This window comes from Saccharopolyspora sp. NPDC045941, assembly GCF_056431445.1.
The window spans coordinates 278,319-334,600 of sequence record NZ_JBWKKU010000001.1; the positions used below are offsets into that span (position 1 = coordinate 278,319).

A 56,282-nucleotide genomic window follows, 5' to 3' on the forward strand; every position below is an offset into this window, starting at 1 on the left:
TGTGGGTGGTTCAGGACCTTGTGGCTTTTGTTTTTTTTTTTCTGCATCTTCCCTTCCTGGGGACTCCCCAAACCTTTGTTGCTTTTTTCTTTTCCCCCCCCTCCCCCCTCCCCCCCCAACGACGCGCGTCAACTTCTCCGGGGGAACAATGACGGAACCGTCCGACTCGACCGGTGTTCCGCAGCAGCCGGCGGAGCAGCCGGCGGTTCAGCAGCCGGCCGAGCAGCCGATCGCGCAGCAGCCTGCTGACCAGCCGGTCCAGCAGCCGATCGCGCAGCAGCCCGTCGACCAGCCGGTCCAGCAGCCGATGGCTCACCAGCCGACGGTTCAGCAGCCGGTCCACCACCCGGTGCCGATGGCGCCGAACCCCTACGCCGCGCAGTTCGGCGTCGCCCCCGTGCCGGTGAACAACAACCTGGGCTGGGCCATCGCCGGAATCCTGGTGTGCTGGCCCTTCGGGATCCCGGCGCTGATCAAGGCGCTGCAGGTCAACTCGCTCTGGTACCAGGGCCTGCCCGACCAGGCGCAGATGTCCGCCAACGAGGCCAAGAAGTGGGGCAAGGTCGCCGTCATCGTCGGCGCCAGCCTGCTGGGCCTCTACATCTTGGCGATCGTGGCCTACTTCGTGATCATGATCGCGCTGTTCGGCTTCGCCGCCACGCAAGTGGACTGATGGTCGCCGCACGCCTTCGAACGATGGCTTTCCCGGCCGCGACCGCGCTGCTCGGCTGCGCGGCGGCCGGGATCGTGCTCGCCGCCGATCCCACCTCCGACGCCGGATTCCCGCTGCCGCCCTGCCCGGTCAAGTGGCTGACCGGGCTCGACTGCCCCGGCTGCGGCGCGACGCGGATGTTCTACAGCCTGCTGCACGGCGACGTGCTGGCGGCGCTGCACTTCAACGCGGCGGCGGTCGCGTTCATCCCGTTCTTCCTGTGGACCTGGGGCGCCTGGGTGCTGGGCCGCTGGCGCGGTCGGCGGATCCCGACCTGGGAGCAGTGGCGCTGGTCCCCGCTGGTGGCGCTGGTCCTGATCGCCGTCTGGTCGGTGATCAGGAACCTGCCGTTCCCGCCCTTCGACGCGCTCTACGTCTAGTTGTCGAACGAGCTCTGGATGCCGGTGCCGAGGACTCCCGTGGCGGCCAGGATCATGAACGTGATGAACAGCGCCCAGAGACCGGGCACGACCCATCCGACGATGATGCCCGTCAGCGCCATGCTGCGGTTGGTGTAGGCCTTCGGGTTCCGGTTGATCTCGCGCAGCGAGACGTGGCCCAGGATCGCGCCGACCGGTCCGATGAGGATGGCGCCGTAGCAGGTGAAGATCGCGGCCAGCGAGACGCACATCGAGGCGATCGCCATGCCGTTGTTCCGCGGCATCATCGGATAACCCGGCCCGTACGGCATCGGCGCCTGCTGGTAGGGGTTCTGGTCGTACGGGTAGGTCATGACGTCCTTTCGACGCGGAATGCCCGGTGATTCTTCCGCGCGGCTTCGATGCCGTCGCCCACGGGTGTGATGATGGGTGGGTGAGCCTCTACCGCGATACCGCAGTCGTCCTGCGGGTGCAGAAGCTGGGTGAGGCAGACCGGATCATAACCTTGCTGACCCGGCGCTACGGCAAAGTTCGGGCAGTTGCCAAGGGAGTGCGCCGCACGACGTCGCGGTTCGGCGCCAGGGTCGAGCCGTTCTGCCACGTCGACGTGCAGCTCTACACCGGACGCACGCTCGACGTGATCACCCAGGTGCAGACCGTGGACGCCTTCGGCGCGCACATCGTCGACGACTACCAGCGCTACACCGCGGCCTGCGCGGTGCTGGAGACCGTCGACCGGCTGGCCGCGGAGGAGGGCGAGCCGGTGCTGCGCCTCTACTTGCTGGCCATCGGCGCCCTGCGCGCGCTGTCGGGGCGGGAGCGCGACTCCTCGCAGGTGCTGGACGCCTTCCTGCTGCGGGCGATGTCCTTCGCGGGCTGGGCGCCGGCGCTCACCGAGTGCGCGCGCTGCGGCGGGGCAGGCCCGCATGCCGCCTTCAACGTGCAGGCGGGCGGCGCGGTGTGCGTCCAGTGCAGGCCCGCCGGTTCGGTGCGGCCATCGGTGCACACGTTGCCGTTGATGGAGTCGCTGCTGCACGGCGACTGGTCCTCCGCCGAGGCGGCCGTGAATCCGGTCCGCCGGGAGGCCAGCGGCCTCATCGCGGCGCACCTGCAGTGGTACATGGAACGGCAGTTGCGATCGTTGCCGCTGGTGGAGCGGACCGTGCCGGAGCTCATCCGGGAGCGGGCCGCCGATGCCGCGCTGGTCGCCGCCGCCGAAGACGGGCGCTGAGCCCCTGTGTGACCCGGGCGAGGACAATGAAACCCTCACGCCCAGCAGTCCTAAGGAGAATCCAGTTATGTTGCGACGCCGTGGGCGGGGCAAGGACGACCCGACCGTGCGGACGCCGGAACCGCACGCCTCCGGCGAGAAGCCGCCGGCGTTGCCGCCGGAGTTCGTGCCCAAGCACGTCGCCATCGTGATGGACGGCAACGGCCGCTGGGCCAACGAGCGCGGGCTGCCGCGCATCGAGGGGCACAAGCGCGGCGAGGCGGTCGTGCTGGAGCTGGCCCGCGGCGCGATCGAACTCGGCGTCAAGTGGCTGTCGCTGTACGCCTTCTCCACCGAGAACTGGAAGCGCAGCCCCGATGAGGTCCGGTTTCTGATGGGCTTCAACCGCGACGTGATCCGGCGCCGCGTCGACGAGCTCGACGGGTTGGGCGTGCGGGTGCGCTGGGCGGGCCGGAAGCCGCGCCTGTGGCGCAGCGTGGTGAACGAGCTGCAGTCCGCGGAGGTCCGCACGCAGAACAACGAGGTCATGAACCTGACCATGTGCGTCAACTACGGCGGCCGGGCCGAGATCGGCGACGCCGCGCGCGAGATCGCGCGGCTGGTGGCGGCCGGGAAGATCAACCCGGAACGGGTGGACGAGCGCACCATCGCCCGCTACCTGTACCAGCCGGACATGCCGGACGTGGACCTGTTCATCCGGCCTTCCGGCGAGCAGCGGACCTCGAACTTCATGCTCTGGCAGTCGGCCTACGCCGAGCTCGTCTTCCAGGACACCCTGTTCCCCGACGTGGATCGCCGGCACCTGTGGCGCGCGTGCGAGCAGTACGCGCGCCGGGACCGGCGGTTCGGCGGGGCCATCGATCGGGCGGCGGCCGAAACCGCCCAGGAGGGCAATTGATGACCCAGGAGGCCGCAGCCACCGCGCGGTTGCTGACCGCGGCGAAGGAAGCGCTGGAGAACTACCACGACGTGCACGTCGACGACGACGGCGCGCTCACGTTCCGGCACGGCGATGTCCCGTGCGCGGTGCAGGCGATGCAGCTCGCGGACGGGCTGACGGTGCTGAGCCTGACCTGCGTGGTCGCCTGGGACCTGCCGCCCACCGACGAGCTCGCGCAGTCGGTCGCCGAGCGCGCGGGGCAGGGCCTGTTCGGCACGCTCGGGGTGGTCCGCACCGAGCGCGGCATGGACGTGACCTTGCGCTACGCGTTCCCGGCGGAGGGGATGGCGGCGGCGCCGCTGGGCACCCTGCTGATGCTGGTGGTGGCGACGGGGTCCCAGCTGCGCACCGAACTCCTCGCCGAGCCCGAGGGCACCACCAACTAGCGGCGCCGGACCGGGGGCTGGACCGCAATTTCAATGGAAATCGAAGGTCCGATTTCCATTGAAATTGCGGTCCGTCACGGGACCGGGGGACGCGTCGGTGTGTCGGTCCGGGCTTGCGGCCCGGTGGCCGGTGCCCTGCTTGAGCAGGGGTGATGGGTTCGGGGCGAGTGGGCGCAGACGTGGGTTCACCCCCTAGTGCGAACGATTATCAGTTCGAACTGGCACGATGACCCGGTGACCGAGATCGCCGACCCGCCGCGCACGCGGCGCCCCGTCATCACCTCGTTGGAGGTGCTCTGCGGCCTGCTGGTCGTGGCAGCGGTGTTCCAGGGGCAGCTGAGCGCCTTGCTGGACGTCCCCGCACTGCGCACCGGCTCGACGGTGTTCGTCGCCGTCTGCGTCCAGGCCATGCCGTTCCTGGTGCTCGGCGTGCTGGTCAGCGGTCTGATCGCGGCGTTCGTCCCACCGGGAGCGCTGCGCCGCTGGTTGCCCGCCAACCCCGCCGCCGCGGTGCCGGTGGCCGGTGTCGCCGGGGTGGCGCTGCCCGGCTGCGAGTGCGCCTCGGTGCCGGTGGCGCGGCGGCTGATGCAGCAGGGCGTCGCGCCGGCCGCGGCGCTCGCGTTCCTGTTGGCCGCGCCGGCGGTGAACCCGATCGTCCTGGTCTCCACCGTGGTCGCGTTCCCGGACGAGCCGCTGATGGTGCTGGCCAGGTTCCTCGGTTCGCTGCTGACGGCGTGCGTGATGGGCTGGCTCTGGGCCCGGCTGGGCAAGGCGGAATGGTTCGCCGAGCGTGCGCTGCACCGGGTCGAGGCGCACCACGGTTCCGGCAGCCGGTGGGTGGTCTTCGCCGAGTCGGCCCGGCACGACCTGGTCGAGGCGGGCGGATTCCTGGTGCTCGGCGGCCTGACGTCGGCGGTGTTCAACGTCGTCGTGCCCGCGTCCTGGCTGGAGTCGCTCGGCGGCCAGCTGGTGCTGGGCGTGCTGGTGATGGCGGTGCTCGCGGTGGTCCTCGCGCTGTGCAGCGAGGCCGACGCCTTCGTGGTCGCGTCGATGCCGGGCCTGCCGCTGATCCCGAAGCTGGTCTTCCTCGTCGTCGGCCCGGCCGTCGACCTCAAGCTGATCGCGCTGCAGTCCGGCGCCTTCGGCCGCCGCTTCGCCGCCCGGTTCGCGCCCGCCACGTTCGTGGTGGCGATCGGCTGCGCGGTCGGTGTCGGCGCCCTGCTGCTGGGAGGTTCGTGATGCGCCGGGAAACCCAGAACCTGCTGTTGCTGCTGCTGGGCGGCGCGCTGCTCAAGATCGCGCTGGGCGGCAGCTACCTCCGCTACGTCAAGCCCTCGCTGTTCCCGTGGCTGGTGGTCGCCGGGGCAGTCATGATCGGGCTGTCGATCTTCGCGATCGTCCGCGACATCCGGGCCGGTGGGGCCGGGCAGCACGAGCACGGCACGCGCAGCCCGTGGATGCTCCTGCTGCCGGTGTTCGCGATCTTCCTGATCGCGCCGCCGGCCCTCGGTTCGGACTCGGTGACCCGCGACCGGATGGCGGCGCCGGCGGCCCCGAGGGAATCCCTGTTCCCGGACCTGCCGCCCGAGCAGGCGCCGCTGCTGGGCGTATCGGAGTTCGTCACCCGCGCCATCTGGGACGGAAGCGGCGCCCTCAACGGCCGGGCGGTGCGCCTGCAGGGCTTCGTCGTGCACCTGACGCCGGGGACGACGCAGCTCGCCAGGATGCGGATCAGCTGCTGCGCGGCGGACGCGGCGCCGGTGAAGGTCGAGCTCGCGGCCCCGCCGCAGGCGGCGGAGCTCCCGGCGGACACGTGGATCGAGGTGACCGGCAGGCTGCGGCCGGGCTCGGCCACCGAAGCCAACGACTACGTCCCGACGCTGGACACGATCCTGATCCGCCCGATCCCGGCTCCGCAGGACACCTACGAGTACTGACCGGGTCGCACGATCTGGTCAACGCCGCAGGCTCGGCGCCTCCGAGGTTCCGCTACCCGCACCGCTGCGCGAACGAGTCTGGAATTCCAGGAGCGTCAGAGGCCGCGGGCGGTGCAGTCGGGGCAGGTGCCGATGATCTCGACCGTGTGGCTGACGTCGGAGAAGCCGTGCTCCTGGCCGATCCGCTCGGCCCAGTTCTCCACCGGCGGGTCGGCCACCTCCACGGTCCGCCCGCAGTGCCGGCACACCAGGTGATGGTGGTGGTGGCTGGAGCAACGCCGGTAGACCGCCTCGCCGGTCGGCGTGCGCAGCACGTCGACCTCGCCCGCGTCGGCCAGGGTTTGCAGCGTGCGGTAGACCGTGGTCAGGCCGATGCCCTCGCCCTGCCGCCGCAGCTCCTCGTGCAGTTCCTGGGCGGAGCGGAAGTCGTCGACCTGGTCCAGCAGGTTCGAAACCGCCGCTCGCTGCTTGGTGGCCCGCAGTCCCGGTACGCCGACCGTGGGACCCTCGCCGGTGGTCACGCTGTCTCCGTCTCCTGTCGGGAGTTGGGTGCGATGGAACGTGGCGCCGAACCGCGCGACCGCACGCCGGAGATCTCCTCCGCGTGCGCGGCGGCGTCCACCACGATGTGCGCCAGGTGTTCGTCCACGAGGCGGTAGACGACCTCGCGGCCGTGCCGCTCGCCGTGCACGACCCCGGCGGACTTCAGCACCCGGAGGTGCTGGCTGATCAGCGGCTGGGCGACGCCGAGCGCGTCGACCAGCTCGTGCACGCAGCGTTCCGACTCCCGCAGCTGCAGGACGATCGCGATGCGCACCGGGGCGGCCAGCGCCCGCAGCAGCTCGCCGGCCTCGACCAGGATCCGCTGGTCCCGCATCGGGACCGGGTGCGCGTCCCGATCCGGGGAGTGCACGTGGTCGTCGAGGCCGTCCAAGCCCGCGGTCGACCGGGTCGGCTCGGATTGCGGGCTGACGGCGGGCATCGCTTCCTTTCCGGCGAGGCCTCCACGCGGCGTCGCCTGCCTGCGGTGGCGTCGGTCGGGCAGGCCACCCGAACGGTGACCTGCGCACGGGACGCTTCGCGCCCTCCATCCTACGGGTACGCCCGGCCTGACCTGTCACATCAATACCGCGCGCCCCGTCGGCGCCACCGCGTCGCCCGGGTGGCGAGCCCGGGCGAACGTCACCCGGTCCGGGATCGGTACGCTGGGAAACTCCAGCCCGACCAGCTGGTTCGATGCAGTCCAGCGATGATTCCGGAGTGAACGTGCCCGCCGACCAGATCGACACGATCGTCAATCTCTGCAAGCGCCGTGGTTTCGTCTACCCGTCCGGCGAGATCTACGGCGGTACGCGGTCGGCCTGGGACTACGGTCCGCTCGGCGTCGAGCTCAAGGACAACATCAAGCGCCAGTGGTGGAAGTCGATGGTGCAGGGCCGCGACGACGTCGTCGGCCTGGACTCGTCGGTGATCCTGCCCCGCCCGGTCTGGGAGGCGTCCGGCCACGTCACCGCCTTCCACGACCCGCTGGTGGAGTGCACCTCCTGCCACCACCGCTTCCGCGCCGACCAGCTCGCCGAGGAGTACTCCGAGCGCACCGGCAAGGAGATCGCCGAGGACGACCTCTCCGACGTCCCGTGCCCCAACTGCGGTACCCGCGGCCAGTACACCGAGCCGCGCGAGTTCAACATGATGCTCAAGACGTTCCTCGGCCCGGTGGAGAGCGAGGAGGGGATGCACTACCTGCGGCCGGAGACCGCGCAGGGCATCTTCGTCAACTTCGCCAACGTGATGACCACCGCGCGGAAGAAGCCGCCGTTCGGCATCGGCCAGATCGGCAAGTCGTTCCGCAACGAGATCACGCCCGGCAACTTCATCTTCCGGACCCGCGAGTTCGAGCAGATGGAGATGGAGTTCTTCGTCGAGCCCGGCGAGGACGAGCAGTGGCACCAGTACTGGATCGACCAGCGCATGAACTGGTACGCCGACCTGGGCATCAGCCGGGACAACCTGCGGGAGTTCGAGCACCCGAAGGAGAAGCTCTCGCACTACGCGAAGCGCACCGTCGACATCGAGTACCGGTTCCGGTTCGGCGGTCAGGAGTGGGGCGAGCTGGAGGGCATCGCCAACCGCACCGACTTCGACCTCACCACGCACTCGAACCACTCCGGCATCGACCTGTCGTACTTCGACCAGGCCAGCAACTCGCGGTACCGGCCGTACGTGATCGAGCCCGCCGCGGGCGTCGGCCGGCCGATGATGGCGTTCCTGATCGACGCCTACCACGAGGATGAGGCGCCGAACGCCAAGGGTGGCGTGGACAAGCGCGTGGTCCTGAAGCTGGACCGCCGACTGGCGCCGGTGAAGGTGGCCGTGCTGCCGCTGTCGCGCAACGCCGAGCTGTCGCCGAAGGCCCGCGACATCGCCGCGCAGTTGCGCCGCAACTGGAACGTCGACTTCGACGACGCCGGCGCGATCGGCCGCCGCTACCGCCGGCAGGACGAGGTCGGCACGCCGTTCTGCGTGACCATCGACTTCGACTCGCTGTCCGACCACGCCGTCACCGTCCGCGAGCGCGACACGATGTCGCAGGAGCGGGTGGCGATGGACAAGCTGGAGGAGTACCTGGCGGTTCGCCTCCTCGGCTGCTGATCCGGGCTCGGGCCGGTGGTGTTCTCGGACGCCACCGGCCCGTTTTTTTCGAAAGTGGTTGGGCCGGTTGGATTTCCCGCGCCCGGCCTGCCCCGGCGGACCCGAAGATCTGCGAGGATGCCAACGTGAGCCCCCATCGAGCCGCCCACCGGCGCCGGCCCGCAGGCCGGGTGTTCGGACGCGTCCTGGTCGGTGCCTTGCTGGTGGTGCTGCTGGTGATCGGCGGAACCGCGTTCCGGGTGTGGCAGGTGGCTCGCTCCGACGACCGGCGGCCGGTGGACATCGTGGTCGTGCTCGGCGCCGCCCAGTACCACGGCAAGCCCTCGGACGTGCTCGCCGCGCGGCTCGAACAGGCCCTGGAGCTCTACCAGGACGGCCTGACCCAGTACATCGTCACGGTCGGCGGCCGGCTGCCCGGCGATGCCTTCACCGAGGCGCAGGCCAGCAAGAAGTGGCTGACCGGGAACGGGGTACCCGCGGACAAGATCGTCGACGTCGACGTCGGCAGCGACACGCTGGGCAGCCTGCAGGCGGTCGCCGACATCTCCCAGCAGCGGGGCTGGACGAGCGCCCTCATCGTGAGCGACCCCTGGCACTCGCTGCGGGCGCGGACGATGGCCAGCGACTTCGGGCTCGACGCGTGGGCGTCCCCGGCCCGGTCCGGACCCGTGGTGCAGACCCGCGAGGTCCAGTTCAAGTACATCGTCCGGGAAACCGGCGCGTTGCTGTACTACCGGCTCACGCACGCGCCGGCGGAGATCGCCGGCGACGGCCTGGGCTGATGACCCGGGTGGGTCGACGCCGCGGCACCGCCGCCGGAATGCGGTGGTCCGTCGGGTTCGCACCGTAATCTGAGCGGGATGAGCTCCGGAGACCCCACGGGTGCCATGCCCGGCTACGACGCGCACGACCTGCGGCGGCTGCTGCCCGAGCCGCCGAAGTCGGCCGTGCCCGCCGAGGCCCGGTCGGACGACCGAAACCCGTTCGCGCGGGACCGGGCGCGGGTCCTGCACTCGGCGGCGCTGCGCCGGCTGGCGGGGAAGACGCAGGTCGTGGGCCCGGAAGAGGGCGATGTGCCGCGCACCCGGCTGACGCACTCGCTGGAAGTGGCGCAGATCGGGCGCGGCATCGCCGCAGCGGTGGGCGCCGATCCGGACCTGGTGGACACCGCCGGGCTCGCGCACGACATCGGGCATCCGCCGTTCGGGCACAACGGCGAGTGGGCGCTGAACGACCTGGCCGATGGCTGCGGCGGCTTCGAGGGCAACGCGCAAACCCTCCGCATCCTCACCCGGCTGGAGCCGAAGCTGGCCGGCTCGGACGACGTCGGCCGCGGCCTGAACCTGACCCGCGCGTGCCTGGACGCGGCGACGAAGTACCCGTGGCCGAAGCGCCCGGGCGAGGCCAAGTTCGGTGCCTACCCGGACGACCTGGCGGTGTTCGAGTGGCTGCGCGACGGCGCGCCGGAGGGTCGCCGGTGCCTGGAGGCCCAGGTGATGGACTGGTCCGACGACGTGGCCTACTCGGTGCACGACGTCGAGGACGGGGTGCTGTCGGGGCGGATCTCGCTGCGCTCGCTGACCAGCGGCGAGGAGCGCGCGGAGATCGTCCGGATGGCCGCGAAGTACTTCTGGGGCGACGGCTCGGGCGACACCGCGGGGCTGCTCGACCACGCGGCGGCGGAGCTGGTGCGGTGGCCGGTGGTGGACGCGGTGCTGGACTACGACGGCACGTTCCGCGCGCAGATCGCGCTGAAGCGGCTCACCAGCGAGCTGGTCGGGCGGTTCGTGGCCGCGGCGGTGACCGGGACGGTGGAGCGCTTCGGGCCCGGGCCGTTGACCCGCTACCGCGCGGAGCTGGTCGTGCCGGAGCCGGTGGTGGCGGAGGTCGCGGTGCTCAAGGCCGTCGCGCTGCGGTACGTGATGAGCGACCCGCAGCGGTTGCGCATGCAGGAGCGGCAGCGGGCGCTGCTGACCGAGCTGGTGTGGGCGCTGGCCGAGCGGGCCCCGGAGTCGCTGGATCCGGCGATGGCCCCGGCCTGGCACCGGGCGGGTGACGATCGGGCCCGGCTGCGGGTGGTGCTGGACCAGGTCTCGTCGCTGACGGACGCGCAGGCGATCTCCTGGCATCGAAAGCATGTACGGAACGTGTCCAAATAGATGTGACGTTAATCCGAAAGGGGAGAGTTGATCTGGGTTTCGCCCCCAGAATTCTTACTCAGTGTGTTGCTCGGCGAGCCTCGAACGCCGACGGCACCACCCCCGATCCCCGTCCGGCTGATCCGAGACCGTTCGGTGCAGCCCGCGGCCCGGCCCCGAAACCCGGGTCGCAAGGAGACCCCGATGCGCAACCGGCACTACATCCAGAAGCTCGTCGTCGGCGGCGAGCCGTACGTGAACACCGACAACCTGGCCGACTGGGTCCGGGACCTGCGGTGGCAGGACCCGGCGGCCCAGCGCGCGGCCCACTACATCGCCCAGGAACTCCGCCTGATGGGTCTGTCCGACATCGAGGAATCCGTCCGTTAGGGCGTAGCGGGCGAGAACCCGCCAATCGCTCGCGCCCACCGTCGGCCGTTCGGCTGGCAGACTCGGGATCAGCCCCGAGTCAGCCGACGCGGAAACGGAGCCCAGCGGCCGTGAGCGAACACCTCGACTTCAGCCTGTCCCTGCACCGGCGGCTCGCTCCGCCGGCGAACACCCCGTTCTGCTGGTCGCCGTACTCGGTGGCCAGCGCGCTCGGCCTGGCCGCGACCGCGACCGGCGGCCGGACCAGGGACGAACTGGTCACCGCGCTGCGCGACGACCCGGCGGGGCTGCTGAAACTGCTCGGCGGCGCCGCCGAGCTCTCCGGTGGCCCGTCCGCCGAGCCGCCCGTGCTGGCGGTGGCCAACACCCTGTGGGCGCACGCGGATCTCCCGATCCACCAGTCCTACCTGACCGCGCTGGAGGACTGGCCGGGTAGCGCGGTGCGCCACGCGCCCTTCCGGACCGCCCCGGAGGATGCCCGGAAGCTGATCAACGCCGACGTCGCGGAGACGACGCGAGATCTGATCCCCGAGCTGCTGAGCCCGGGTTCGGTGGTCGCGGACACGGTCGCTGCCCTGGTCAACGCCCTCTACCTGAAGGTTTCGTGGCGGGAGGCGTTCGACGAGAAGGCCACCGACCGGCGGCCGTTCCACGCCCCTGCGGGTGACCGCGACGCGCCGACCATGCGCGCCACCCGTCGCCTCGGCTACGCCGCCGCCGAAGGCTGGCAGGTCGTCAGCCTGCCGGCGGCCGGTGGCGTCGAGGCCGTGGTGCTGCTGCCGGACGCCGACCTGGCGACGGCGGAGCCGGAACTCGACGCCACGCAGCTGCGCCGGCTCCTCGCGGCCGTCGAGCAGCAGCGGGTGGAGTTGTTCCTGCCGAAGTTCGACGTCACCGGCGACGCCGAGCTGACCAGGTCGCTCGGCGCGCTCGGCGTGCAGGAGCTCTTCACCCCCGACGCGGACTTCTCGCCGCTGACCGATCAGCCGCTGCGGGTTTCGACGGTCGTGCACCAGGCGGTGCTCGAAGTCGATGAGAGCGGCCTCGAAGGCGCCGCCGCGACGGCGGTGATGATGCGGCTGACCGCGATCGTCCGGGAACCGGACCCGATCCGGGTCGAGGTCGACCGGCCGTTCCTGTTCCTGGTGCGCCACCAGGCCACGGGCGCCCTCTACTTCCTCGCCCGCGTCACCGACCCGAGCTGATCCGGGGGTCGTTTCTCCTGGTCACCCAGGCCGTGCGTGTTTCGGGGCGCTATAACGCCCCAAAACACGCACGGCTTGCTGGTCACCAGGGGACGCGGGTGAGCTTGTCCGGGTTGACGATGTCGAAGATCGCCGCCGGGCGGCCGTCCCGCACCGCCATGGTGAACACCCGCGGGGCGGCCGTCTCGGCGTCGTTGCCCATGAACATCACGCCGAGGTCGCCGTTCACCATCACCGGCCGGATGTTCTCGACCAGGCCGTCGCCGTACTTCTCCATGAGCCCCACGATGAACCGGGCGACCTTGTCGATGCCCACCACCGGGCGCCGCGCGGTGCGGGCCTTGCCGCCGCTGTCGCCGTAGACCGCTACCGCCGGGTGCAGCACCCGGGTGATCGCTTCGAGGTCCTTCGACGCCACCGCGGTGAGGAATTCCTCCAGCACCTGCTGCTGCTCGGGCAGCGGAACCCGCTCCGGCGGGTCGGCGTCGGCCATCGCCCGCCGCGCCCGCGCCGCGTGCTGCCGCGCGGCCGCCACGCTGCACCCGGCCACCTCGGCGATCTCGGCGAACGGCACGTCGAAGCCGTCGTGCAGCACGAACGCCAGCCGCTGGTCCGGCGGCAGCTCGTGCAGCACCCGCATCGCCGCCATCCGCAGGTCGTCCTGGGTCGCCACGATGTCGCCCGGGTCCGCGTCGAGCGAGGTCACCAGCGGTTCCGGCAGCCACGGTCCGACGTACTGCTCGCGCCGGACGGCGGCCGAGCGCATCCGGTCCAGGCACAGCCTGCTGACCACGGTGGTCAGCCAGCCCGTCAGGTCGCGGATCGTCTCGCGATCGGTCGACGCCAGCCGCAGCCACGCGTCCTGGACCGCGTCCTCGGCGTCGGCGATCCGGCCCGTGAGCCGGTAGCCGATGCCGATCAGCCGGCTCCGGTGCTGGTCGAATTCCGTGGCCAGGTCGGTGTTCGTTGCGGGCACAGCCGAGATTCTGCCGCACGGGCAAGCCACCTCGAACGTGACGATCACGATGCCCCTAGACTGGGTGCGTGGCAGGCAGGATCCGGGAAAGCGACATCGCCGAAGTGCGCGATCGCAACCGGATCGACGATGTGGTCGGGGAATACGTCGCCCTGCGCAACGCCGGCGGCGGCGCGCAGAAGGGCCTGTGCCCGTTCCACGACGAGAAGACCCCGTCGTTCAACGTCCGGCCCAGCCACGGCACGTTCCACTGCTTCGGCTGCGGCGAGGGCGGCGACGTCATCGCCTTCCTGATGAAGATCGAGCACCTCGGCTTCGTCGAATCCGTCGAGCGGCTGGCCGACCGGGTGGGCCTGCAGCTGCAGTACGAAGGCGGCACGCCGGGCCCGAAGCGGGATCGCGGCACGCGCGCCCGGATGGTCGAGGCGCACCGCATCGCCGCCGAGTTCTACGCGGAACAGCTCCGCTCCCCGGAGGCGCTGAAGGCGCGGGAGTACCTGACGCAGCGCGGTTTCGACGAGGCGGCGGCCGCGCGCTTCGGTTGCGGCTTCGCGCCGGCCGGCTGGGACAAGCTCACCAAGATCCTGCTGATGAAGGGCTTCGAGCTCGATGAGCTGATCAAGGGCGGCCTGTCCAAGGAGGGGCGCCGCGGCCCGATCGACCGGTTCCACCGGCGCCTGCTGTGGCCGCTGAAGGACCTCAGCGGCGACGTGGTCGGCTTCGGCGCGCGGCGGATCTTCGACGACGATCCGATCGAGGCCAAGTACGTCAACACCTCGGCCACCCCGATCTTCAACAAGTCGCAGGTGCTCTTCGGCATCGACCTGGCCAAGCGGGAGATCGCCAAGCGCCGCCAGGCGGTGGTGGTCGAGGGCTACACCGACGTGATGGCGATGCACCTGGCCGGCGTGCCGACGGCGGTGGCGTCCTGCGGCACGGCGTTCGGCGACGACCACATCTCGGTGCTGCGCCGGCTGATGATGGACGACGACGCGTTCCGCGGCGAGGTCATCTTCACCTTCGACGGCGACGAGGCCGGGCAGAAGGCCGCGTTGAAAGCCTTCGACGGCGAGCAGCAGTTCGCCAGCCAGACCTACGTGGCGATCACCCCGGACGGCATGGACCCGTGCGAGCTGCGGGAGGCCAAGGGCGACGCGGCGGTGCGCGACCTGGTCGCCCGTCGGCGGCCGCTGTTCGAGTTCGCCATCCGCAGCCTGCTCACCGAATACGACCTGGACTCCGTCGACGGCCGGGTCGCGGCGCTGAAGCGCACGGTCCCGCTGGTCGCGCAGATCAAGGACCCGGCCCGCCGCGACGGTTATGCCGCGAAGCTGGCCTGGTGGGCCGGCTGGAACGACGAGAACCAGGTGGTGCGCCGGGTCCGGCAGAGCTCCGGCGCCCCGGTGCGCCAGACGCGGCGCCGTCCGAGGCAGGACGAGGCGCAGCAGTCACTGGGCATGGACGTCGACCTCCCGAAGCGCCCGCCCCGGCACGACCCGCGGTTCCTGCAGCGGGAGGCGCTGAAGGCGGCGCTTCAGGTGCCCTCGCTGGCGGGCCCGCTGTACGACGCTCTGCCGGAGGAAGCGTTCACCGAGCCCGCGTACGCCGAGCTGCACCGGGCGTTGCTGGCCGCAGGCGGCACGGTGTCCGGGCTCTCCGGCGCGGCGTACGTGGACGCGGTGTCGCAGCAGTGCGAGAACGAGGCCACGCGCAGCCTGCTCACGCTGCTCTCGGTGGAGAAGCTGGAGAACCAGTCGGAGGAGGACCCGCGCTACGTCGCGGCCTTGATCGCCCGGTTGCAGGAGCGGCTGGTCAGCAGGCAGATCGCGGACATCAAGTCGAAGGTGCAGCGGATGTCGCCGCTGGAGGACGCGGAGGAGTACAACGCGCTGTTCGGCGACATGGTCGCGCTGGAGGGCTACCGCAAGGCGCTGCTGGACCAGGCCATGGGGACGCTGTGATCGCCTGGCTGCGGCAGCTCGTCGCGCGGCTGAGCGGCACGGCCGACGTGCCGGCGGACTTCCCCGGCACGCTCGACGCCGAGGAGCAGGTCCTCGCGGTGGCGAAGACGACCGAGGGCGCGCTGGTCGCCACGCACCTGGGGCTGTGGCTGCCGGAGGGCCGCCGCCTCGGCTGGCACCTGCTCAGCAAAGCGACCTGGAACAACGGCGTGCTCACCGTGATCGAGGCGGAGGAAGCCGGGGCGGCGGGCGACGCGGTGCTGCTGCGCGACCTGCCTGGTCGCCGGCTCGAACTGACCGGATCGAGCCGGTTGCCCGACGTCGTGCACGAACGCGTCAACCAGTCCATCCGCTCCCGCCACCACCGGGACCTGCCCGGCGGGGGAGCGTGGTTCGTGCAGCGCAAGGTGCCCGGCCGGGACGGGATCCTGTTGCAGGTCCGGCCGGATCGGGGAGCGGACGAGGCGGCGGTGGCCGAGTTCGCCGCGACCGTCGCGGAACGCTTGCAGCAGGCGAAAGGCCCTGAGCGGGACTGACTTTCCCTCGACACCGGCCGCACTCCGGATATACAGTACGGACGTACTGTTTACGGAGGTGTGGACGTGTGGGATCCGCAGAAGTACCTGTCGTTCAGTGACCACCGCGACCGCCCGGCCCACGACCTGATGGCCAGGGTCGGCGCGTCCCAGGCGCGCCGGGTGGTGGATCTCGGCTGCGGTGCTGGAAACCTGACCTCGCTGCTGACCGACCGGTGGCCAGAAGCGGCGGTCGAGGCGACGGACGCATCGCCGGAGATGGTCGCGGCGGCCCAAGCCCGCGGCGTGGCCGCGAAGCAGGAGGACGTGCGGGACTGGAAGCCGTTGCCGGACACGGATGTCGTGCTCTGCAACGCCGTCCTGCAATGGGTGCCGGAGCACGTGGAGCTGCTGCAGCGCTGGCTGCCCCAGCTGCCGGCCGGAGCCTGGTTCGCCTTCCAGGTGCCGGGCAACTTCGAATCGCCGTCGCACGTGACGATCCGAGAGCTTGCCGCCGAGCCGCGCTGGCGCGGCCAGGTGAGCGGCGTGCTGCGCCCGGACGCGGTGCTGCCGCCGACCGGCTATGCGGACGTGCTCTCCGACCTCGGGGCGGAGGTCGACGCCTGGGAGACGACCTACGTCCACGCGCTGACCGGAGCGGACCCGGTGCTGGAGTGGGTCACGGGCACGGCCCTGCGGCCGGTCCGGACGGCGCTGGACGACGCGGAGTGGGCGGAATTCAGGGCGGAGCTGGCGCCACGCCTGGCGGCGGCGTACCCGAGGCGGGACGACGGCACGACCTGGTTCCCGTTCCGCCGCATCTTCGTCGTGGCGCACCGCCGCTGACCTGTGATTTCGCGAGAAGGATCAATAAGAGGGGGGTCCGGTGAAGGGCCCGGGAGGCATGGGCTAGAGTAGTCATGTCAGCGCGACAAGGGCTGACAACAACGAAACATTCCTCCGTAGCTCAATTGGCAGAGCATTCGGCTGTTAACCGAAGGGTTACTGGTTCGAGTCCAGTCGGAGGAGCGCAGACCCCAGGCCAGCGGCCTGGGGTTCTTCTTTTGGGCTGATTTGTTTTCGAAGGGTGCGGATCCGCGGCGCCTTGCCCCTGGGATGGAAGCTGGGCGCATCGACCATTGATCGTCGTGATTTTCCGGCCGGCGCAGCCCGCGCGCCGAGCGAAAGATCGCTTGGTCGTGCATGGGCGGTGCAATGTGTCACAAGGGTTTTGCTTCGAAGCCGCCTGGTTCGCCCCTCTGTATCGATAGCATCACTGTCCGCAATGGGGGTGGAAGAGGTATTGGGGGAGGATCGTGGCACAGCCATCGGACCGCATCTCGTGGATGATGCGGAGGCTCGAGGGACGGGCCGTGCAAGCGGGTCGGCGCGTGGAAAAGACAATTCCGGCGCCCTGCGGCGGGCGGTCCGCTCTGACGATTGCGGCGACTCGTACTTGCGGTGATGCGGCGTGACGATGAAGGTGGCGCCGGATGCGCTGTCGGCGCACAGCACGGGATCGGCAGGTGTAGCGCAGCACCTCGACCAGCTTTCCGCAGTGCTCGAGCAGGCTCGGGTCAGCGACGACTGCTTCGGGCCCATCGGGGAGTTCCTCGCTTCTGCTTACTTCGAATCGCTGGCGGAGTGCCGTGACCTGGGGAAGCAGGCCGGTGCATTCATGCAGCACATTTCGGAAGCAGTGGGCGAATGCGCGAAGGACTACGCGGAGACCGACCGAGGCGAGGCCGACAACTTAGGCAAGATCGATGTAGCCGGAATGGCGGCATCCGGCGCGGGACCCGCCACGTTGGCAGGTGTCAACAGCGCCGGTGGTCAGCGGAGCTTCATGGCTCAGACAGCCGGGTACGGCATGTCCACCGTCTCGGCCGGCCAGGATCTGGCCAAGGCGGACACCCCGCCTGACATCGCAATTGCGACGGTCAACGCCCGCATGGAGCAGCTGCAGCTGGTCACCAGCCCAGGCCAGTCGTTCATCGACAACGGTCTCGGATTCCTGATCTCGCTGGTGATCAGCCCGCTCGTCGAGTTCGTCCTGGAACCGGCTATCGGTGACCCCGAGCAGATGCGCAGTACGGGAAAAGGCTGGGAGCAGGTCGCCGAGTGGTTGGAGAAGCTGGGCGAGCAGGAGAAGCAGCGCGCCGACGCGACCCGGCCCGTTTGGGAAGGCCAGGCCGGGGACGCGTTCCGCAAGCAGCTTCACGAGTTCACCGATGGCACGAAAGCGTTCGCCACCGATGTGCGCGGGCTCAAGCAGATGCTGGATCTCGCTGCGGACCTGTTCGACGCGTTCGTCGAGATGGTCATCGACATCATTCAGGAACTGGTCATCGGCCTGATCATCGAGTGGATCGCCGCGCTGGCCGCATCGTGGATCACGGCGGGCGCTTCCGTCGGTGCGGCCTCCGGGCTGACCGCCTCCCAGGTCGCGATCACCGGAACTCGGTTGGGCACCAAGATCGCGAACCTGGTTCACAAGCTGAAGCCACTTGTCACCAAGCTGGAAGACCTGCTCCAGATGTTGCGAAAAGGCCCGCTCCGCAAGGTCGTGGAGAAGATGGACGGCCTGCGCAACGGTAACAAGCTCGAGCAATGGGCAGCGCGCAAGATCGACGCCAACCCGTTGGCGAAGACGCTAACCCGTGGAGATACGGGCGACCTCCGTGATGCTCAGAAGGCTCTGAAACAGGCGGAAGAGGCGGTCCAGCGCGGTGAACCCGGCGCTCAGACTGCGTTGAACAGGGCGCGGCAAGCAGTCGACGAAGCGCGGGAGAACGCGTCGATGGCCTCCACCACCGGGAACCGCTTTTCGCACCAGGCGGTCCGCAGCGATGACGGTACGGTGGTTGCGCAAACCGACCACCACGGCAACCTGAAGACCACCTTGAGCGGTGACTTGAAGCCGGAATTGGAGAGCGCCACGGGCGAGCGAGCGCTGGCGGCGAATGTCGTGCAGGCCGGGCTGGGGACGCTTGGCCTGGGTGGTGAAGCGCGGTGGCAGGACGCTGTCATCCATCAGGGCAGTCAGGCCGTGTTCCAGGAAGGTGTTGAGCAGGGCGTCAAGTACGGATACGACAAGGCAGTGGACCCGTCGAGCGATGAAGACCGCAAGGCGGCGGAAGAACGCGGCTTCCAGGTCTGAGGAGACGATGAATCGTGACGGTGTCGGGCAAGCTCGGAGCGGCGCTCGTAGCCCGGCAGTGGTGGTGCCAGGCAGGTGAGCCGATCCTGTGGGCCGTGTGGCAGGTCGGTGAGACCTATCGAGTGGCGGGGTGCGACGAGAACGGGTTCCCGAAGAAGACCACCGGTAGCAGGTTCGCCCGTGCGGCTGGGCGGGCGGTGGCTTCCGCCGGCGACGCTGCGGTCACAGGTCTTCTGACCGCAGCGTTCGGCGGCACCGACGACCGGGGACCGCGAAGCACCAAGCGTTCACCGGATCTCACCGTTGTCGGGTCGATGCCGGATTGTTCGGCGATGCGCCTCATCCGTTCTGAAGCACCGGAGCGAGGTGGAACGTACCGGCAGTTGTGGGTCCTGACACCTACGCGGCTGGGCGTGCTCGTACCCGTCGTGGAGCCGAAGAATGAAGGGGCTTCGGACGGCATCCGCCAGCTCGGCCGGGGCTGGGGAGACGTGGGCCGCGCGTTGGTGGGGAGATCCCCTGAGGAGTTCGGGAAGAACAAACCTGGCGAGCCGCTGCGGGGCGAGGAGGTGCTCGCCTGGTTCGAACTGGCCCGGAGCGACGTCGCCGGCTGCCGGCTGGCTGGGGACACCAGGTACCCGGACCAGGTCCGGCACTGCGCTCTCCTGCTGCCTGACGGGTCTGGCTTCGTGCTGAACGCGAACTCGGCGCTGGGCGCGCGTGCCATGGTCGATGCGACGAACGGCGGGAATCGTGGCTGATCTGACGCTTCAGGACCAGCAACTGCTGCGCGAGAAGTGGAAGCCGCTTCTGGAACAGCATTGGGTGGCCGAGCGCGAGTCCGTCCTGTGGATCGAGCTTCCGTCCCAGGGCTACGTGGGATCGGTAGTGGCTCAGCGGGTCAACGTCCCGCACGCCCCGATGTCCGCGGTCAGGAGTTCTTTGGTCGGAACGCCGAACTGGCCCCTCCCGAGCGAGCTAGTCACCAGCGGCGCGTTCCTGGCCGATGAGTGGGCGGATGACCCCTCGATCATGTGGTGGGTTCTCTCCGCCGCGCCGGAGCTCGACGCCGCGCTGTTCGGCGACCACATTGCGAACGTTCCTGGTGAGGCGTTCGTAGTCCTCACCACGCACCGGCTGGCCGTCGTGGTGGCGGGGAAGCACCTCGCAGCGGCAGAGCCGGAAGCGCACTCCGCCGGAGGATTCTTCGATCGGGCCAGGGCGGTTGTTCACCAGGTGCAGCGCGCGGCCGAAGGCATCTCGTCGCAGTCCGGAGACGCGCCGGTCTCCTACTTCGAGGTCCCTTTGGCGCGGATCGCTCGGATGCACGCCGTTCGCCTGGGCCGGAGCATCCCGAACTCGGGGTTCTTGCGGATGGACTTCGCGGACGGTTCCACCCTGTTCGTCCGCTCCGGTGATGCCGATGCTCACAAGGCCGCGTTCGAGCAGTTCTTGTCGAGCCGCTGATCGCTTCGCGGCCGCTGGCCGGTTTCCCGCACGCCTTCGACTGTCGGCCGATGGCGTCAGGGGCGGGTTGCGTAGACTATTCTGTTGTCTATTCCTTTTGGGGCTTCTTCGGGGGTTTGGGCTCTTGCTTTGAAGCCTCTGGCCGTCAGGGTTTTCAGGATTCTGTCTAGTGTGGACCTTGTTTCGTGGACCTCTATTGCTAGTTGCTTGATGCGGGGCCAGTCCTCTTCCGCTATTCCTCTCAGGGCTGCTTCTTCGCTTCCCTCTATGTCCATCTTGATCAGGTCTATCTCGGCATTCGGGGGTAGGAGGTCCGACAGTGGCGTGGTGGGGACCTGGAGCGCTTCGTTTCGGTAGAGCTGTTCCGCTATCGTCGGGTTCGCGTACTTCGCCACCGTTTGCTTGTCCTTGAGCTTTTCCGCTAGGTGGGACGTTGAGTTTCCCGGCATCGATGGGAAGAAGTAGAACTCCGCCCTTCCCGGCGCGTCCGACAGGGCCGTCGCGTGGACCGTGACATCGGAGACGTTGTGGTGGCGGATGTTCGCGCGCAGGGATTCGACGTTGTTCGGGATCGGTTCCACCGCTAGCACCGATGCGTCCGGGTAGTTCTGCTTGATGAACAGCGTGAACAGGCCGATGTTCGCTCCCGCGTCCACCACCAGGCCCTTCGGGTTGATCGGGGCCAGGCCGGTCAGGTACGTGTTTCGGCCGAAGATCTCTTCGTAGATCAGCTTCGCCTCGGTCAGCACCGGGTTCCCGGTCGCCGGGGTGTAGCACTCGAATCCCTCGGCCACCTCGACGAGGTCCAGGTCAGACATCCACTCCACCCTTCGCCACCGAGCCGGGGTCGCCGGCCAGGAACTCCGTCAACGCGTCGGCACCTCGCGCCGCCGCATCGGTGCTGCGCAGTTCTTCCCGCCACCTGGCCAAGTTGTCCCGCACGGCCCGATCCGCCGCGAGCTCTTCGACCGCCGCGCGCAGCTCCGCCGCGGTCACCGCTTCCGGGTCCACCGCGCGTCCCAGGCCCAGTTCGGCGGCGCGCCTGCCGTTGAAACCCTGCTCGGGCGTCTGGGGGAGCGACACCAGCGGGACGCCGTGCAGCAGGGATTCCATTGTGGACCCCATGCCGGTGTGCGACACGAACGCCGATGCGTGCCGCAGCACCGCTAGCTGCGGAACCTGTTGATGCACCTCGAAGTTCGCCGAAAGTGGATCTGGCGGGTTGGCGCGGCCGGTTGCCATGACGACGTGCCAGGGCGTGTCGGCGAACGCCTCGACGCACAGCCTCAGCAGGTCCGGTCGGTCGTTGAACACCGTCCCCAGGGAGATGAGCAGGATCGGCGCGTCCGTTGCCGGCGGTGACCAGTCGCCCGGGCGGGCTCGTCCGGGCAGGGCCGGGCCGAGGAAGCGGAACTCCGGGCCGAACGTCTCGCCCGCGATCTGGAACTTCCGCGGCAGGAAGACCAGGTTCAGCCCGGCGCGGGCCGCTGTCGGCAGCAGCGCCTGCAGCGGCAGGCCCCGCCGGTGCGCGAATCCGGCGAGCTTCTGGCCGCTCGTGAACAGCCTCGGATCGGTGTGGTCGAGGTCGGCCGGCCACATCTGCTGCTGCAGCGAGAAGTGCTCGTTGCCGACCATGTTCGGCGCCAGGCCCACGCCCGGCACCCCGAGTTCGGCGGCCAGGGCGCGGCCGGGCAGGCCCATGACGTCGAAGCACACGCAGTCCGGGCGGTCGGCCCGGAACGGGCTCGCCAGCTCGTCGTACGTCGTGATCAGCTCTTCGATACCCGCGTCCATCATCTTGATCAGGTTCTCCGCGGTGTAGCCGTGCCCCGCCAACCCGGCCAGCTCGACGTGCCACGGCATCTCCACCGGCGTCGCGCCCGCCCGCCGGACCGCCGCGGCCTGGTCGCCGCCGGTCGCGTAGCTGATCCGGTGGCCGCGGGCCACCAGTTCCTCCACCAGCGGCAGCGTCGGGTTCACATGACCGTGCGCGGCGAGCGAGACGAACGCGAAGTGCTTGCCCATGATCCTCCCCATCGCCCGCGCCCGTAGCGCGCGGCGAACTCCCCGCAGTGGCCGGAAAGTCAGCGGACCGCCCCGGATCCGAGGCGGTCGACGCCGCGGAGCCTACCCGAACTTCCGCGCGGTTGCGGCGAATCTTGGACAGCATCGGAAGATTCTTGGTTGAATGCGGGCCGAGCCGCGACTCAGGGGAGTGCGATGAACGAGAACCTGTCTGCGCCACCGGAATCCGGAATCTGGCACGGCATCCAGATCTACTACGCGGCGGAGAAGGACGGCCTCATCCTGGATTGCCTGCGGCCGCTGTTCGCCCGGATGCCGGCGGACGCCGAGCGGATGTTCTTCGTCCGCCACTGGCTCCGCGGCCCGCACCTGCGGCTGTGCTTCCGCGCGCCCGAGCCGGTGTTCCGGGAGGTGATCCGGCCCGAGGTGGAGAGCGCGGCGAAGCGCTATCTCGCCGAGCACCCCTCCACTGCGCGGGTCGACGAACGGGAATTGCTGGCCACCCATCGCGAAGTCGCCCGCCAGGAGCGGGAATCGAGCCCGCTGGCTCCGTTCCACCCGGACAACTCGATCCAGCACGCGCCGCATGACCGGCGCATCCACGTGCTGGGCAGCGAGGCGGCCGCCGCGCTGCTCGAAACCTTCTACCACGAGACGAACGAGCTGGTCTTCGAGATGCTCGACCAGGTGCGCGCCGGGCGCAGCCGGGTCGGCCTCGCCGCCGACCTCATGATCGCCACCGCGCACGCGATGTGGCCGGGCATCGACCGCGGCTTCATCTCCTACCGGTCGCACGCCGAGGGCTTCATCGTGCGCGCCCCCGACCCCGTCGCGCGGCGCGAGTTCTGCGTCCAGCAGTACCGGTCGCAGGCCGCTGTGCTGCGGGAACGGTTGGTCGGCGTGCTCGACTGCGTGGAGCGCGGCCGCACCGACGTGCCGTTCGTCGCCGAGTGGGTCCGGCTGCTGGGCCGGTTCCGCTCGACCGCCGAGCCGTTGATCGGCGCCGGCGAGCTGTCGTTCGCGGGCGCGGTCGCGCCGGACGCGGTGCAGAGCTGGGATCCGGGCATGCTGGAGCACAGCACTTTCCACCGGTTGTTGCAGGGCGATGGCGGCCGGATGGCCGATCTGCAGCGGGATCCGGGGTTCCTCGGGTTCCGGTTCGCGCTCAACTACCTCTACCTGCACCTCAACCGGATCGGCGTGCTGCCGGTGGAGCGGTTCCTGCTCTGCCACCTCATCGCCGACGCCGTGGAGGACCATTACGGCATCTCGGCCAACGACTTCGTCGCCTCCTGACTGGTCCAATGTGGACCCTGGGCGAGTGGCTAGGCTGGCGGCGTGGAGAACGCTAGCGTCGTGTCGGTTCAGGTTTCGCGTCCCGGCCTGGTCGGGGTGCTGTGCAGTCCGAAATCGCCGGGGCCGCATCCGGCCGTGCTCGTGGTCGGCGGCTCGTCCGGGGCGGTGCCCGAGCTCACTGCCCGCCTGCTCGCCGAGCAGGGCTTCGCGGCGCTCGCCGTGGCGTACTTCGGCGCGGCGGGGCTGCCGCGGGATCTCGTCGAGATCCCGGTGGAGTACTTCACCGGCGCGCTGCGCTGGCTCGCCGGACGCCCCGAGGCCGACGCCGAGCGGATCGCCGTGCTCGGTCGCTCGCGTGGCGGCGAGCTCGCGTTGTTGCTGGCAGCGGCCCATCCGGAGCTGGTGCGGGCGGTGGTCGCCCACGTGCCCAGCAGCGTGGCGTGGCAGGCCGTGCCGTCGGATCCCCGGGCCATGATGGCCGGTCCGCGGTCGTCGTGGAGCCGGGACGGCGAGCCCGTCCCGTTCGTGCCCATGCTGCCGCCGAGCGCCGCCGAAATGGCCGAGTTCCAGGGGTTCTTGAGCGGTCGTCCGGTGTCGTTCCGGTCGTCGTTCGAGCGCGCGATGGGGCAGCACGAGGCCGTCGCGGCCGCGAGCATCGAGGTGGAGCGGATCAACGGGCCGGTGCTGGTGCTCAGCGCCGGCCAGGACGCGTTGTGGCCATCTGAGCTGTTCGGCGAGCGGATCATCGCGCGGCTCGACGAGCGCGGGCACGCGTTCCCGCACCGGCACGTGTGCTATCCGGACGCCGGTCACCTGCTCGGTGCTCCCGGGACGGCGGCGCGGCCGCGGGGTGCCGGCTTCGACCGGCTGCTGATGGGCGGCGACCCGGTGGCGGATGAGGCGGCGAGCCGCGACAGCTGGCCGCACGTGCTCGAGTTCCTGTCCATCTCCTAAGTACGCCCGCGTCCCGAAAAACGTTGCCTGTTCTCAGAATTCTCTCAGGAATCCGCCGTGTCGGGTGTGGCGCGGAAGTTTAGCCGAGCGCCGGTTCATCTTCCCTGCTCTTTTCGGCGTAACCTTCCGTTAACTTCTGCTGGGCGAAGGTTCTAGCGATTCTCTAGTTATTCGATCCCTACCTGGGATTGTCGGTCCCGGCCGGACTCGCAGGCCCGTTGCGCTGGACTTTTTCGTGGCATGCCAACGGATCTCGTGCTAGAACTTGGCACGTCGGCGCCGGGATCCTGGGAATTGCGTTGACAAATCAACTATTCCGTCGACCCGAATGTGGGGTATGGCATGGAAGATCTGAAGTTGGAGCTGGAAAGCCTGCAGGTGGAAAGCCTCGCCTTCGGCGCTGACGCGGACCGCGACCTCCAGTCCCTGGGCATGGGCCACGGGATGACCGAGGTCGGCGCTTCCGCCGGTTGCTGCTGCTGCACCTGCAGCTGCTGCTGCTGCCCGTGTGGCTGATTGGCGCCACCTGCGGAGAGGCGGGAGCTAGCGCCCTGCGCTGATCCCGACTGGCGAGTTCGCTCGTCTTCCGCATAGGCGGGCGCGGGGTTTCGTCGAGCTGCATGCCCGGCGGGCCCCGTGCTCGTCGTGCCCTGTTTGCTGCTGCCCTGGATGGACAAGTGAAGCCGAAGCTCAAGAACGACACGCTGTACCTCCCCTCGGCGGAGGGGATCTACTTCGTGAGCAACCACGGAACGTTGACGCTGGACGGCAAGCACATCTACCAGTGGGTGGACAAGCTCGCCCCGTTCCTCACCGGCGCGCACACGCTCGACGAGATCACCGCGAGCCTGTCCGAGGACCGCAAGCGCATGGTTGTCGGGTTGATCGGCGGGCTGGTCCAGAAGGGCTTCATCAAGGACGTCGGCGACGACCGTCCACACGGGCTCGACGACAGCGTGCTCGCCGCGTACGAGTCCGAGATCGCGTTCGTCGACTACTACCGGGACTCGGCCGCGCACCGCTTCCAGCGGTTCCGGGACAGCAAGGTGCTGCTGGTCGGCGCCGGTCAGACCGCGGTCGCGCTCGCGCAGGCCTGCCTGCACGCCGGGCTGCTCGAAGTGCACGTCGCGATCACCGACGAGGCCGCTACCGACCGCTCGCGCCTCGACGCCTACCTGGAACACGCCCGCGAGCGCGACTCGGCGCAGTCGATCGTCGAGCACCGCGCCGCCATCGGCGGTTCGGTCGAGGAGTGCAAGGCCGCGCTGGGATCGTTCGACGCCGTCATCCACGTTTCCGACAAGCCGATGCTCGACCGCGCGCGGCGGCTGAACCGGGCCTGCGCCGAGCTCGGCACGCTGTTCATCCAGGCCATTGTGGACGGTGACGAGGCGTGGGTCGGGCCGCTGGTGGGGCCGGGCGACGGCGCGTGCTGGGAATGCGCGCGGCTGCGGGTGCTGGGCAGGCGCGAAGGCGCCGGCGCCGAGTTCGCCGACCGGCCCGACGCGACGCCCAGCGAGTTCCTGGCCGGGCCGACCGCCGCGATCGTGGCCAACCAGCTGTCGTTCGAGGTGTTCAAGCACCGCACCGACGCCGGGCCGGTGGAGACGGCGGGCGCGCTGGTGCGGCTGGACCTGGAGACCCTGCAGAGCTCGAACCACCCGGTCACCCGGCACCCGCTGTGCACCGCGCACGGGGACCCGGAGCCGCGTGGTGAAGCGGAATTCATGGCCGCAGTGCGCGATCTCGCGGCCGGGCCGGAGATCACCGGAGAGGAGTTTTCAGCCGCCGCGGCCGCCTGCTTCGAGCCGTCGACCGGCCTGCTGGCCAGCCTGGACGAGGGCGACTTCGGGCAGCTGCCGTTGAAGGTGTCGCGCGCCGAGTACGCGAACGTGCTGCTGCTGCCGGACTTCGAGCGGGAGAGCGCGGCGGCCGTCGAGGTGGCCACCGACTTCACCGAAGCCCGCGAGCGCGCTACCCGCCGCGCCTGCGAGCTCTACGCGGCCAGCGCGGTCGACCGGCGCCGGTTGAGCGGATCGGATGAGCCGCGCACCTGGGGCCTGGACCTGATCAGCGGCGCGGCCCGTTCGCTGCCCGCTGCCGACGTCTTCCCCGCGCTGCGCGGGGTGCTGCCGCACGCGGCGGACCTGCCCGGCCTCGCCTCCGGCTCCACCTGGGCCGAGGCCGTCGGCCGCGGCCTGCTGGCGCTGGCCGACCGGATCACCGTCGCGGAAGTCGCCGAGTCGGTGCGCCCGGCCGTCGACCCCGCCGCCGCGCCGCGCACCGAGCGCGCGGAACGCTACTGGAAGATGCTCGACATCGTCGGCGTCGAGGTCGCGATCCACGACATCACCGGCTCGCTCGGCGTGCCGACCTTCGTGGCTTGCGTCGGCGCGGAAACCGTCGGCTGCGCTTCGGGATTCGACATCGGGCAGGCGCTCGAAGAGGTGTTGGAGCAGGCGCTGCGGCACCACCAGGCGCAGGCCGGCGAGTGGCCAGGTTACGCGGCCGTCCCGACCGCGCACCTGCCCGAGCTGCCGCCGGAGCTGCGCGGCCCGCGGGCGGCCATCGCCGCCGCAGCGCAGCCGGACGGCTGGCCCGAGGTCCAGGAGCTCCTGCTGAGCCGCCTGGGCGTCGCCGGGCACCGGCCCGTCGCGGTGCCGCTGGACCACGACCCGGCGCTGAACCGGGTGCTGCCCTACATCGTCAACGTCGTGCTCGGGGAAGAGAACTAGTGGCCGAAGACGTGCACAAGGCAATGGGCGCGACCATCCGGGTCGGCATCGCGGGCGAGGGCGCGCTCCGCGCCGCGACGTGGCGCGAGGTGTCCCGGCGGTACGCGGTGGTGGACGCCGAGACGGAATCCGAAGTGGACATCGTGCTGCTGGTCGAGGACGGCTGGGACCGGCAGCGGCACCGGCGGTGGAGCGACCGGTCCCGTGCCAGCGGGATGCCGCTGCTGCCGGCGTACGTCACGCCTGGTGCGGCGCTCATCGGGCCGTTGCTGTCCACTCTGGACGAGGGCTGCCTGGAGTGCGTGGAGCAACGCCGCCTGCGCGCCCGCAACGACGGCACCGACTACGCCAAGGTGCTGGAAGCGCACCCCGAGCGGATGGCGTCGATCGGCGGGCAGTGGCTGACCGGATTCGCCGTGGACCTGCTCAGCGCGTTGATCGCGCGGGAGGTCGACCGGTTCGCCGCCGACCCGGCGACGCCGAGCACTCGCGGCAAACTCATCCGGCTTTCCCTGGACGACCTGCGCACCAGCACGCACCGCTGGCTGCCCGATCCGCTGTGCGACCGGTGCGGCCGGCTGCCGCTGGACACGAGGGAGGGCGCGGAGATCGAGCTGCAGCACCGGCTGAAGGCCTCCGTCGACGGCTACCGGGTCCGCTCCCTGGCGGGAGAGCAGGGTCGGCTGCGCGATGTCTACGTCGACTCCGAGGCCGGGCTGCTGCGCGCCGTCTACAAGGAAGGCCGGAGCGTCTTCCCGAGTTCGAGCGCGCCGATGGGGTTGCGGGCCACCACCCGCACCGAGGTCGGCTACGGGCACCAGCTCGACTTCTCCGCCAGCCAGCTGACCGCCATCGCCGAGGGCATCGAGCGCTACGGCGGTATCGAGCCAGGCGGCAAGCGGACGGCGGTCCGCGCGAGCTACCGCGAGCTGGGGCCGGACGCGCTGGACCCCACCACGCTGGGCCTGCACACCGACGAGCTCTACAGCCGGCCGGGCTTCCCGTACCCGCGCTACCACGACGACCTGACCTTCAACTGGGTGTGGGGCTACTCCTTCGCCCGGCAGCGGCCGATCCTGGTGCCGGAGAACTACGCCTACTACGGCACCGTCTACCGCAACACCCGGGACCACCCGTTCGTCTACGAGATCTCCAACGGCTGCGCCCTGGGCGGCTGCCTGGAGGAGGCGATCCTGCACGGCATCCTGGAGGTCGCCGAGCGGGACGCGTTCCTGATGACCTGGTACGCGCAGCTGTCGGTGCCGAGGATCGACCCGCGATCCGCGCCGAACCCCGAGGTGCCGCTGATCATCGAGCACATCGAGAGCTTCTCCGGCTACTCGATCGAGGTCTTCAACATCACCATGGAGCAGGGCGTGCCGTGCTTCTGGGTGCTGGCGGTGGACCGTCGGGGCATGCCCGACATGCCCAAGGTGCTGTGCGCCTCCGGCTCGAACCTGAACCCGGAGAAGGCGCTGATCAGCGCGTTGATGGAGCTGGGGCCGCTGGTGAGCAGGCCGGCGGAGTTCCACCGGCAGAACCGGCCGCGGGTGGAGGAGATGCTGGCCGATCCCTACGCGGTGGTGTCGATGGAGGACCACGCCGCGCTCAACGGCGCGCCGGAGGTCTTCGACCGGTTCGACTTCCTGCTGAACGGCTCGCCGGTCCGGCAGACCTTCGCCGAGGCGTTCAAGGACTACTACCAGAAGCCGAAGAACGCGGACCTGCGCGACGACCTGACCGAGACGCTGCAGCAGTACGTGCGAACCGGGCTGGACGTCGTCGTGGTCGACCAGACCACACCGGAGCACCGGGCGGGCGACTTCGCCTGCGTCAAGGTGATCATCCCCGGCTGCCTGCCGATGACCTTCGGGCACATGCGGCGCCGCGACCGGGGTTTCGAGCGCCTGCACCGGATTCCGCACGAGCTCGGCTACCGGGACCGGCCGCTGACCGACGCCGACATCAACCCGCACCCGCATCCCTTCCCGTGACGCGGGCGCTGGAGGTTCAATGGGCAACTGGGACCTGGACATCGGCGAGCACTACCTGCGCCGCACGGTGCACGAGGCCGAGGAACTCTTCGCGCAGGTGCTCGGCGAGGAGCCGATCGGCGCCGATCCGCTGCCGTTCAAGATCTACCGCGACGTGCCGCGGCACCGGCTGCCCGGCGCGCTGCCGCTGGAGATCGGCGACGCGCGCAGCGCCTTCGCCGATTTCACCGCGCCCGAGCCGGTTCTGCGCGAGCCGGCGCAGCTGCTGTCGGCATTGCTCTACTACGGCTACGGATTCTCCCGCTGGGACGAGGGTCCGGGCGCGGTCTGGCCGTACCACCGGATGGTTCCGTCGGCCCGGTGCTACTTCCCGACCGAGCTCTACCTGTGGGTGCCCCGCACCGGCGAGGCCCCGGCGGGGATCTACCACTACGACACCCTGCACCACGGCCTGGCGCTGATCCGGGAAGGCGACTTCCGCGCCGAGCTGGGCCAGTTGCTGGGCGCGGACGTCGACGACGTGCACAGCGTGCTGCTGCTGTCGTCGCTGTTCTGGAAGAACGCCTTCAAGTACCGCGGCTACTCCTACCGCCTGTGCGCCCAGGAAGCGGGCATGGCGGCAGGGAACCTGCTGATGGTCGCCGGCGCGCTGGGGCTGCGCGGCGAGGTCGGCTTCCAGTTCGCCGACCGGCGCGCCGGTCGGCTGCTCGGCCTGGTGGATTCCGAGGAGCACCTGTTCGCGGCGCTGCCGCTGCGCCGGGACGGATCGGCCGCCGAACCGGCGCCGGAAACTCCGGTCCCGCCGGTTTCGCACCGCTACGTCCGGCCCGAGGGGGACGTGCACCCGCACGATGCGCTGTTCACCTCGATCGCCGAGAACTCCCTGCTGGACGACGCGGCTGAGGGCGCCCGCCAGCTCCCGGTGTCGGCTCCCGGCTGCCGCTGCGACAGCGGCGAGACGCCGACGCTGCCGATGCCGCCCGCGCGGCGCGAACCGATCGGCCTCGGCGCGACGTTGCGGGCGCGCAACTCCGGCAACGTGCTGTTCAACCCGATCGCCAAGTCGCTGCCGCTGGCCGATCTCTGGGAGATCGTGCGGTACGCGACCGATCCGTACCGCAGCGATCTGCGAGACGGGGTGGCCGGGCCGGGGGTGAGCCTGCACGTCGTGGCGCTGGACGTGGCCGGGCTGGCGAAGGGCGTCTACCGGTTCTGCCGGGGGCACGCGGGCCTGCACCTGGTCGCCGAAGGCGACTTCTCCCGGCCGCTGCAGGGCACCCTGCCGGTGCCGAACCTGAACCTGTGCGCGTCCAACGCGGTCCTGTACCTGGCCGCGGACCACGCCGAGGCCAGCCGCACCTTCGGCAATCGCGCCTACCGGCTGATCAACCTCGAAGCCGGGATCGTCGCGCAGCGGCTCTGCGTGCTCAGCGCCGCGCACGGCCTGGCCGCCCGCGTCCACAATGGATATGACGCGGCCGGTGTCGAGTCGATCCTGCGGCTGGACGAGGCGAAGCTGACCCCGTTCTTCCAGATCGCGATCGCGCACAACCGGCCAGGGGTCCAGCTCGGGCTCCCGGTCGTCTTCTGAGGTGGGACGGGAGCCGATGACATACCGCGTCGAACCGGCCTTCGCGGTGCGCGTCGCCGGAATGCCGCTGGCCTTCCTCCGACGGCTGCGCACCGAGCGCACCGCCGAACTCGTCGAGCAGATCCTCGATGCGGAGCAATGGCTTTCAGAGCGCGGCGACGCGCTTTCAGACGCGCTGCACGACGTCGTCGGCCGCACCACCGACACCGGCCTGCGGAGGCGGCTCATCAATCTGCGTCGTGACGTGTACCAAGGCAGGCAGCCCCGTTCCGGCGTCGACGACGAACTGCTCGCCGAGCTGCCCGCGGAGCTGGCCGAGGCGCTCACCGGCTGGCAGCGCCGCGTCCAAGAGCGTGGCGCGCTGATCGCCGCCGCCGAAGCGGATCTGCCCGCGGAAGTGGCGCGGCAGCGGCACGCCGTGCACGAGCTGGCCGCCGACCCGGCGTTCCAACGCGGCCTGGTGCTGGCCAGCCCGGATCTCTACCTCAGCCTCCGCAAGGCGTCGCCGGATCAGCCGGATCGCAAGCTGGAGCGCAAGCTCGCCAAGTACCTCTCGCGCACCGCGGCCAAGACCAGCCCGTACAGCACGTTCACCGGCTTCGCGGAAGGCCGTTGGATCGACGACGGCCCGCAGCTGCACTACGCGGGCGGCTCGCGCCGCAGCGTCGTCGAGCTGAACGCCTTCACCCAGCAGCAGATCCCGCGCGCCTTGGCGGGCTGGCCGGAGATCCGTCCGCACCTGCTGCTGGCGGTGAACACCAGCGTGGTCGAGGACGGCGAGGTGCTTCGGTTCCTCGGCCGCAAGGACGGCGAAGCCGTGCTGGAACTGGCGAACACCCCAACGCTGCAACGCTTCCTGCGGGAGATCCGGCACGGCACCGACCGGACCTACCGAGGCGTGGTGGGCGCGCTGGCCGGGCTGGACCGGGAAGACCGCAGCGCGCAGATCGCGGGATTCCTCGATCAGCTCATCGACATCGGCCTGGTCGAGATCGGTTTCGGGATACCGGACAACGAGACCGACCACCTCGGCAGGCTCGCCGCCGAACTGGCGGGCTTCCCCGGCGACCGCGTCGCCGACGCCCGGGCCACCCTGCTGGCGTTGCGGGACGATCTGGAGACCTACGGGCGGCTCGACGCTCCCGAGAACCGATTCGAGCAGTCGGCTGTGGTCACCGATCGGCTCCGGCAGGTCTACGCCCGGCTCGGCTGGGACGACACGGGCGCGGAGTTCCCGAAGCAGGCGTTCTACGAGGATGTGTTGATCACCGGCGCGATGACCGGCCGGCTGGAATCCTGGTGCGGGCTGTTCGACCGGCTCGAACTCGTGCGGCGGATGGCCGGGCTGTACGACCGGTTCCTGCCCGGCCGCATCGCCGCCGAGGCGTTCTTCGCCGACCGCTACGGCGCCGGCGCCCAGGTTCCGTTCCTCGACTTCTACCGCGACTTCGGCCGGGCGACGGGCAATCCGGCGGACACCGGCAGCCGGGTCAGCGGGGCGGACCTGGCGACCTGCTACGAGCGGGCGTTCCCGGTCCCGCGGATCGGGCTGGAGCGGCTGGATCGGCTGGCCGCCCTGCAGCAGCGGCTGGTCGCCGCGGTTGCCGAAGCGCCGGTCGACGATGCCGGTGTCCGAACCCTCTCGGCGCGGGCCATCGGCGAATTCCTCGACGCGGTACCGGAATTCGTGTCGCCGATCGAATCGGTCGCCTGCTACCTGCAGCCGATCGCCGGGGACCGGCCGCGCGCCGTGCTGAACGAGCTGATGACCGGATTCGGCCGCAGCCGGGCCCGCCTGCTCCGGCTCGGGCAGCGCACCGGCGGCGGGACCTTCGCCCCGCCCGAGGCCGCCACCGCGCCAGTGCGGTACGCCGAGATCACCGGGACCGTCGGATCGAACCTCAACCTCAAGCACCCGCTGACCCACTTCGAGATCAGCTACCCGGCGAGCACCAGCGACCGGCCGCCGGACCGGCGGCTGGCGCTCAGCGACCTCCTGGTCGTGCACGACCCCGGCGCCGGGGTGCTGCGGCTGGTCTCGAAGGGCCACGGCGTGGAGATCATGCCCGTGCACCTGGGCGTGATGGTCGAGTTCCTGCTGCCGCCCGCGTACCGGTTCCTCATCCAGATGTTCGGCCAGGCCGTGCCGCGCTTCGAGTTCATCAAGCAGCTGTCCACCGCCGCCCCGGTTGGCGAGGTGGACGGCGTCCGCCGGTACCCGCGCCTGGCGCTGGGCGATCTGGTGCTCAACCGCGCGGCGTGGGTGGTGCCCAGCGGGCTGCTGCCCAGGCGCGCCTCCGGCGGCTCGGCGCTGGAGCACCTGATCGAGGTGAACCGCTGGCGGCGCCGCCACCGGATCCCGCAACAGTGCTTCGTCCGCGCCGTCGCCGGGCACGGCAACGCCTCGCAGCGGTCCCGTGTGGACGGTCTGTTCGACAAGACGCGCAAGCCCGTGTACCTGGACTTCGGCAGCGAACTGTTCGGCCACGTCTTCGAGGAGGTCGCCGCGAGCACCGACCAGCTGCTGGTCTTCGAGGAGATGCTGCCGGGACCGCAGGAGCTGGTCCCCGGCGAGGCGGACGGCGCTCGCGCCACGGAGCTGGTGGTCGAGCTGACGCAGGCAGGACGCGATGGCTGAAACGCAGTGGGTCAGCGTGCACCTCCACTACCACGATCCGCTGGACGCGGTCGTCACCGGCGCGGTCCGGCCGCTGGTGGCCGAGCTGGGCGGTAGACTCGACGGGCACTTCTTCGTACGGCACTGGCAGGGCGGCCCGCACCTGCGGCTGCGGCTGAAGCCGCGTTCGCCCGGCGACGCGGACAAGTTGCTCGAACTCCTCGACCGGCGGGTGGGAGAGTTCCTCCGCGACCGCCCGTCCCGCGCGACCGTCGCCGAGCAGGACTACCGCGAGGTGGCCGATCCGCTGGTGGGGATCGAGCGGGGCCAGCACGAGACCGAACCGCTGCAGCCGAACAACACCGTGCGGCACGTGCCCTACGAACCGGAATACGCGCGCTACGGCGGCACTCCGGAGGCCATGGGCGTCGTCGAACGGCACTTCGCCGAGTCCAGCGAGCTGGTGGCCGACCTGCTGGCGCAGGGCCCGACCGGCGACCAGCGCACCGGGCAGGCGCTGGCGATGATGCTGGTCTGCGCGATGACGGCGGCAGGTGGCTCCGACGGCCTGGCCGACTACCTCGGCACCGGTCACCGCGAGTGGGGGCGACGGCTGGTGTTCGGCGATCCGGATGCCGCCGAGACCCACTTCGAGGCGAAGTACCAGCGTCAGCGGCCCCGGCTGCTCGGCGTCGTCGAAGGGCTGGTCCGGGCGGTCGAATCCGGTGCCACCGAGCGTGCTGGAGCCGCGGTGGCGCGGTGGGCCGGCGCGACCACGACCCTGCGCGACGAGCTGAGGCTGCTCCGCGAGGGCGGCCGGTTCGCCGTGCAGGAGGTGCTGATGCCTCCGCAGCGGCACCGGGAGGCCGAACTCGCCAGCGTGCTGCTGTTCTGCTCGCACATGCACAACAACCGGCTGGGGGTCACGCTCCCGGAGGAGTCCTACCTGATGTACCTGCTGTGGCGGGCTGTTTCCGAGATCACCGGGAGTGCGAGTTGAACACCGAGCAGTCGGCCGCGAGCGCACGCAAGTACCTGGCGCTGGCCGAGGGCATGCCGATTCCCGAGGAGATCGACTGGGGCGATTCGCCGACCCAGTTCAAGGTCTACCGGGACAAGCCGCGGATTCCGCTGGGCTACCGGAGCGCCGGTGCGTCGCCCACCGATCGGCTCGGGCAACTCCTGCTGGACTGCTACGGGGTGACCCGCTACCGGTGGACGACGGCCGACGCCCTGCGCCGGTTGATCGGCACCAGGGGAGCGGAGCCCGGCGGTGGCGCGAAGCTCGCCAGGAACGCGTTGCGGCCGGTGCCGTCCGGCGGTTCGCGGTTCCCCGCCGAGCTGTACGTGGTGGCCGGCCCCGGCAGCGGCATACCACCGGGCGCCTACCACTACGACGCCGCGCACCACTCGCTGGTGACGTTGCGGGACGGCGACTGGACGCCCGAACTGGCCGCCGGACTCGGCGGCGAGCGCTCGGAGTTGACGCTGCTGACGACCGCGTTCTTCTGGAAGAACGCGTTCAAGTACGGCGACGTGACGTACCGGCTGTGCGGCCTGGACATCGGCGTCCTCATCGGACAGATCCTCGCCGTCGCCGCGCGCGACCGGGCTGAGGCGCGGGTGCGCTACCAGTTCGCCGACGACACCCTGGACGGCCTGCTCCGGCTCGACCCGATGAGGGAAAGCGTCTACGCCGCGATCGCTCTCGGCCCCGTCGAGCGGACCCCGGGCGGATCGCGACCCGTCGAGGGCGCGGAACTCCCCCGCACCGGCTCGGGTTCGGTGACGGAGCGGGACTGGTCGATCGCGGCCTTGCCGCTGCAAGCCGAGGTGCACCAGGCGTCCAGGCGCACCGCGGAGCGGTCGGCGGCGGGCGCCAAACCGGAGATCAGCGCCTCGGCCGTGCCCGGCGGGGGAACGGTGGCACTGCCCGGCCGCCGGGTCGACCCGCTCGGCGGGTTGCGGGTCCGGCGTTCCTCGATGGGCTACTTCACCCCGTCCGACCTGGGCCAGGACGCGCTCGCGGCGCTGCTCGCGGCGGCGGCCGAGGGCTACCTGAACGATCTCGACGGGCCGTCACCCGCGGTCCGGCACACCGCACTCTTCTGCGCGGTGAACCGGGTTTCCGACCTGGAGCCCGGTGTCTACCGCTACCGGCCGGAGCAGGCCGACCTGGAACTCGTGCGCGCAGCACCCGGAATGGGCGGCGAACTCCAGGAGGCGTTGCTGATCAAGCTCTTCAACCTCACCCACACGAACCTGTGCATCTACCCGGTGGGCGAATACGAGAGCGGCTTCCGCACGCACGGCGACCGCTGGTACCGGATGCAGAACATGGAAGCCGGAATCCTGACGCAGCGGCTCTACCTGTCCGCGGCGGCGCTCGGACTGCGCTGCCACGCGAGCCTCGGCTACCACGTGCCGCAGACCAACCGCCTGCTCGGAATCGAAGGAACGGGCCTCACCAGCCTGCTCCAGGTGATGATCGGTTCCGGCCGTACACCAGGAGATTTCTACGAGGCGGGCTGGCATTAGCGCCTCGCCCGCCACCAGTCGGGGCGGGCGATTTCGCGCGAAATCGGCGGTGCTCCCGGGAACGGCGGGAATCGCCGCTCCCGGGGACCGAGGTCACCTCCCGGCGCCCGACCTGGCGGGTTCCCGCCCCGGCTGCCGCTTCCGCTGCATCATTCCGTTCATGGCGCGGAAGAAGACCCGCGACAGCGACACCGCGACCTTGTTGCTCTGCAAGCCCTGCTTCTGGTACTGCAGCGCCTTCCGGACGGCGGCGAAGCCGTATTCGACCATCCCGGCCTCGAAGACCCGGATCGCCTCGGTGGTCGCCACGTTGCCGTCGCGCGCCGAAACGAGCTGGCGACACAGCAGATCCGCGTCGCGCAACGCGGTGTTGCCGCCCATGCCGCCGACCGGCGACATGCTGTGCACCGCGTCGCCGAGCAGCGTGATGTTGGTGGTCTCCCACGGCTTGACCGGCACCGATGTCTTGTACGGCACCAGAAGCGCGCTCTCCGGGTCGGATTCGGCGATCAGCCTGCGCAGTTGCGGGTGCCAGCCGCCGACGAGCCGTTCGATCAGGCCCTTCAGCTCGGGCCCGTCGAGGGCCTCGATGTTGGCCGGGCACGCGCTTCGGCGGATCACGAAGGCGCTGCCCACGTAGGCGTCGTCGCCGCGCGTCTCGGGAATGTCGTCCATCGCGGCCGTGCGGTCGAAGACCGAGATGGACAGGAAGAACGGCGCCGGCGCCGTGATCATGCTCCGCCCGGTGGACAGCGGCGGCTGCAGCCAGGCGCGAACCTCTTCGGTGAGCGGGAGTTTCAGCCCGATGCCGTAGGCATCGGTGTCCACCCGCTCCACGTTCGGCAGGTACTGTTTGCGCACCGGGGAGTTGACCCCGTCCGCGCCGACCAGGACGTCGCCGGCGGCGGTCGTGCCGTCGGCGAAGTGCGCGGTGATCTCGCCGTCCGGGCTGCGCTCGTAGCGCTCGAACTTCTTGTCGTAGTGCAGGACCTCGTCGAGGTCGGCGAGCAGCACCTCGCGCAGGGTCACCCGGTCGATCGCGTGGGAGCGCTCGGTCGGCCCGGAACCCGCGCCGCCGCGGGCGTCCTGCTCCATCACCATCAGTTCTTGCAGATCCTCGGTGAGGAACCGGAAACTGCCCAGGTCCACCGTGCTGCGAACGAACGTCTCCCAGGTCTCCGGCGGCAGGCAGGCGTGCAGCGCCTTCGCCCCGTGCGGGTCGATGTGGATTCGGTAGCCCTCCAGGCGATCGGTCCGGGTGCGATCCCGTTCGTAGACCGCGACGTCCACCCCGGCCTTGCGCAATCCCTGTGCCAGGCAGAGGCCGCCGATGCCGCCGCCGATGACGAGAACCCTTAACGATGTTTCCGGCATTTCCTGCTGGCCTCCTGGTAGTTCCGGGATTTCCCCGGATTGCGTCGAGCGGACGCGGGTGCCGATCGCGGCAACCCGTTCGGTTGCCCACCGAATGCCCCGGCCGGTAGGCTGCGATTGCGCGTGACCGGCTCGGTTCGCGCAATCGGCCGACAGTCATCGCGGTGCAACGTTTTCAACCGGGTGCCACGGGTTTTCGGCGGTTCGTGCGCTTCGCCCCCCAGCTCGATCACGTTCCCCCGCTGACTGTTTCACATTACCTTCGGGCGGTCCAGGATGCAGATGCACGAGATAACGACCAAAGCCGGGTACGACCGATGGGCGAGCACGTACGAACGGACGCCGAATCCGGTGGTGTCGCTGGACTCCCGGCACAGCGTCGGATTGCTGGCGCCGAAGCCGGGGGAGCGGATCCTGGACGCGGGCTGCGGAACCGGGCGCAACCTCGGCGCGATGCTCGCCGCGGGCGCGGAGCCGCAGGGTGTCGACTTCTCGGCCGGGATGCTCGACGTGGCCCGGCACAGCCATCCGGGCGTCCCGCTCTTCGAGGGTGACCTGCAGGAGGCGCTGCCATTCGGGGACGCCGAGTTCGACGCGGTGTTGTGCGCCCTGCTGGGTGAGCACCTGGAGGAGCCGGCGCGGGCGGTCGCCGAATTCCACCGGGTGCTGCGTCCGGGTGGGCGGCTGGTGTTCTCCGTCTTCCACCCCGAGATGGCGGCGACCGGGATGTCGGCGCAGTTCGAGGACGCCGGCGAGGTATTCAAGATGGTCGCCTACCCGTACACAGTGGACGATTATGCGGGCTGGGTCGCGGGCGCCGGTTTCGCGGACCTCCAGCGGCACGAGCTTTCCGGCGACGAGCAGATGGTCGACGAGGTTCCGTGGGCGTCGTGGCTGGTGGGGCGCCCGCTCGTGCTGGTGCTGACCGCCGCGAAACCGGCCTGATCGCGCACCGGTGCGATTTTTCGGCGACGCCCAGGCGATTTGCCGGGTATGGTGATCGGTAACGCGGGTTTTCCCTGGGGATGAGCGGGAGGGCTTTGGCATGGGAGTTGTGATCTGCTGGGGGATTTCACCGGGTGCGCCCGGCGGTGGCGATGTGCTCCGCTCCGGCCCGGATGTGCACGGCAGACCCTGACGCGAACGGCATCGGCGAATCGGCGCGGCCGCGAGCGGGCGGCCGCGGTGCCCGGCGAACCCGCGTCCTGGTGACGCACTTCGTCGCGGCTGCACCCGGTCCCTCTCGGAGCCAGGGCTGATCCTGCCTGGGCGGAGGACTGGGGACTACGGGACGTGCCGCGCGCTGCGGGCGTGATCGGTGCTGCGATCACCCGTCCCGGCTGACAACTTCGTCCAACTCCTAAGCGGATGGTTGCTGGGCATGCCGTTACTGGAAATCAACGTGCTGGGGCCGGTTTCGGTCCGGCTGCGGAACTGTTCGATCGTGCCGACCGCCGGGAAGCCGCGGCAGGTGCTCGCCCTGCTGGCGCTGCGGTGCGGGCGCGCGGTTTCCGCGTCGACCCTGATGTCGGAGATCTGGGGAGATGCGGTGCCCCGCAGCGGCCAGACCACGCTGCAGACGTACGTCTTGCAGCTGCGGCGGCGGATCGAGGGTTCGCTCCCGGCCGGCAGCAATCGGACGGCCAAGGAGCTGCTAGCGCGCAGCTACAACGGCTACCAGCTCGTGGCGGCGCCGCGTTCGTTCGACCTCGCCGAGTTCGACCGGCTGGCCGCGAACGGCAGCGCCGCCCTGGAGAAGTGCGATGCGGCGAGCGCTTCGAGGTACCTGGGCCAGGCGCTGGACCTGTGGCGCGGGCCGGTCCTGGTGGACGTGCCGATGGGCCGGGTCCTGGCGGCGGCCGCCAGGACCATCGAAGATGCCCGCGCCCGCGTGCTGGAACAGCGGATCGTCGCCGACCTCCACTTGGGCAGGCACGCGGCGCTGATCCCGGAGCTGCGCAAGCTGGTGGCGGCGCACCCGGCCGACGAGAACACCTGCGCGTTGCTGATGATCGCGCTCCACCGGTCGGGCGCGTTGCCCCGGGCGCTGCAGGTGTTCGAGGAATTGAGCCGGGCGCTGGGTGGCGAACCGTCGGCCTGCCTGCAGCGGCTCCGGCAGGAATTGCTCGAGGACCCGGCGAGAATCGAGGTGTCGACGTACTTCCCGGTCGAGTGCGGATTCCCGCAGACGGTTTGAAGTGATCAGATTGCTCGTGAGTGGTTGTTCCGGTTCTTACCGGAACAACCACTCACGAGGACTGGAGGCGCCTTTCAACCGACGGCGCGGACTTCGGCGATCCGGTTTTCCAGGGTCGCGCCGAGTTCTGCCGGGCCCAGTGGAGCGAGGACGAGTTCTGGGCCGACGCCGGGGCGGTGTTGTTGGGTCAGGCCGTAGCGGCCGTCCGGTTCGAAGGCGTCGAACCACTTCAGCACTTGGGATCGGTGCGTGCGGCCCAGCCGGTCGCGAAGGTTCGCGGTGAACTGGCCGTCCCGGAGGTGGTTTTCTTCGGTCATCGCGCGCAGCGTCGTGGCCGCCGGGGCGGCTCGCTTCGGACCGGCGGACTGCATCATGTCGACGTTCTCGAAGCTTTCGTCGGCGTTGTCGCGCGGCGCGAGATCTGCGACCGGGACAGCCAAGCGCGGGCGTTTTCCGGGCGGTGACGGCGGCATGCCCTGGACCGCCGCGGCGCCGACAGTGGTCCTCGGATGCACGGAGATTCGCAGGTCACCGCCGTGTTGCTCGGTTTCGCCCGGCTCTTGGACGAGCAGCACCGCGCCTTCTTCGGTGGCCACTGCCAGCAACCGGGCCGGGGATTCGGTGGTGTCGTCGGGCATCCAGAGCCCTTCGATCCACAGGCCCGGCTTGGCGAGCTGGGCGAGCACCTGAGCGAAGCGCGGGGCGAGGCCCTCGCCGGCGAGCAGGCCGGCGGCCTGCAGCTCGGGCAGCGCCCGTTGGCGGAGCACGGCGCGCTCTTCGAGCGTCGCGCCGTGTGAGCGCACCGCGATCGGGAACGGGTATTCGTCGAATCTCCCGATTTCCCAGCACAGGTCGAACCACAGCGGTGGCAGCAGCCATCGCTCTGACACGCGTTACCCCCCAGTGTTATTCGCCGAAGACTGGCGGCGCTGTCCTCGGCATGTCGTCGAGCCAGATGTCGTCTTGTTCTTCGAGCCAGCTCGGCCGCTCGTGTTCCTGGTCTTCGCTGCCCTTGCCGCGTTGACCGGCACCCGCGCCCATGCCGCCACCGGCCGCGCCGCGAGCACCCGCCGCACCGGCGGCACCGGTCGCGCCCGCTCCGGCTCCGACACCGAGCCCGCCGACACCGGCCCGGCCGCCGGCACCCAAACCGGGGCCACCGACACCGCCGCCTGCACCCAAGCCGCCTGCGCCGCGACCGCCCACGCCACCGGCACCGCGAGCGCCCAGGCCGGGCCCGCCTGCGCCGCCACCGCCGGGCGGCATGGCGCCGATGAAACCGCCACCGGGCGGTTGGGCACCGGGCGGAGTGGGTGCCAGGCCGGGGCCGGGCATCGCCGGGGCGGGGGGATTCGCCCACTGGGAGCCGCTTTGCGCGGGCGGGCGGTAGCCGTCGCCGATGCTGCGCGCGTCCATGTTGGACGGCCCAGGGCCGTTCGGGATGTTCGGTGTGTGGCCGATTCCCGTGCTGGTGCGGCCGGTGCTGGTCGGGGTGTTGCTGGAGATGCCTTGGGTGTCGCGACCCTGGTCGGGCGGCGGGGGAGGGTTCAGCGGGTCGACCGGCGGCGCGAACGTCGGGGTGCTTGAGTCCACGGCGGTGTAGCCGGGCGTGTAGACGTTCTGCACGATCTGCCGGGCCTGCTTGTTGGCTTCCTCGCGCTCGCGCATCTGAGCACCGGCGTCCATGATGCCGCCCGCCGGAGTGATCATGGTCCCGATCGCGGTGCGGGTGCCGTTGTAGTCGTCGGGAGGCTGCAACTGCGCCTTGGTCTGCCCGGCGGCGACCCCGGCCTCCTGGATCTTCAGACCGGTCCCCCGCACGGAGTCGCCGAACTGCTGCCCCCAGTCCTGCAACGGCTTCGCCGCGTTCAGCCCGGCCTCGGCGGCCTTGCCCTGCATCCCGTCACCAGCGGCCTGGCGGGCCCGGGAGTCCAGGTCAGCGAAGATCTCGGCGATCTGCTCGCCGAGCGTCACCCAGGCACGACCGGACGCATTGATCTGGTCGGTCTGCAACGACGGCTTGAGCTGGTTGGCCAGCCGCGCCTGATCCCAGTCGTTCCAGTTGTCGTGCTGACTGATCGACGCCGGGTCGTTGCCCTGGATCAGTAGGCCCTGCTGCTGCTGAGCCAGGTCCGCACGTTGCTTCTGCCCAACGGCCGTCGAGAGCTGCTGGCGCATCCGCTGCTGTTCCTGAGCCCGCGTCTCGCCACCGGTCATACCGGCCCACAGATCGGAGGCGGAGCCCCCTAACTCCCTGGCTCCATCGGTGAACCAGTTCCCCATGTCGTTCCCCCTCGACAGGCCCTACTTCGGCAACTTCGGCTCAACAACCTGCGCGATCTCCAACGCCTTCGCACACGTTGCGTCGTCACTCTTGATCTTGTCGGCGTTGTAACCGACCTGAACAGTCACGGAGCCGCTTCCGACCTCGATCACCTGATTGCAGATACCCTGACCGACAGAGCCCTTGGTGACCTGCTTGATGCCTTGGCGCGAACCGACCTGGTTGGGCTCGAACACCCCGAATTTGCTGCGCTGCCCCTCCCAGTACGAGAGGCTGTCCTTCTCGCCCTTGTAGAGCGTGAACGCAAAGTCGTCTGCGCTGTACCTGCAGCCCTGTTCACCGACCCCTTGATCGACAGGCTTGCCTGCTTCATCCACGCCGAACGCCTGGAGATCGTTAGTGGTCAGTACCGTGCACGGGTCCACACTTGCGAGAACGTTCTTAGACTCGGGTTGGTTCGTCGGCGTGGCGTCACCGCCGCCATCAGAGCAACCAGCCAGGATCAGGGCCGTTGCGGCACCGGCTGTTGCTGTCACGATTCGTGTCGTACGCATACCCACCATCAGATCAGATGTTTCGTCCCAAGTTGCGAGCGTGCTCGTCGTCCGTGTTCTGCATGTCCCGAGCAGAGTCCCGGTAGGCCTGCGCCATGTTCCGCAGGATCTGCTCCATCTTCGTCATGACGGCGACAAGACCAACCTCGGGTGCGTTGACCTTGTCCTCAAACTTCTTGTCCATGTCGCGGCCGATGAAGCAGTTTCCAAACGCGCCCTTGGCGATAAGGCGGTCGGTGTCCAACCGCTTTTCTCTGAGTAACCCGGCCTTCTCCTCGTAGACCTTGGCAACCGCCTCGGCCGCTTCCGGGTCCATCACGAGCTGGCCGTTGTCGACTGCTGCGCACAGGCCTTGGGCCTGGCCCATCAGCGCGCTCGCGCCTGCGGCGAAGCCTTCCATCCCCGTGGTCAACGCAGCTCCCCTCCACGTTCGTGATCATTACTGCTCACGCTGTGGTGTGATCACGAACGCAGAGAGTGCAAGAGCCAGGCCCAGGCCCGAGCAACATTCGTGAAAAGCCCTCCACGAACCGCCCGGACGGTCCAATTCACCAGCGGCGATCCCGCAACCCTGAGATGAACGCCACCCACTGCTGCCGGGGGAACACGAGCACGGCCCCATCCCGGTCCTTGGAGTCCCGAACCCCGACGATGCCGGGGCCACCGCCTACCTCAACGCACATCCCGCCCTGCCCGTTGCTGCGACTGGAGGTACGCCAGCGTGCGATGGCATCCATTGGTCACCTCACCGAATCGACCGCCCTCAAGGCTGCGTTGAGCAGCTTCCGAGATTCTCTCGCATCTAGGGCTGTCGCTCGAAGGTGATCGAATGCGGTGCTAAACCGTGCGACCTCATCTGGTTCTTCGATATAGAGGCTGCCGGCGACGTTGTCGACGAAGACGACGCTCGGGATCGGTCCGGGAAAGTGGAGTTGGCCGAACGGGGAACCGCTGGCGGCGTGCGCTCCGGCCCGCAGTGGCAGGATCTGCAGGACGATGTTCGGCATGTCCATCGCGTCCAGAAGATGGCGTAGTTGGGCGCGACGGGTTGCCGGAGTCCCGGTGCCGCGCAGGAGAGCGGACTCATCGATGATCGCCCAGAGCGACAGCTCCCCGGCATGCAAGCGTTCTTGTCGCCGCATCCGCAGTTCCGTCCGCGCCTGGATGGTTTGCTTGTCCTCCTGAGGTGCAGTCGTTTCCATCAGGGCGAGCGCGTAGTCCTCCGTTTGGAGCAAGCCGGGGATCAAGTCGATCTCGAAGTAGTGGGCGTGGGTCGCCTCGGACTCCAACTCGACGTAGTCGGCGAAACTCGTGGGCATGGCCTCGTCGTAGGCGTCCCACCAACCGCGCCGCCGTGCGTCGCGAGCTGTCTGTGTCAGCCACTCGGCTACTTCGGCTTCAGCTCGGTAGAGATCGCACAGCACGCGGACGTCCGACACGGAAACGCCGATGTTCGCGGTCTCTACTTTGGACACCTTCGACCGCGACCAGTCCATCTCCTGCATGACCTGCTCGGGAGTCACTCCTGCTTGCTCGCGAAGGCTCCGCAACGTGGCCGCGAGGCGGCGCTTGCGAACTGTCGGCAAAGAGCGCTTGGCCATGCGCACACCGTATCCGATCACCCGATACGGGCTGATTGGAAAATTTTCCAATCAGACATGTTGCTTGTTGATCGCGACGCTGACACGCTCTGCGTTGTCAATGTAACGAAGAGTAGCGGCGAGCTGGGGAGTGTCTGATGAGCGACTACTTGACCTACGTCTGGCGCCCGGTCCCGGGAGGCCGCCACGCTTTCCCGTTCGCAGCAACGAAATTTCCATCGGGTGTGCGGATGGTGGCGTTCTGCGGGGCGGAGGCGGACGCGGCGGAGCTGCACGATCGCTCCGAAGTGGACTGGATACGCGAGGACACCTGCATGCGCTGCTGTCACACCTTCACCGCCCGCCCCTGACCGGCCAGGAGGGCTCCCGATTTTGCCTGAAATTGGACAGTTCCGTGACGCGGAGAGGTTCCCGATTTTAGGCAAAGTCGGACAACCCGAAACCCGACCTCCGCATCACGGAAGGAATCCAGCTTCATGTTCTGGATCCAGCTCAGCACGTTCGTCCTGTTCAACCTGTTGATCCTGGCGATGCTCGCCGGTCAGCTTCCTGCCCGGTCGATCGCGTTCTGCACAACAGGGCAGCATGCCGGAGATGGCGAAGGTGCTTACACGGTTTGGCACCTCATAGCGGACATCGAAGCCGAAACCCGTGTGGCGGAAGAGCCTCGAGCGGAACGAGAACCTCCCGGCATACCAACGGGATTCCCCACTGCGGACCCCGACGAGCCCACTGGGCGGCACCACCTCCGTGCCTGAACGCTCGTGAGCGCTCACTCCGGTTCTTACCGGAACCAGCGCTCACGAGACCCGAGCCGGGCCGGTGCGGTGACCTCCCCGACCCCACCCGCACCGGCCCACCCGGTGACCGGGCGCGACACACCCCCGACCCACGCGCCCGGTCACCGACCAAATCCCCTGTCGCCGCAGCGCTTTCCCGTTCTCAGAGCCTTCGCGTTTCCGCTAGTCTCATCAGCTTCATTGCCGCTACGCGGTCTCCCAGCGCTCGCGGCAGTTCGTGCCGGCCCGGGTCGTGCCCCTCGGCGAGGAGGTGGTCCGCGCCCAGGAGCGCCAGCGCGACCTGGAGTTCGGTGACCTCCGTCGTCTGCTCTCCGACACCAGGCGGTCCCGTGCCGTCTCCCGCGAAGTAGATCCGGGTTCCCCTGCCCAGCTCGTATTCCGTGAGGCCCGGGCGGATGTGCGCGCGCGTCGCGCAGACCCCGTCCAGGCCGTGCACTATCTGCTCGGCGAGTCGCGGATCCACCACCGCCGCCAGGGAACCGTCCGGCAGCGAGGTGATGTCCGCCAGCGACGGGCGGCCGGTGAAGATCACCACCGAGGATTCGGTGACCGCCGCGTCACGGGAGCGGACCTCGTGGCCCTGGAAGTGGGCGCCGAGCGCTTCGACCGGGTCGGGCTCCACGACCACCACCCGCATCCCCATCGCCGTGCAGTAGCCCGCCACCATGCGGCCCACCGCGCCGAACCCGACCACCGCGACGCGCCGGCCCGCCGGCTGCAGGTCGGCGCACGCCATGACCTGCCACAGGGCCCGCTGCCGCGCCTCCGCGAGGTGGAGCAGCGCGAACATCCGCGGCGGGTGGGCTTCGAGCACCGGGACTTCCAGCCGGATGTCCAACGGCGCCGAATCGGTCCGGTTGACCACCCCGAGCAGCGCACCGGTGACGTCGGGCGCGGCGCGGTGCGCGATCCGGGTCAGGAAGCCGTCGTGGTCGAACAGCAGGTCCGGTGCGAACCCCCGCAGCAGCGCCTCCGCTTCGGCCTGCCCCAGCAGGTTCTCGTCGTCGCCGGCCGCGGTGCTGCGGTGGGCGAGGTGCACCTCGCAGCCCAGCTCGCCCAGCGCCCTCGCGAGAACGAGGTCGGCACCGCCGGGATCGACCAGCACGAGGGCCTTGCGGTCGTGCATCGGCACGCCGCCCCACAGCGCGAGCAGTTCGCGCAGCGCGGGCATCTGCTCGATCCGCCAGTCGGGGTGGACCGCAATCGCCGTGTCGGTCATCGCAGCGTCACCGCCTCCGCATCGCCGGGCATCGCGATGCCGAGGCTCGCGAGGCGCGCGCGGGCGATGGCGTCGTCGACTTCGGGCGGCAGCGAATGCACCCCCGGCGGGATCTCGCCCCTGGCGAGCAGCCGCGCGCCCAGCGCCTGCACCGCGAACGTCAGGTCGATGACCTCGATCTGGTTGCCCGCCCCGCCGCTGATGTTCACCAAGGCCCCCTCGCAGAGCACGTTGATCCGCTTCGCCCCCAGCCGGTAGCAGGTGAGGTGCTCCGACACCGGCTCGCCGACCGCGCCAGCCGCGGCGAGACCGGGCAGGTCGATCTCGAAGTCGCTGTGCCCGGCGTTGGCGAGCACGACCCCGTCGTCGAGCAGGTCGAAGTCCGCGCCCGCGAGCACGTGCTCCACGCCGGTGGCCGTGATCACCAGGTCCGCGCCCGGCAGGCAGGTGGCGTGGTCGCCGACGGCCATGCCGTCCATGTGCGCTTCCAGCGCGCTCACCGGATCGATCTCGATGACCGACACGGCCGCGCCCAGCGCCCGGGCGTAGATCGCCAGGCCCCGGCCCACCCAGCCGTAGCCGATGATCGCGATCCGCTTGCCGGTCAAGAGCATCCCGGTGAGCCGGGAGATCGCCAGCAGGGTGGTCTGGCCCGTGGAGTGGCGGTTGTCGAAGAGGTGCTTGCAGCGCGCTTCGTCGACGGTCAGCGAAGGCGGGAGCCGGACGGTGCCCGCCTCCGCCAGCTCGCGCATCCGCACGGTTCCGGTTGTGGTCTTCTCGCAGATTCCCCGCACCTTGGCGAGCTTCTCCGGCTGGTGCTCCGCCATCAGCACCACGAGTTCGACGCCGTCGTCGAGGATGAGGTCCGGTTCCGAGTCGCCGATGGACAGCAGGCCCGCGCGCCAGTCCTCGACCGGCTCGCCGCGCCGCCCCACGGTCTCGATCCCGCGCCGCCGGAGGTGCTCCACCACGTCTTCCCGGGTGGTGCGCGGGTTGCTGCCGCCCACCACGACCTCGGCCCCGGCGTCTTGCAGGACGGTCGCCAGGAACCCCGTCTTCGGGTCGAGGTGCAGGGCGACCGCCACCCGCAGGCCCTGGAAGGAACCGTCGCCGACCAGCCCCCGGACGTAGGAGTCCAGCAGCGGGGAGTTCCGCTGGATCCACGCCATCTCGCCGGCGACGCCGCCGGAGTCGGGAACGGTCACGGTGTCGTGGTGGTCCACGTCGGCCTCCCGGTGTCTTGGTCCGGCTGTCGGTTGCCCAGCAGCGCGGTCACGGCGTCGTGCAGGTTTTCGGCGATCGGCACGTCCAGCGCCTCGAAGTGCTCCCGGGAGTGGAGCGCGTCTCGGCCCGCGTGGTACAGCACGCAGTGCGCGCCGCATTCCCGCGCGGCCAGCGCGTCGTCCACGCTGTCGCCGACGAGGAGCACGCGCTCCGAGCGCGCACCGATCTCGGCCAGGTGCCGCCGGAGGTGCGGGGCCTTCTTCGCGGCCTCGTCGGTGCGCAACCCGTCGATCCGGCGGAAGAACGCGGTGATCTCCGCGGTCTCCACCAGCGGCAGCAGTTTTTCGTGCGGGTACATCGAAAGCAGCGATTGGGCGAAGCCCGCGTCCGCGCACTGCCGCAGGACGTCGCGGGCCTGCGGGTGCAGGCCGACGTTCTGGCGGTAGCGGACGTAGGTCTCCTGGAACGCCTGGGCCAGCCACTGCTGCTCGTCGTCGCTGAGATCGCGCTCGGCGAGCCGGTCGTAGAACAGCGGGATGGGCTGGGTGTGGTGCTCCTGGTACCGGGCTCGCGTGACGGCCGGTAGCCCCGCCCGGGCGAAGATGTCGATCGTCGCGTCGATCAGCGCGGCGGTGTCGGCGAATAGCGTGCCGTTCCAGTCCCACACGATGTGGTCGATCTCGGCGAAGCGCGTCAAGTCGTTCTCCTTTCCACGCGCGGCATCGGAGGAATCAGCGGACGTGTTCTGGCGCGGGGTGTTCACGGGGAGAGCTACTACCAGAAGGTGCCGGGCCCGGGCCGGATCCGTCCGGATTCCTACGCCATTCGAGTGGGAGGTGGGACACGTCGCCCAGCCCGCGCAGCCGCACGTGGTCCCGGTCGAAGGTGAGCTCGGTGACCGAGCCGACCGGTGCCGCGGCCAGGTCGCGGTAGCGGGACAGCGGGATGCCCAGCAGGAAGCAGGCGGCCAGCCGGACCGGGGCCTTGTGGGTCACCACGGCCACCTCGCCGCTCCGTTCGAGTGCGTCGCGGACGGCCGCGACCACTCGCGCCGCCACCTCCAGGCCGGATTCGCCGCCCGGCGGGCAGTGCAGCGCCGGATTGCGCTTCCAGGATTCGTAGCGCTCGTCGCCGTGCAGATCGGACGGTTTCTTGCTCTCCCAGGAACCGAAGGACAATTCGCGCAGTCGATCGTCCACTTCGTACTTTCCCGTGCCGCGCGTCAGCCGCTCGGCGGTCGCCCTGGCCCGGGTGGCGGGGCTGCTCAGGACGAGGTCGATGCCGTCGAGCGCGGGATGACCGGCCAGGTGCCGCGCCATGGTCTCGCCGGTGGCGGTCAGCGTCGCGTCGTGCGCGCCGCAGAACCTGCCCTCGACGGTGCATTGCGTCTGGGCGTGCCGGATGAGCAGGAGGCGGCCGGGAGCGGGCGGCGAAGTGCGTTGGGGGATCATGGTTTCTTCCGCATCGGTAGGGGTCATCGGGGCGGGTTGTCGCCGCGTAGGCGCAGCCGCATCGCCGAGGCGATCGCCGACAGGGCGTAGTTCCCGGACTGGCCGGGCATCGCGCCGACGGACGGGCGCGCGGCCGCCGGCTCGCGCAGCGCCTCGTAGGTCGTGTGGAGCTGCGTGGCGAACGAGATGTCCTGCGCCCCGTACGGCGTCGGTTCGCCGTGCGGGTGCGACAACTCCTTGTCGGGCAAGGCGATCCGGATGACGCGCTCGTGCGTCAGGTGCGCCACCCGCAGGCCGGCCACCCCGGTCCGCCACTTCGCTGCGGTCCGGTGCAGCGCGCCGGCGTCGACCTCCTGGGCGACCGAGGCGACCACCAGCGCCCCGGTGCGCATCTTCGCCAGGTGCGCCTCGCGGAGCGTGTCGGCGCGACCGGTGGTGGTGCAGATGATGTCGGCGATCCCGGCCGCCTCCTCCAGCGGGAGCACGTCGAAGCCGTCGAGGACCGCCATCAGCGCCCTGGTCGGCCGGACCTCGGTCACCACCACCCGCGCGCCGATCCCGCCGGCCCGGGCCGCGACTCGGGAACCCACGGCGCCGTAGCCGGCGACCGCCACCACCTGCCCGGCGATGGGCTCGCCGCCGACCACGCCGATGACGTCGATCAGCCCTTTCGCGTGCGAGTCGGAGGCGACCACCTCGGCCGTCGACCGGTCCGCGGTGATCACCGGGAAGCGCAGGTAGGGCCGTTTCTTGATCAGCTGCGCGCCGCGGGTGGTCCGCTCGACGGCGAACTGCGGCCCGGGGAACTCGGCGAACTCGTCGTGCATGGCGGTGGTCAGCACCGCGTCGTCGTCGAGCAGCGCCGTCGGCCCTTGCCGCCACGCCGCCAGCGAGCTCCGGATCGCCGACCGGACGCCGCCGGGCCCGGCCGGATCGTGCACCACGCAACCGGATTCGCGCAGGTGGTCGGCGACCTCCCGGTCGAAGTGCCGGGCGCTCGTCGCGCACCACACGACGTTCGCGCCCATCGCCCGGGCGGTGTGCGCGGCGACCGCCGAACCGGCCGTCACCAGGCCCGCGATCAGCAGGCGCCGGCCCGCCAGCGGCTTCGACGAGCTGAAGTCCCGGCGCAGCGCGGCGAGCGCCGGCATCGAGCCCTCCGCGAGGTCGAGCCGGGCGAACGCCGTCGTGCCGCCGATGTAGCCGCCGCGCGAGCTGCCGCTCTGGTGGTCCAGCGGCGAGCGCAGGGCCGAGCCGTACGGCGGGCGCGGCCGCGCGGCGACCTCGGCGTCCCAGCCGACGCCGAGGTGGCGGAGCTTCCGGCGCGCCACCTCCTCGTCCTGCTCCTGGTCGACCTCGTGCACGCCGGGTGCGAGGTCGCCGGCGTTGGCGGCCAGGTGCAGCACCGCGAGCGCCTGGTTGGCGAAGGTCAGGTCCATCGCCTCGCTCGGGTTGCCCTCGGCGGCGTCGAGGTTGACCAACCCGCCGCCGGAGAGCAGGTCCACGTGCCTGCCGTTGGTGAGGAAGTGCCGCTGGACGTGCGGTCCGACGTCCGTCACGTAGTCGGTTCGCCTCGCCAGGTCCGCCAGGTTGATCTCGACGACCGAGTGGCCGGTGTTGCACAGGATCGCGCCGGCGGGCAGCAGGTCGAGGTGCTCGCCGGTGACGACGTCGGGCTGGCCGGTCGCGGTGCACACCAGGTCGGCGGACCGGGCGGCCACGGCCATCGGCTGCACGTCGAAGCCGTCGAGCCGGGCCCGGATCGCGGTCAGCTCGCTGCGGCAGGTGATCGTCACGCGGGCGCCCATGCCGCGGGCGCGCCGCGCTAGCCCGCGGCCGACGTGCCCGTACCCGCACACCACGAACCGCTTCCCGGCGAGGAAGGTGCCGGTCGCGCGCAGGATTCCGTCCAGTGTGGACTGGCCGGTGCCGTGGGTGTTGTCCACCTCCCACTTGGTCACGACATCGTTGACCAGCACCACCGGGAAGGTCAGCTGCGGGCGCAGCTCCTCGCGCAGGAGCTGGCTTCCCTCGGAGGTCTTCTCGGTCGCGGCGACCAGGTTCGGGAACGCCTCGGGGTCCTGCACGATGCCCCGCAACATCGCCCCGCCGCTGTCGAGCGCCAGGGTGGGGCCGCCGTCGAACGCCCGGGCGCATTCGACGACGGCCTCCTGCACCGCCTCCGGGGTCATCCCGCGGCGGCCGAACACCCGCACCCCCGTCTTCGCGAGGGCCGCGGCCACGTCGTCCTGGGTGGAGACCTCGTTCCCGCCGGTCCAGGCGACCTCCGCGCCGGCCGCGGCGAGGAGCTCGACCAGCACGCCGGTCTGCTTGGTGAGGTGCGCGCATCCGCTGATCCGGTGCCCGCGCAGCGGCTGGGAGGTGCGCAGATCGGCTTGCAGCCCGTCGAGCACGGGCATCTGCGAACGCGCCGCGCGCAGCGCCTCCTCGCCCTGCGCGACGAGCTCGGCATCGGTCGGCGATACCGCCCAGGTCATACGATCGCTCCGTCCAGCGCGTGCCTGCACGCGCAGTCGACGTCCTCCGGCAGGGCCCCCACGAGGCCGCGGACCATGTCCAGGACGTGCTCGGAGTTGGCGTTGAACGCCTTGAGCACGCCCGCGTGCGAGACGACGTCGGACTCCTCGTCGCCGGCCACTTCCTTGGCGGCGACGTCGTAGTCGGTGATGTAGGAGACGTTGGAGTAGCAGAGCTCCAGCTCGCGGGCCAGCACGACCTCCGGGAACTGGGTCATGTTCACGAGGTGCCAGCCCTGGCCGCTGAACCACTTGCTCTCGGCCGCGGTGGAGAACCTCGGCCCCTGGATCACCACCACCGTCCCGTTGCGGTGCACCCGGGTGCCCAGCCCGGTGAGGGTTTCGTAGGCCAGGCCGCGCATCCGCTCGCAGTACGGGTAGGCGGAGCTGATGTGCGCGGAGGTGTCGCCGCCGCTGAAGTAGCTGTCCGGCCGGCCCCAGGTGCGGTCGACGAACTGGTCGACCAGCACGAAGTCGCCCTTGCGGTACTCGCGCTGCAGGCTGCCGACGGTGTTGAAGGCGACGACCTGGCGGACGCCGAGCTGCTTGAGCGCCCACAGGTTGGCGCGGTACGGCAGCTCTGAGGGCAGGAAGTCGTGGTTGCGGCCGTGCCTGGGGAGGAACGCCACGCGCCGCCCGGCGACCTCGGCGATGCTGATCGGCGCGCTCGGCTTGCCGTAGGGCGTGTCGACTTCGACGTCCGTGCTGTCGTCCAGGAACCGGTAGAAGCCGGTTCCACCGATGAGGGCGATCGATGCGTTTTCCATGATGTGTCTCCTCACAGAGGCTGTTTTGGAAGTGGCACAGTCGGGTGTGGTAGGGAGGGTTTGTTCTTTGAAGCGGCGAAGCCGCTTAGCCCACGTACGCAGCTGGCACCGCAGCGGGTTCTCAGACTGTGTCCGCCCGAAGGGGCTCTCGGCGAGGACAGCCCCGATGCCGCGTATTGGTCATGCGTAAGTCGGGGATCCCACAGCCAGGCGGCGTCTGAGGTTCCGCTACCCGCACCGCCACGCAGGATGAGTTTGGAAGCAGGCCTCTCACTGGCGGCACGTTCACTTGCGGTGGGGGCCCGCGCCGATGTCGGCGCGGACCATCCCGGTGAGCTTGTCGAGTTGTGCGGCGACCTGCGGGGTGTCGGCCAGCTCGCCGTAGAGCCGGATCCCCCCTTCAGTCGAAGACGGGCGCAGCAGGAACCACTGCCCGTTCCCGAGCCAGCACTTGATGCCGTCCACCTCGGTGATCCGCTGCGGCCGGGTGCCGAGGACCTCGGCGAGCGCCCGGACGCCGATCGCCCGCAGCCGGTCCGGACCGGCCGATCCCGGCACGCGGGTCTCGAACCAGCGCAGCGCGCCGTTGCGCGTGCGCACGTCGTCGACCAGCACGGACAGCGGCGCCCGGGTGCGGTGCAGGACGTCGGCGAGCGCGGCGACGGCGGCGAACGGATCGCGGTCGAGGCCGTGCTCGGCGAAGCCCAGGTCGCCGACGCCGCCGCAGGCCGCCGCGGCGAGCCCCTGCGCGAGCAGCGGCGAGAGGTGTTTGAAGCCGATCGGGTGTTCGTCGATCTCGTAGCCGAGGCGCTCGGCGACCCGGTGCACGATCGTGCCGGTGGCGACGGTGATCGCGACCCGGCGCGCCGCACCGGTCGGCTCGTCCGGGCCGCGATGTTCCAGCAGCAGCGCGAACAATTCGTGCGGCAGCACCGAATCGCCGCGCTCGTCCAGCACGTACATCCGGTCCCCGTCGCCGTCCAGGACGATCCCGAGATCCGCGCCCGAGGCGAGGACTTCCCGCGCCGCGCGGGTCCGGCTGGCGGGCGAGGACGGGTCCGGGATCAACCCGCCGAAGTCCGGCATCGGTTGGCAGCCAACGGGAATCGGCTGCCAGCCCAGCGCCGTGCACAGCTTCGCCATCGGAGTGCCCGCGACGCCGTGCAGGCCGTCCACGACGACGCGCAGCCGCCGGCGGGCAGGCTCGCGCGTCAGGGCAGCCGCGGCCGCCACGTGCGGATCGGTGAGGTCGGCGGCCGGCTTCCACGTCGTCGTCGCGCGCGCGTCGCCGGGCGGTGGGCTCGGGTCCTCGGGCCCGCTGAGCAGCTCGACCACGCGGCGCTCGGCCTCGCTGGTCAGCGGCGCGCCCGGGGCGACCTTCGCCTTGACGCCGTTCCAGTTCGGCGGGTTGTGGCTGGCCGTGATCAGCAGGGCGGCGTCCGCGGCGCCGGTGCGCACCGCGTGCGTCGCGGTGGGCGTCGGCAGGTGCGGCACCACGGTGTTGCGCCGCACACCGAGCGCTTGGGCCGCCGCGGCGACCGCGTTCGCCGCGGCTTCGCCCTGCTCGCGGCCGTCGAATCCGATCAGCAGGTCGTCGCAGGGCTGCGCCTGCCGGATGACCCGCAGGATGCAGGCGGCCACGGTGGCGGCGTTCGCGGCGGTGAACTCGTCGCCGATCACGCCCCGCCAGCCGTCGGCGCTGGGGCGCGGTCCGAGTGGGGGGTTCACCTGGTTCTCTCCTACGGGGAGGTGTGCCTGGTTTGAGAGCCTGTTTGCGAATGTCGTTCTGTTCTTTGTCTTTGAAGCGGCGTCAGCCGCTTAGCCCACCCTCGCAGCTTGCGCCGTCGCGGGTTCTCAGGCTGTGCCCGCCCTTCTGGGCTACTGGGCGAGGCCAGTCCCCGATGCCGCGTATTGGTCATGCGTAAGTCGGGGCTCCCACAGTCCAGGCGGCGTCTGTAACTCCCGCAGGGGGGCCGCCACCCGCACCGCCACGCAAATCCATTCTGAAATCATCTTTACGTCAGTGCACCGACCACTTCGGACAGTGCGGCGAGGTGGCCGCGGGCGCCTGGCGCGGTCACCGCCAGCGCGCCTGCCCGGTTTCCCAGCCGGAGGCGGAGTTCCGGCTCGAACCCGGCCAGCGCCGCCAGCACGTAGCTCGCGGCGAAGGCGTCGCCCGCGCCGGTCGGGTCCACCACCTCGACCGGTATCGAGGGGCAGTCCCAGCGCCGGCCCGAGCGCACCAGCCGGGAGCCGTCGTCGCCGAGGGTGATGACGAAGTCCTGGTCGTCCCGCGCCCGCCCGGCGGCCTCCAGCGCCCGCTGGAGGTGCCCGAACTCGTCCCGGTTGGCCAGCACCACGTCGCACTCGGGCAGCAGCTCCGCGATGACCGGATCCCGGGAGTAGATGCCGCCCGGGTTCCAGCACAGCAGCGGCCGGTGCGGCGCGGCGCGCGCGAGCCGCACCGCCTCCTGCAACGCCGCGCGGCTGGGGTCGAACAGCACCACGGCGTCGTAGCCGGCGAAGTCGATCGCGCCGAGGTGGGCCTCGGTGAGCAGCTCGTTCGCGCCGCGCACCAGCAGCATGTAGTGCTTCTCGTCGAAGACCGGGATCACCGCGTGCCCCGTCGACGCGCCCGGGTGCCGGACGATGAGCGAGGTGTCCACGCCCCGCTCGGCCAGGTCGGCCACGATCCAGTCGCCGTGCTCGTCCGCCCCGACGGCCGCGGCCAGGCCGGCCCGCACGCCGAGCGCGGCGAACGCCGACGCGCAGTTCCCGGCGTGCCCGCCGACGGAGGTGATCGACTCGGTGACGAGAACGGCGCCCTCGTCGTCGGGTTCCTTCTGGGCGAGCAGGATCGTGTCGACGTTCAGCGATCCGACGAGCAGCACCCGCGCGCGCCCCGCGACGTCGGCGAGCTCCGCCGCCGGGGAGGCTACCCCGGTCGGTGTTCCGGGGCCGAGCCGGCTGGGCATCGCGGGGTTCACCCCCTCCCCGCGGGCACGATCGCGATGGCGCTGATCTCCACGCGGCACCCGGTTTCGGCCAGCCGCGCGACCTCGACGAGCGTGCTGGTGGGGGAGAGCCCGGCGAGGACCTCGTTGCGGACCGCGGAAACGCGGTCGAAGTCTCCTGCCACGTCGGAGAGGTAGACGGTCAGGCTGACCACGTCGGCGAGCTCCCCGCCGGCGGCGGCCAGCACCGCCCGGATCCGGTCGAAGACCACCTCGGTCTGCTTGCCCGCGTCGTCCGGCGCGACGATCCCGCCGTCCGCGTCGGTCGCCACCTGCCCGGTCACGAACACCCACCGGGCGTCGGCGGGCACGCGCACGGCGATGCCCGGCGAGTAGTTGCCGATCGGCTTGGAGTGCCCCTCGGGCACCAGGAAGTCCTTCTGCAGCGTCATGCGGGAACTCTTTCTGGGTAGGGCCCGTACGTGGATGTCGTTGCGGCCAAGCGGATTTCGCGGACTTCGACGTGCGGGGGCAGCGCGAACAGGCCGTCGACGACCTGCGCGACGTCGCGTGCGGAGAGCGCGCCCGCCCGGGTGCCCGGCCGCGCGTCCGCGTGCGACCCGCTGAAGTGGGTGTCCACCCGGCTCGGCAGCACCAGGCTGATCCGCAGCCCGGCCGCGCGGTGCTCCCGGCGGGCGACTTCCAGCAGGGCGAGGGTGCCCGCCTTCGCGGCCGAGTACGCCGCGCGGTCGGGGAACGGGTGCACCGCGGAGTCCGAGAGCACGCCCACCACCAGCGGGTGCGCTGCCCGGCGCAGCGCCGGGAGCGCGGCCTGCAGGACGTGGAAGGCGCCGTCGAGGTTGGTGCGCAGTGCGGCGGACCATTCCGGCGCCGGGACCTCCGCCAGCGGCCGCCACACCCCGGCACCGGCGTTGAGCACCAGCCCGGTCAGCGCCTCGGAACCCGTTGCGCAGGAACGGATCCCTGTCTCGACCTGGTCCCGGTCGCCGACGTCGACCGCTTGCTCCACCACAGCCGCGCCGTGGCCGCGCGCCAGCTCCGCGGTCTCGCCGAGGTCGTCCCGGCTGCGCGCCCACAGGATCAGGTCGTGGCCGGTGCGGGCCAGGGCGATCGCGATCTCGCGGCCGATCCCGCGGCTCGCGCCGGTGACGAGCACCCGCCCCCGGCCGCTCATGACGAACCCCGCAGCTCCGGTCGTGCGATGCGTCCCGGCACGATCTCCATTCCTTCCGACACCGTCGCCACCAGGTGCGGCGCGAGGTCATCGATCAGCTGAAAGGCGAGGTCGACGGACTTCACCGAGGTGCGGTGGTCGCCGCCGACGGTGCACAGCCGCCCGTCCCGGACCAGCCCGGCCGCCACCACGCCCACCGAGCCGGGGGCGAGCGCCCCGCGCTTCGCGTGGTGCACGGCGATCGTGCGGCCCCGGGCGGTACCGGCCGCGGCGATCAGCAGCGCGCCGGAACACACGCCGTAGACCGGCGTTCCGGCGGCGCTCG

At 70.3% G+C, this 56,282-nt stretch carries 55 protein-coding genes and 1 tRNA gene (1 of these 56 only partly in view); 32 read left to right on the forward strand and 24 right to left on the reverse strand.

The annotated features are described in order from the left end of the window. The first annotated feature begins 148 nt into the window (after positions 1-148). A complete protein-coding gene (locus AC07FN_RS01265) occupies positions 149-673 on the forward strand; it encodes a CD225/dispanin family protein (RefSeq protein WP_478393787.1) in 525 nt (174 codons plus the stop codon). 23 nt (positions 674-696) lie between these two features. Beyond that, positions 697-1,092 carry a DUF2752 domain-containing protein gene (locus tag AC07FN_RS01270; RefSeq protein ID WP_452612029.1) on the forward strand — a complete coding sequence of 132 codons (396 nt, stop codon included), beginning with the start codon at positions 697-699 and terminating at the stop codon, positions 1,090-1,092. On the opposite strand, the gene AC07FN_RS01275 is transcribed toward AC07FN_RS01270, so the two are convergent. Next, positions 1,089-1,445, reverse strand: coding sequence for a DUF4190 domain-containing protein (locus tag AC07FN_RS01275; RefSeq protein ID WP_478393788.1), 357 nt, complete (start codon positions 1,443-1,445; stop codon positions 1,089-1,091). The two genes, AC07FN_RS01270 and AC07FN_RS01275, sit on opposite strands and share 4 nt — an antisense overlap. Before the next feature lie 80 nt (positions 1,446-1,525). Between AC07FN_RS01275 and recO the strand changes: the two genes are divergently transcribed. From recO to AC07FN_RS01300, 5 genes are all read left to right on the forward strand, one after another. Continuing rightward, the gene (gene recO, locus AC07FN_RS01280) at positions 1,526-2,323 is read left to right on the forward strand and encodes a DNA repair protein RecO (RefSeq protein WP_478393789.1); all 798 of its coding nucleotides are present in this window, start codon (positions 1,526-1,528) and stop codon (positions 2,321-2,323) included. A gap of 67 nt (positions 2,324-2,390) precedes the next feature. Continuing rightward, positions 2,391-3,221, forward strand: coding sequence for an isoprenyl transferase (locus AC07FN_RS01285; RefSeq protein ID WP_478393790.1), 831 nt, complete (start codon positions 2,391-2,393; stop codon positions 3,219-3,221). After that, positions 3,221-3,649, forward strand: coding sequence for a hypothetical protein (locus AC07FN_RS01290; protein WP_478393791.1), 429 nt, complete (start codon positions 3,221-3,223; stop codon positions 3,647-3,649). Before AC07FN_RS01285 ends, AC07FN_RS01290 begins: the two co-directional genes overlap by 1 nt. A 234-nt stretch (positions 3,650-3,883) precedes the next feature. Next, the gene (locus tag AC07FN_RS01295; RefSeq protein WP_478393792.1) at positions 3,884-4,888 is read left to right on the forward strand and encodes a permease; all 1,005 of its coding nucleotides are present in this window, start codon (positions 3,884-3,886) and stop codon (positions 4,886-4,888) included. Continuing rightward, a complete protein-coding gene (locus AC07FN_RS01300; protein ID WP_478393793.1) occupies positions 4,888-5,586 on the forward strand; it encodes a TIGR03943 family putative permease subunit in 699 nt (232 codons plus the stop codon). The genes AC07FN_RS01295 and AC07FN_RS01300 overlap by 1 nt, the downstream gene beginning before the upstream one ends. A gap of 95 nt (positions 5,587-5,681) precedes the next feature. Here AC07FN_RS01300 and AC07FN_RS01305 read toward each other — a convergent pair whose 3' ends face one another. After that, positions 5,682-6,107 (reverse strand): Fur family transcriptional regulator, encoded by a 426-nt coding sequence (locus AC07FN_RS01305; protein WP_358579831.1) that lies wholly within the window; start codon positions 6,105-6,107, stop codon positions 5,682-5,684. Next, positions 6,104-6,568, reverse strand: a complete 465-nt coding sequence (locus AC07FN_RS01310) for an ArsR/SmtB family transcription factor (protein WP_452612023.1) — start codon at positions 6,566-6,568, stop codon at positions 6,104-6,106. Before AC07FN_RS01310 ends, AC07FN_RS01305 begins: the two co-directional genes overlap by 4 nt. Before the next feature lie 284 nt (positions 6,569-6,852). Between AC07FN_RS01310 and AC07FN_RS01315 the strand changes: the two genes are divergently transcribed. The 5 genes from AC07FN_RS01315 to AC07FN_RS01335 all read left to right on the forward strand — a co-directional run bounded on the left by AC07FN_RS01315 (position 6,853) and on the right by AC07FN_RS01335 (position 11,971). Then, positions 6,853-8,238, forward strand: a complete 1,386-nt coding sequence (locus AC07FN_RS01315; protein WP_452612235.1) for a glycine--tRNA ligase — start codon at positions 6,853-6,855, stop codon at positions 8,236-8,238. A 125-nt stretch (positions 8,239-8,363) separates the two neighbouring features. After that, positions 8,364-9,020, forward strand: coding sequence for a YdcF family protein (locus AC07FN_RS01320; protein ID WP_358579837.1), 657 nt, complete (start codon positions 8,364-8,366; stop codon positions 9,018-9,020). A gap of 78 nt (positions 9,021-9,098) precedes the next feature. Next, the gene (locus tag AC07FN_RS01325; protein ID WP_478393794.1) at positions 9,099-10,397 is read left to right on the forward strand and encodes a deoxyguanosinetriphosphate triphosphohydrolase; all 1,299 of its coding nucleotides are present in this window, start codon (positions 9,099-9,101) and stop codon (positions 10,395-10,397) included. 183 nt (positions 10,398-10,580) lie between these two features. Next, positions 10,581-10,766: a hypothetical protein gene (locus AC07FN_RS01330; protein ID WP_132489332.1), complete on the forward strand. Its 186-nt coding sequence runs from the start codon at positions 10,581-10,583 to the stop codon at positions 10,764-10,766. 110 nt (positions 10,767-10,876) lie between these two features. Beyond that, a complete protein-coding gene (locus AC07FN_RS01335; RefSeq protein WP_478393795.1) occupies positions 10,877-11,971 on the forward strand; it encodes a serpin family protein in 1,095 nt (364 codons plus the stop codon). 82 nt (positions 11,972-12,053) lie between these two features. Here the strand turns inward: AC07FN_RS01335 and AC07FN_RS01340 are convergent, their stop codons facing one another. Beyond that, on the reverse strand, positions 12,054-12,947 hold the full coding sequence (locus AC07FN_RS01340; protein ID WP_478393796.1) for a sigma-70 family RNA polymerase sigma factor: 894 nt from the start codon (positions 12,945-12,947) through the stop codon (positions 12,054-12,056). Between the two features lie 68 nt (positions 12,948-13,015). Here AC07FN_RS01340 and dnaG point away from each other — a divergent pair, with 68 nt between their 5' ends. From dnaG to AC07FN_RS01375, 7 genes are all read left to right on the forward strand, one after another. Beyond that, complete coding sequence (gene dnaG / locus AC07FN_RS01345) at positions 13,016-14,908, forward strand: DNA primase (RefSeq protein WP_452612018.1); 1,893 nt, start codon at positions 13,016-13,018, stop codon at positions 14,906-14,908. Further along, on the forward strand, positions 14,905-15,444 hold the full coding sequence (locus AC07FN_RS01350) for a hypothetical protein (protein WP_478393797.1): 540 nt from the start codon (positions 14,905-14,907) through the stop codon (positions 15,442-15,444). Before dnaG ends, AC07FN_RS01350 begins: the two co-directional genes overlap by 4 nt. Before the next feature lie 66 nt (positions 15,445-15,510). Then, positions 15,511-16,269, forward strand: a complete 759-nt coding sequence (locus AC07FN_RS01355; RefSeq protein ID WP_478393798.1) for a trans-aconitate 2-methyltransferase — start codon at positions 15,511-15,513, stop codon at positions 16,267-16,269. Positions 16,270-16,379: 110 nt separating this feature from the next. Further along, positions 16,380-16,452: transfer RNA gene (locus tag AC07FN_RS01360), tRNA-Asn, on the forward strand. Between the two features lie 448 nt (positions 16,453-16,900). After that, positions 16,901-18,583, forward strand: a complete 1,683-nt coding sequence (locus tag AC07FN_RS01365) for a WXG100 family type VII secretion target (RefSeq protein ID WP_478393876.1) — start codon at positions 16,901-16,903, stop codon at positions 18,581-18,583. 14 nt (positions 18,584-18,597) lie between these two features. Next, positions 18,598-19,344 carry a hypothetical protein gene (locus AC07FN_RS01370; protein ID WP_478393799.1) on the forward strand — a complete coding sequence of 249 codons (747 nt, stop codon included), beginning with the start codon at positions 18,598-18,600 and terminating at the stop codon, positions 19,342-19,344. Beyond that, complete coding sequence (locus AC07FN_RS01375; RefSeq protein WP_478393800.1) at positions 19,337-20,050, forward strand: hypothetical protein; 714 nt, start codon at positions 19,337-19,339, stop codon at positions 20,048-20,050. Before AC07FN_RS01370 ends, AC07FN_RS01375 begins: the two co-directional genes overlap by 8 nt. A gap of 56 nt (positions 20,051-20,106) precedes the next feature. On the opposite strand, the gene AC07FN_RS01380 is transcribed toward AC07FN_RS01375, so the two are convergent. Together AC07FN_RS01380 and AC07FN_RS01385 are read right to left on the reverse strand one after the other, a co-directional pair. Next, positions 20,107-20,868, reverse strand: a complete 762-nt coding sequence (locus tag AC07FN_RS01380; protein WP_478393801.1) for an FkbM family methyltransferase — start codon at positions 20,866-20,868, stop codon at positions 20,107-20,109. Beyond that, a complete protein-coding gene (locus tag AC07FN_RS01385) occupies positions 20,861-22,075 on the reverse strand; it encodes a macrolide family glycosyltransferase (protein ID WP_478393802.1) in 1,215 nt (404 codons plus the stop codon). Before AC07FN_RS01385 ends, AC07FN_RS01380 begins: the two co-directional genes overlap by 8 nt. A 195-nt stretch (positions 22,076-22,270) precedes the next feature. Here AC07FN_RS01385 and AC07FN_RS01390 point away from each other — a divergent pair, with 195 nt between their 5' ends. From AC07FN_RS01390 to AC07FN_RS01430, 9 genes are all read left to right on the forward strand, one after another. Beyond that, entirely contained in the window at positions 22,271-23,371 is a 1,101-nt protein-coding gene (locus AC07FN_RS01390) for a thiopeptide maturation pyridine synthase (RefSeq protein WP_478393803.1), read from the forward strand. 42 nt (positions 23,372-23,413) lie between these two features. Further along, on the forward strand, positions 23,414-24,325 hold the full coding sequence (locus AC07FN_RS01395; RefSeq protein ID WP_478393804.1) for an alpha/beta fold hydrolase: 912 nt from the start codon (positions 23,414-23,416) through the stop codon (positions 24,323-24,325). A 342-nt stretch (positions 24,326-24,667) separates the two neighbouring features. Then, a complete protein-coding gene (locus AC07FN_RS01400) occupies positions 24,668-24,841 on the forward strand; it encodes a thiomuracin/GE37468 family thiazolyl RiPP peptide (RefSeq protein ID WP_177226737.1) in 174 nt (57 codons plus the stop codon). A 161-nt stretch (positions 24,842-25,002) separates the two neighbouring features. Continuing rightward, positions 25,003-27,060, forward strand: coding sequence for a TOMM precursor leader peptide-binding protein (locus AC07FN_RS01405; RefSeq protein ID WP_478393805.1), 2,058 nt, complete (start codon positions 25,003-25,005; stop codon positions 27,058-27,060). Next, positions 27,060-29,054, forward strand: coding sequence for a TOMM precursor leader peptide-binding protein (locus tag AC07FN_RS01410; protein WP_478393806.1), 1,995 nt, complete (start codon positions 27,060-27,062; stop codon positions 29,052-29,054). The genes AC07FN_RS01405 and AC07FN_RS01410 overlap by 1 nt, the downstream gene beginning before the upstream one ends. Positions 29,055-29,073: 19 nt before the next feature. After that, complete coding sequence (locus AC07FN_RS01415) at positions 29,074-30,645, forward strand: SagB family peptide dehydrogenase (RefSeq protein ID WP_478393807.1); 1,572 nt, start codon at positions 29,074-29,076, stop codon at positions 30,643-30,645. 16 nt (positions 30,646-30,661) lie between these two features. Further along, on the forward strand, positions 30,662-33,283 hold the full coding sequence (locus tag AC07FN_RS01420) for a lantibiotic dehydratase (RefSeq protein WP_478393808.1): 2,622 nt from the start codon (positions 30,662-30,664) through the stop codon (positions 33,281-33,283). Beyond that, the gene (locus AC07FN_RS01425; RefSeq protein ID WP_478393809.1) at positions 33,276-34,262 is read left to right on the forward strand and encodes a lantibiotic dehydratase C-terminal domain-containing protein; all 987 of its coding nucleotides are present in this window, start codon (positions 33,276-33,278) and stop codon (positions 34,260-34,262) included. The genes AC07FN_RS01420 and AC07FN_RS01425 overlap by 8 nt, the downstream gene beginning before the upstream one ends. After that, positions 34,259-35,800, forward strand: a complete 1,542-nt coding sequence (locus tag AC07FN_RS01430; RefSeq protein ID WP_478393810.1) for a SagB family peptide dehydrogenase — start codon at positions 34,259-34,261, stop codon at positions 35,798-35,800. Before AC07FN_RS01425 ends, AC07FN_RS01430 begins: the two co-directional genes overlap by 4 nt. A 93-nt stretch (positions 35,801-35,893) precedes the next feature. Here the strand turns inward: AC07FN_RS01430 and AC07FN_RS01435 are convergent, their stop codons facing one another. Next, positions 35,894-37,174 carry an FAD-dependent oxidoreductase gene (locus AC07FN_RS01435; RefSeq protein WP_478393811.1) on the reverse strand — a complete coding sequence of 427 codons (1,281 nt, stop codon included), beginning with the start codon at positions 37,172-37,174 and terminating at the stop codon, positions 35,894-35,896. Positions 37,175-37,456: 282 nt separating this feature from the next. Between AC07FN_RS01435 and AC07FN_RS01440 the strand changes: the two genes are divergently transcribed. Beyond that, entirely contained in the window at positions 37,457-38,119 is a 663-nt protein-coding gene (locus AC07FN_RS01440; protein ID WP_478393812.1) for a class I SAM-dependent methyltransferase, read from the forward strand. Positions 38,120-38,555: 436 nt separating this feature from the next. Next, a complete protein-coding gene (locus tag AC07FN_RS01445; protein WP_478393813.1) occupies positions 38,556-39,371 on the forward strand; it encodes an AfsR/SARP family transcriptional regulator in 816 nt (271 codons plus the stop codon). A 74-nt stretch (positions 39,372-39,445) separates the two neighbouring features. Here AC07FN_RS01445 and AC07FN_RS01450 read toward each other — a convergent pair whose 3' ends face one another. The 6 genes from AC07FN_RS01450 to AC07FN_RS01475 all read right to left on the reverse strand — a co-directional run bounded on the left by AC07FN_RS01450 (position 39,446) and on the right by AC07FN_RS01475 (position 43,810). Further along, entirely contained in the window at positions 39,446-40,261 is an 816-nt protein-coding gene (locus AC07FN_RS01450; RefSeq protein ID WP_478393814.1) for an ESX secretion-associated protein EspG, read from the reverse strand. A 16-nt stretch (positions 40,262-40,277) separates the two neighbouring features. Next, positions 40,278-41,549 (reverse strand): hypothetical protein, encoded by a 1,272-nt coding sequence (locus tag AC07FN_RS01455; protein WP_478393815.1) that lies wholly within the window; start codon positions 41,547-41,549, stop codon positions 40,278-40,280. A gap of 126 nt (positions 41,550-41,675) precedes the next feature. Beyond that, the gene (locus AC07FN_RS01460) at positions 41,676-42,191 is read right to left on the reverse strand and encodes a DUF3558 family protein (protein WP_478393816.1); all 516 of its coding nucleotides are present in this window, start codon (positions 42,189-42,191) and stop codon (positions 41,676-41,678) included. Between the two features lie 31 nt (positions 42,192-42,222). Next, entirely contained in the window at positions 42,223-42,621 is a 399-nt protein-coding gene (locus AC07FN_RS01465) for a hypothetical protein (RefSeq protein WP_478393817.1), read from the reverse strand. 136 nt (positions 42,622-42,757) lie between these two features. After that, entirely contained in the window at positions 42,758-42,946 is a 189-nt protein-coding gene (locus tag AC07FN_RS01470) for a DUF397 domain-containing protein (RefSeq protein WP_478393818.1), read from the reverse strand. Positions 42,947-42,949: 3 nt separating this feature from the next. Beyond that, positions 42,950-43,810, reverse strand: a complete 861-nt coding sequence (locus AC07FN_RS01475) for a helix-turn-helix domain-containing protein (RefSeq protein ID WP_478393819.1) — start codon at positions 43,808-43,810, stop codon at positions 42,950-42,952. 137 nt (positions 43,811-43,947) lie between these two features. On the opposite strand from AC07FN_RS01475, the gene AC07FN_RS01480 reads away from it, so the two are divergent. Together AC07FN_RS01480 and AC07FN_RS01485 are read left to right on the forward strand one after the other, a co-directional pair. After that, a complete protein-coding gene (locus AC07FN_RS01480; RefSeq protein WP_478393820.1) occupies positions 43,948-44,160 on the forward strand; it encodes an HC3 family zinc finger protein in 213 nt (70 codons plus the stop codon). Between the two features lie 126 nt (positions 44,161-44,286). Next, the gene (locus tag AC07FN_RS01485; RefSeq protein ID WP_478393821.1) at positions 44,287-44,568 is read left to right on the forward strand and encodes a hypothetical protein; all 282 of its coding nucleotides are present in this window, start codon (positions 44,287-44,289) and stop codon (positions 44,566-44,568) included. A gap of 184 nt (positions 44,569-44,752) precedes the next feature. Here AC07FN_RS01485 and AC07FN_RS01490 read toward each other — a convergent pair whose 3' ends face one another. The 11 genes from AC07FN_RS01490 to AC07FN_RS01540 form a co-directional block, all read right to left on the reverse strand. Further along, entirely contained in the window at positions 44,753-45,829 is a 1,077-nt protein-coding gene (locus tag AC07FN_RS01490; protein ID WP_478393822.1) for an NAD(P)-dependent oxidoreductase, read from the reverse strand. Further along, positions 45,826-47,052 (reverse strand): adenosylhomocysteinase, encoded by a 1,227-nt coding sequence (locus tag AC07FN_RS01495; protein ID WP_478393823.1) that lies wholly within the window; start codon positions 47,050-47,052, stop codon positions 45,826-45,828. Before AC07FN_RS01495 ends, AC07FN_RS01490 begins: the two co-directional genes overlap by 4 nt. Continuing rightward, a complete protein-coding gene (locus tag AC07FN_RS01500) occupies positions 47,031-47,750 on the reverse strand; it encodes an HAD family hydrolase (RefSeq protein ID WP_478393824.1) in 720 nt (239 codons plus the stop codon). The genes AC07FN_RS01495 and AC07FN_RS01500 overlap by 22 nt, the downstream gene beginning before the upstream one ends. Before the next feature lie 34 nt (positions 47,751-47,784). Continuing rightward, positions 47,785-48,504 (reverse strand): histidine phosphatase family protein, encoded by a 720-nt coding sequence (locus AC07FN_RS01505; protein ID WP_478393825.1) that lies wholly within the window; start codon positions 48,502-48,504, stop codon positions 47,785-47,787. A gap of 23 nt (positions 48,505-48,527) precedes the next feature. Next, positions 48,528-51,002 carry an adenosylhomocysteinase gene (locus AC07FN_RS01510; protein ID WP_478393826.1) on the reverse strand — a complete coding sequence of 825 codons (2,475 nt, stop codon included), beginning with the start codon at positions 51,000-51,002 and terminating at the stop codon, positions 48,528-48,530. After that, positions 50,999-51,808: an S-methyl-5'-thioadenosine phosphorylase gene (locus AC07FN_RS01515; RefSeq protein WP_207954813.1), complete on the reverse strand. Its 810-nt coding sequence runs from the start codon at positions 51,806-51,808 to the stop codon at positions 50,999-51,001. Before AC07FN_RS01515 ends, AC07FN_RS01510 begins: the two co-directional genes overlap by 4 nt. A gap of 285 nt (positions 51,809-52,093) precedes the next feature. Continuing rightward, a complete protein-coding gene (locus AC07FN_RS01520) occupies positions 52,094-53,536 on the reverse strand; it encodes a phosphohexomutase domain-containing protein (RefSeq protein WP_478393827.1) in 1,443 nt (480 codons plus the stop codon). Positions 53,537-53,823: 287 nt separating this feature from the next. Continuing rightward, on the reverse strand, positions 53,824-54,783 hold the full coding sequence (locus AC07FN_RS01525) for a carbohydrate kinase family protein (RefSeq protein ID WP_478393828.1): 960 nt from the start codon (positions 54,781-54,783) through the stop codon (positions 53,824-53,826). An 8-nt stretch (positions 54,784-54,791) separates the two neighbouring features. Continuing rightward, positions 54,792-55,214 (reverse strand): RidA family protein, encoded by a 423-nt coding sequence (locus tag AC07FN_RS01530; protein WP_478393829.1) that lies wholly within the window; start codon positions 55,212-55,214, stop codon positions 54,792-54,794. Beyond that, on the reverse strand, positions 55,211-55,957 hold the full coding sequence (locus tag AC07FN_RS01535; protein WP_478393830.1) for an SDR family oxidoreductase: 747 nt from the start codon (positions 55,955-55,957) through the stop codon (positions 55,211-55,213). The genes AC07FN_RS01530 and AC07FN_RS01535 overlap by 4 nt, the downstream gene beginning before the upstream one ends. Then, on the reverse strand, positions 55,954-56,282 hold the 3' portion of the coding sequence (locus tag AC07FN_RS01540) for a DJ-1/PfpI family protein (protein ID WP_478393877.1). It continues 301 nt past the right edge of the window; 329 of the gene's 630 nt are visible here — the last part of the coding sequence; the start codon falls outside the window, past its right edge; it ends in the stop codon at positions 55,954-55,956. Before AC07FN_RS01540 ends, AC07FN_RS01535 begins: the two co-directional genes overlap by 4 nt.

What these genes read in the sequence shown, in the direction of transcription:
- AC07FN_RS01510 (WP_478393826.1), bottom strand. Translation starts at nt 51,002, where the DNA reads ATGACCTGGGCGGTATCGCCGACCGATGCCGAGCTCGTCGCGCAGGGC.
- AC07FN_RS01435 (WP_478393811.1), bottom strand. Translation starts at nt 37,174, where the DNA reads ATGCCGGAAACATCGTTAAGGGTTCTCGTCATCGGCGGCGGCATCGGC.
- AC07FN_RS01290 (WP_478393791.1), top strand. Translation starts at nt 3,221, where the DNA reads ATGACCCAGGAGGCCGCAGCCACCGCGCGGTTGCTGACCGCGGCGAAG.
- AC07FN_RS01515 (WP_207954813.1), bottom strand. Translation starts at nt 51,808, where the DNA reads ATGGAAAACGCATCGATCGCCCTCATCGGTGGAACCGGCTTCTACCGG.
- AC07FN_RS01530 (WP_478393829.1), bottom strand. Translation starts at nt 55,214, where the DNA reads ATGACGCTGCAGAAGGACTTCCTGGTGCCCGAGGGGCACTCCAAGCCG.
- AC07FN_RS01470 (WP_478393818.1), bottom strand. Translation starts at nt 42,946, where the DNA reads ATGGATGCCATCGCACGCTGGCGTACCTCCAGTCGCAGCAACGGGCAG.
- AC07FN_RS01270 (WP_452612029.1), top strand. Translation starts at nt 697, where the DNA reads ATGGCTTTCCCGGCCGCGACCGCGCTGCTCGGCTGCGCGGCGGCCGGG.
- AC07FN_RS01265 (WP_478393787.1), top strand. Translation starts at nt 149, where the DNA reads ATGACGGAACCGTCCGACTCGACCGGTGTTCCGCAGCAGCCGGCGGAG.
- AC07FN_RS01420 (WP_478393808.1), top strand. Translation starts at nt 30,662, where the DNA reads ATGACATACCGCGTCGAACCGGCCTTCGCGGTGCGCGTCGCCGGAATG.
- AC07FN_RS01525 (WP_478393828.1), bottom strand. Translation starts at nt 54,783, where the DNA reads ATGCCCAGCCGGCTCGGCCCCGGAACACCGACCGGGGTAGCCTCCCCG.
- AC07FN_RS01535 (WP_478393830.1), bottom strand. Translation starts at nt 55,957, where the DNA reads ATGAGCGGCCGGGGGCGGGTGCTCGTCACCGGCGCGAGCCGCGGGATC.
- AC07FN_RS01300 (WP_478393793.1), top strand. Translation starts at nt 4,888, where the DNA reads ATGCGCCGGGAAACCCAGAACCTGCTGTTGCTGCTGCTGGGCGGCGCG.
- AC07FN_RS01275 (WP_478393788.1), bottom strand. Translation starts at nt 1,445, where the DNA reads ATGACCTACCCGTACGACCAGAACCCCTACCAGCAGGCGCCGATGCCG.
- AC07FN_RS01440 (WP_478393812.1), top strand. Translation starts at nt 37,457, where the DNA reads ATGCACGAGATAACGACCAAAGCCGGGTACGACCGATGGGCGAGCACG.
- AC07FN_RS01425 (WP_478393809.1), top strand. Translation starts at nt 33,276, where the DNA reads ATGGCTGAAACGCAGTGGGTCAGCGTGCACCTCCACTACCACGATCCG.
- AC07FN_RS01285 (WP_478393790.1), top strand. Translation starts at nt 2,391, where the DNA reads ATGTTGCGACGCCGTGGGCGGGGCAAGGACGACCCGACCGTGCGGACG.
- AC07FN_RS01330 (WP_132489332.1), top strand. Translation starts at nt 10,581, where the DNA reads ATGCGCAACCGGCACTACATCCAGAAGCTCGTCGTCGGCGGCGAGCCG.
- AC07FN_RS01480 (WP_478393820.1), top strand. Translation starts at nt 43,948, where the DNA reads ATGAGCGACTACTTGACCTACGTCTGGCGCCCGGTCCCGGGAGGCCGC.
- AC07FN_RS01445 (WP_478393813.1), top strand. Translation starts at nt 38,556, where the DNA reads ATGCCGTTACTGGAAATCAACGTGCTGGGGCCGGTTTCGGTCCGGCTG.
- AC07FN_RS01505 (WP_478393825.1), bottom strand. Translation starts at nt 48,504, where the DNA reads ATGATCCCCCAACGCACTTCGCCGCCCGCTCCCGGCCGCCTCCTGCTC.
- AC07FN_RS01485 (WP_478393821.1), top strand. Translation starts at nt 44,287, where the DNA reads ATGTTCTGGATCCAGCTCAGCACGTTCGTCCTGTTCAACCTGTTGATC.
- AC07FN_RS01400 (WP_177226737.1), top strand. Translation starts at nt 24,668, where the DNA reads ATGGAAGATCTGAAGTTGGAGCTGGAAAGCCTGCAGGTGGAAAGCCTC.
- AC07FN_RS01490 (WP_478393822.1), bottom strand. Translation starts at nt 45,829, where the DNA reads ATGACCGACACGGCGATTGCGGTCCACCCCGACTGGCGGATCGAGCAG.
- AC07FN_RS01475 (WP_478393819.1), bottom strand. Translation starts at nt 43,810, where the DNA reads ATGGCCAAGCGCTCTTTGCCGACAGTTCGCAAGCGCCGCCTCGCGGCC.
- AC07FN_RS01385 (WP_478393802.1), bottom strand. Translation starts at nt 22,075, where the DNA reads ATGGGCAAGCACTTCGCGTTCGTCTCGCTCGCCGCGCACGGTCATGTG.
- AC07FN_RS01310 (WP_452612023.1), bottom strand. Translation starts at nt 6,568, where the DNA reads ATGCCCGCCGTCAGCCCGCAATCCGAGCCGACCCGGTCGACCGCGGGC.
- AC07FN_RS01365 (WP_478393876.1), top strand. Translation starts at nt 16,901, where the DNA reads ATGAAGGTGGCGCCGGATGCGCTGTCGGCGCACAGCACGGGATCGGCA.
- AC07FN_RS01390 (WP_478393803.1), top strand. Translation starts at nt 22,271, where the DNA reads ATGAACGAGAACCTGTCTGCGCCACCGGAATCCGGAATCTGGCACGGC.
- AC07FN_RS01455 (WP_478393815.1), bottom strand. Translation starts at nt 41,549, where the DNA reads ATGCGCCAGCAGCTCTCGACGGCCGTTGGGCAGAAGCAACGTGCGGAC.
- AC07FN_RS01380 (WP_478393801.1), bottom strand. Translation starts at nt 20,868, where the DNA reads ATGTCTGACCTGGACCTCGTCGAGGTGGCCGAGGGATTCGAGTGCTAC.
- AC07FN_RS01415 (WP_478393807.1), top strand. Translation starts at nt 29,074, where the DNA reads ATGGGCAACTGGGACCTGGACATCGGCGAGCACTACCTGCGCCGCACG.
- AC07FN_RS01325 (WP_478393794.1), top strand. Translation starts at nt 9,099, where the DNA reads ATGAGCTCCGGAGACCCCACGGGTGCCATGCCCGGCTACGACGCGCAC.